Origin of the sequence: Methylophilus aquaticus (genome assembly GCF_030769565.1) — a bacterium.
GTDB lineage: Bacteria > Pseudomonadota > Gammaproteobacteria > Burkholderiales > Methylophilaceae > Methylophilus > Methylophilus aquaticus.
In genome coordinates, this window is sequence record NZ_JAVCAP010000012.1 from 1 (window position 1) to 57,671 (window position 57,671).

A 57,671-nucleotide genomic window follows, 5' to 3' on the forward strand; every position below is an offset into this window, starting at 1 on the left:
TTGTCGCCGCTCTACAAGGGCGCGTAACTGTCGATAGGCTGGGCTGGGTGTCACCCATAAGCTAGGCTGTAAGGCCATGCAGAATCTGGCCAGCAAGGCAGCATCGGATTTGTCTGTTTTATTTCTGGCAAGCTCACTTTGTGCAAAGCCTTTAATCCGTGCAGGGTTGACGACACTGACTTGCCAGCCAAGACTCACCAGCGCCAAAGCTACTTGTTCGCTGTATGGGCCGGTTGCTTCAAGACACAGGTGTGCTTGATTTGTACAGACTTCATACGCCAATAACCACTGATGCAATGCTTGAAATCCGTCTGCTTGATTGGCGAACACTTTGGATTTGAATTTACCGCGAATCAATGGGGTCAGACTCGATTGAAAGCTATGAATTATCCCTAGCCCTTGCTTTCATAAAGTCACCAGACTTCCTATTTCCACCCCTAGCAAGCTTATCGGCTCTACGGTTTAACTGCGCCTTTATTCTCTCTTTGAAATAATCATTGCCCAACACCCAAGCCCTGTTTGTCGCCTCTCGAAGCTGGGTTAAAGTGATTTCATCCAAGTGGCCTGAGAATAATCCTCGATAAGCCGCTTGTCGCTCTGCTTCCTCCAAACCCAATGCCCAATACATTGCATGTGGCGTTACACAATTATCTATTTGCCCCAAGGCGTTAGCCTGATAACTGCTCCATGGATACTCAGAAGGATGATTCACCATATTGGCACGTACCGGGTTCAACTCAATGTAGCGATAGCATATCAATGCGTATTGTTCACTATCTATCAGGCTGGCTTTATATCGGCTTTCCCACAATGTACCGGTACGTTGATAGGTATAATTGAAATACTGTACATAATATCTGCCCAGCATTTGCATCAGTTTGGATAGGCCATCTTCTTTGTGTGGGGTGATTAGCAAATGCACATGATTGGTCATTAATACATAGGCGTGTATGTCACACTGGTGCCTTTTGGCGCCATCTGACAGTTTCTCAAGAAAATAGCGATAATCTTCATCGGCAATAAATACAGGATCACGGTTATTGCCACGAATAATCACATGCTGCGGATGTCCAGGTAATACAAAGCGAGGAAGACGGGCCATCGATAAACAGTCAAGGGTAAAGCATAGAGAATAGCAAACGTAACTCTTAAAATCAATCGAGTCTGACCCCATCGATTTATGCGCTACGTCTGCAAAGAAGCTTATTTCCAGCGAATGCAAACTTTAAGTGAATTTAACCCTGGGACTGGAGTCACATTTATACCAATCAATTAAACTAAAAGGAATCACATGCACGTAAGCTTTGAAGTCGCACAAGAAATCATTGAAAAAGCCGTTGAGAAATCCAAACAAATCGGCGTCAAGATGTGTATCGCCGTACTGGACTCGGGTGGCAACCTGAAAAGCTTCACTCGAATGGATGATGCGTGGGTCGGCAGTATTGATATCGCCATCAAAAAAGCGAAAACCGCCTGTTACTTCGCCATGCCATCTGGCGAAATCGGCAAACTTTCAGTGCCTGGCTCGCCTTTATATGGCATAGAGCACTCGAATGATGGCTTGATCACGTTTCCCGGCGGGCTGCCAATTGTGGATGAAGAAGGAATGTTGATCGGTGCTATCGGCGTCAGTGGTGATACTGTTGAAAATGATCATTTGGTGGCACAAGCTGGCGTGAATGTCGCTGGTGTGTGTGATGTGCCTAAGCACCCTTGGCGGACTTAATTTCACATCATGTAGTAAATATTTTTAGCGCTATTAATCTTGGTATAGAGGGTCAAGTTCCTCATTCACCACCAAATATAAAAGCGGCCTCCAGTGATGGGAGCCGTTTTCATTTATACCTTTTAAACAGACCTAAATCTGCGCGTGTCCGCCATCAACATAAAACTGGACTAGCACGAAACCCTGCTCTGACTCCATTTATTTAATTAACGTCTTAGCAGGCTACATGTATTGGCCCAATGCTACAGGTTGGTGGGTGCTACTTTTCGTCACGATAGGCCCTAGGTGATTTTGTTTTTAACGTGATGCAGCAAGTGATCGTCTCGCCCAAATGCAAAACCCGACACTTGGTCGGGTTTTAGTCATTTCAGCCGAGGCTAAAATTATTTGTTCATCACGTACATCGTTACTTCAAAGCCAAAACGCATTTCTGTAGCAGCTGGTTTAGTCCACATAGTAGTTCTCCTGAGTTTGGGTGATTAATCTGTACAACGTGTACACAGTATGCGCTTCGATATCAGTTTTGGTCAGGGCTGTTTTACTTGAATCTGGCTCATGATTTTCACCAGCGGCAGGTAATGTTTTGGGCTGCTTAATTTCAACTCGCTATTTATAACACGTAAGTATGCGCGGGCACTTCTGGCAGGCCTTCAAACAGCGGTTTGGCGAAGTAGTAGCCTTGAAACAGGACAATACCAAAATCGACCAGAGGTGCTAATTCTTCTCTGGTTTCAACCCCTTCAGCAATCACCTGTATGCCCAGGCCATTGCATACATCAATAATGCTTTTGACGATGAGCTGCTTGGTTTTGTTTTCGTGAATGCCACGAATCAGATTCATGTCGAGTTTGATGATGTCGGGTTGCCACTCGGCAAGCAGATTGAGGCCAGAGTAGCCTGCACCAAAATCATCAATGGCGGTTAAAAACTGGTGTTTTTTATATTCAGTGAATATGCTTTTGAGGTGGGCGTGATCGGTGATTTTTTCTGCTTCGGTGACCTCAAACATGATTCTTTTTTTGTCAAAGCCCAGTTCATCACACACGGCAAGCGTGGAACGAATGCAGTTTTCCGGCTTGTACACGGCATTGGGTAAAAAGTTGATGGAGAGGATTTCATTGAAGTGCAGGCTGTTGGCCAAGCGGATGGACTTGGACCGGATGATCTGGTCGAAGCTGTGCACTTTGGTTTCATCAATCTGATTCAAAATATAGGCGGCAGGTTGGTTTTCTATTCCACGAACCAGACTTTCGTAACCCCACACGTGTTGCGCACCAAAATTGACAATAGGCTGAAATGCCATTGAAAACTCAATGCCAAGGCTTTGCGGGTTACATTTTTGACAACTCTTTGTGAGCTCCATGTCATTACACCTGATATCTTTTTCCAAATAAGATTGTAGGCCAATGATCATCGCTGGCATTTGCGGATTAACCCGCCATTTCTGATGTTGTTTTCACATTCAAGGATTTGCCTCACACCATTGCCGGCAACGGCTGACGTTGTCAGCACGTTTCGACTGCAATTGACCAAATAAAAACCCGACACTCGGTCGGGTTTTTGTCATCTTAGCCGGGGCTAAAATTATTTGTTCATCACGTACATGGTTACTTCAAAGCCAAAACGCATTTCTGTAGCAGCTGGTTTAGTCCACATGGTGTTTCTCCTCATTTGGGTGATTAATCTGTACAACGTGTGCACAGTATGCGCCGCAATATGCGTTCTGGTCAGGGCTGTTTTACTTGAATATGGCTCATGATTTTCATCAGCGTGAATGGCTACAGTGCTGTCAGAAAATCCTGCAAAGCCTGTGTAAACAGTTGTGGTTGCTCCGCATGGACCCAGTGGCCCGTCGGCAGAGTGACGAACTCGGCACGTGTAAAATGGTGTTGAATCTCGGCCATGTCCTTGGCGTGCACATACTCACTGTGCGCGCCGCGGATAAACAGGCTGGGGTTTTCAAAATGCGCAGCCAGTGCCGCCTGAAAATGAACGTAATTGGCTTTGAGGGCGGGCAGGTTTATCCGCCATTGCAACTGGTCTTCAACCTTGACCAGATTGGTGAGCAAAAACTGGCGCACCATCACATCGTCAATCGCGGCAGTTAACGCTTTATCGGCTTCGCTGCGAGTTGTCAGCTGGCTCACATCCAGTGCCAGCATGGCATCCAGCAGAGAGGTATGCGCGTCGGCATAGGCGCGCATGGCCATATCCACCACCATCAGCGAGTGCAGGCGCTCCGGGTACTGCGTGGCAAACTGCATGGCAACCTTGCCGCCGAGGGAGTGACCCAGCAAATGCATCTGCGTAATTCCCAGGCTATCGCAGACCGCCAGCACATCTGCTGCCATGTCAGCATAGGTTTGCGAAGCATGGTGCGGCGAGCGGCCATGGTTGCGTAAATCAACGCTGATGACCTGATAATGCTGTGCAAGCTGCCTGGCGATGCTACCCCAGTTATCGGCAGAACCAAACAGGCCATGCAGCAACATGAGGGGCTGACCCTGGCCGAGCGTTTGACTGTGTAATTGCATGGTGACGATCAATAGTGTGTGTGGCCGCTATGGTATAACAAAGCGGCGCATCGCGCTCGACCCCTGCAGAGGTGGGCAAGCCGATGGGTATACGGTAAGCACTTTCCTACACAAGGATCAGCGTTCAGTCTATTCCGCAGATACCGGCATTTTTTGATAATGATCATTCGATCATTTACTCAATGAGGAAATACCATGAAAAACACTATTAAATCCCTTTTGCTGGTAAGTGCGCTGACATTGCCAATGGCCGGTTTTGCTGCCGACGGTGACTCTTTTGGAACAAAAGTGGAAGACTCGGTGATCACCACCAAAGTCAAAGCGGCATTTGCCAAAGACAAGGTGGTGAGTGCGACTGACATCAAGGTTGAAACAGACAGTGATGGTCTGGTGCAGTTGTCCGGGACCGCAAAATCCAACAAAGAGGCTGAAAAAGCTGCCCTGTTAGCCAAGAATGTAAAAGGCGTGACTGCAGTGAAAAATGATATTGTGGTGGTTGAATAATCACTGTACTGACTATCAGGGAAATCATCAGGCGCCCGTCTCGACGGGCGTTTTTACGCTTGCAGCATGCGCACAAGAAACACAGGCACACGCCAGCCGACAAGGCAGGAGGAGAAGAACAGAAGAAAAATGCTGCATGCACCAACAAGCAAGCGCCAACAAAATGTTAGCGCTTACTATGGATGCTTTAAGCCATGGCATGTGCCCCCAGCTCCAGGCATGCTTGTGCACATTGGCGGCAGGCATGCGCACACGCCTGGCAATGGTCTGAAGGATGTTTGGCACATTCATCAGCACAGGCAGTACAGAGTTCTGCACAGTCTTCGCAGACCAATGCGACAAACCTACTGTCACGGGCAATAAATGATGCAGTCAGCCGACAAAAATCGGCGCAATCCATGTCCAGAGCGATGCAGTCTCCCATGGCGGGATTGGCTTCGCCCTCACAGGCAATTGCACAGGTTTCGCACGCATCTGCACACGCTTTGCATAATGCCATACACCGTTTTTTTTGTGGATCAGTCATGATTTCTCCTTCGTCTGAAGATGAAAGTCGTCAAGCAATAAACCGTCTGAACCAGACAGGCTCAATAAAAAGCCCCGTCTGCAAGGCCTGCATTTTCCAACTGCGCACCTACAGGTTATGACGGCTGGGGACGCCTTAAACTATTGATTATTGACGCCCGTGCCACCGTCCTGTGGCTTCTGCTGAAACCGTTTACTTTTTTCAATATTGCCAGGACTGGAGGTGGATTTACGCTGAGATCCCTGCTGTTGTTGCGTGGCATCGGCACCGCCGTTGTGATCCTGCTGCGGCTCCAGGTAATTGCCATTCTGAGGGGTATCGGGGATCTGATTTTTCTGCTGTTGCGCAGGAGGCCTGTCATCGGCAGCCATGGCAACGGTTGAAGGAATGGAGCATGCAAATGCGCCGGTTAACAACATCGCTAATAATTTTTTCATCATATGTTTCCTCGAAAAGTAACGGAACTGCCCGCCTGCTGTCAGGCGGGCATACATCCATGCTACTTAAGCGAGGCCGGGCAGTCTGTCGGCAGCCACACCCATTTGCTGTAGGAGTTCAATTAAGCCACTGCTGGCTTATTCGTTGCCAGTCAGGCTGCCATGGCTGCGAATCCAGGCAATCACTTTCAGCAGTTCATCCGGGGTGATGCCATTATTAGGATCTGATGGGTCCATCAAGCCCTTACCTTTTGCACCCATGCCACCATTGGTTCCATGCCACACGGTTTCGAACATGCCCTTGTTGGTTGCGTCCTTGGGATAGTTGTAATTGGGGCCAGTCAATGCCGGACCCACCTGCCCCCCGGCATCCGGGCCATGGCACTGGGTACAGGAATAAAGCTGAAATACCTTCTTGCCTGCAGCAATGGCCTCATCTTTGCCCACATACGGGTTTTTACCGGTGGCTAAAAACTCCTTGGCCGCCGGGGTATCAAATAATTCAGGGTTGATTTCCAGCGGTGAACCATCCTGGGTTTTTACAAACTGGATGGCCGCCCCATTATTGTCGGCAGAGGCTGCTGCATCTCCTGCTGCAGAGTCATTCTTATGGCAGGCGCTGAGCCCTGTCATTAATACCAACATGCCTAACCCGAGCTTACTGTTCATAACGATTCTCCTTGGTAATATATGTTCTCTTGATCACGCAACTGCTGGAATAATTATGAATAAAATGGCAAAACCCGCCCATGTCAGAATGGCGTAATCTATTGTAGGATTTAGCGGACACACGCCCCCCAAGCTTTTATGCAATGGCCACGCAGCCAGATCAAAAGGCCCGGATTTGCCCGGGCCTTTTGATCTGCGCCAACGCAGTCCTGCACTGGTTTATGCCGGCGGTGCGCGTGGCTTTACCATTGATTAACCATTGATAATTTCACCTCCATTCGGGTGAATGACTTGACCCGTCATGTATGACGACTCCTGTCCAGCCAGAAATACATAGGCAGGGGCAATTTCGCTCGGCTGCGCAGGCCGGTTGAGCGGGACCTGGTGCCCAAACTGACTGACTTTCTCCGCGTCAAAGCTGGCAGGGATCAGTGGCGTCCACACCGGCCCGGGAGCCACCGCATTCACGTAAACCCCCTGCGCGACCAGTTGTTTGGAGAGCGAGCGCGTAAACGAAACCACAGCCCCTTTGGTTGCCGAATAGTCCAGCAACTCGGGGCTGCCACGGTAGGCGGTGACCGAGGCCGTATTGATAATATGACTGTTGGCTTTCAAATGCGGCAGTGCCGCCTTGACTAAATAGAACATCGAAAAAATATTGGTTCTGAAGGTATGTTCCAGCTGTTGCTGGCTGATGTCCAGAATGCTGGAGCGGGGATATTGCTGGGCCGCATTATTGACCACAATATTGAGCTGGCCAAACGTCTGCACGGTATCTTGCACTGCCTTCTTGCAAAAGGCTTCGTCGGCAACATCACCGGGAATCAACAGGCAGCGACGCCCCCATGATTCGACCAGTTGCCGGGTTTTGAGTGCATCTTCATGCTCGTCAAGGTAGACAATGGCCACATCTGCTTCTTCGGCAGCAAAGTGTACAGCCACCGCCCGATGCCACTGTCACCGCCGGTAATAAGGGCTACTTTGGTTTTGAGTTTACCGCTGCCCAGGTAGTGGGGGTCCATATAACAGGGCGCTGGCACCATTTCCACTTCTGATCCCGGTTGCGTATCCTGATGCTGAGGCGGATTCATCGTTTCTTCTGCGACTTGCATGGCTTTGCTCCTGATTTATTTACATGACTATCATGAGATATTGAGTCATGACGCGCGATGATGACGGAGGGTGAAGACGCTGCATGGTGCTCCCGCCGCCTCACCATGATCACATTCAGTGATCACATTCAGTTCGTCATAGGCTTTTCCAGGTGAGGATCCGGGCGGATGGCATCCTCTTTACGAGTTGGCGCGCGATGATGCTCACGGTTTGGCAGGCCCTCTGCAGGCATCTCAGGCGGCACGACTACCCCCTTCTCGCGCACACGCTTCTGTTGAGGTGTTTCAGGCGGCACCTTGATGCTGTCAGAATCCGTATTGCACGGAGGTTTGCGGGTCACTGCAGAATGGTCACAGGGAGGCACGGCATTGTTGACTGGCGGCGTATCTGCCCAACTGAGATTGGCCATAAAAGCAGTGCTGGCAATAAAACTAACCAACAGAAGATGTAATAATTTTTGCATGCGTTTTACTCCTTGGCAAACATAGTAAGCTCGTAGAATTGCGTGCAAGTTTAGAACAGTGCAACACTGCCAGTTATCAGAAAACAGCTGATTTCACTGTAAGAATATGCGGCTGTACTGGCTCCGCAGCCACCCATGCAAAGCTTCAATCATGGTCTGCATTTTATATTCCGGCCATCAGGAGGGATGCGGTGTAAGACAATGCTGACAGCACAATCAGCGTTTAACCTATGGGTGGATAGCCGTGCCATTTCTACACTATTGAATGACGACCCTTTATCAGAAAGCATGTACATGAATATTAAGTTTTGGATGACACTGCCTGCTCTCTCTGCACGCGTCCCACCCAAGGTGCCGGTGCGGATGGTGGGCGCACTGCTGACCATCGGCCTGACCGGGTGTGCGCAACCGGCCAAACTGCCAGAGGCGGCCGGCTTTGGTCCTGACCCGGATTTGTCTTCATATCATCCAAGCTGGTTTCCAACCATTCAGGTCGCAAAAGCCGTTGGCTGGCCTGATGGTGAAAAGCCCCTGGCCGCACCAGGCACCCGTGTCAGCGCGTTTGCCAGTGGTCTGCAGCATCCGCGCTGGCTATACGAATTACCGAATGGTGATGTGTTGGTTGCAGAAACCAACCATACTGAGACGAGCGAAGAATTTAGTCTTAAAAGGTGGATTGCCAGCAAGTTTATGGCGGATGGTGGCGCCGCAGCCGAAAGTCCTGACCGCATCACCCTGTTACGGGATACCGATGGCGATGGCACTGCCGACGAACGGCATGCCTTTATCCAAAACCTGCACGCTCCCTTTGGCATGGCCCTGGTCGGCAATACTTTTTATGTCGGCAATGCAAATGCCCTGGTTAAATTTCCTTACGAAGAGGGGCAGACAGAAATTACCGCAGCGGCCACCAAAGTGACTGACTTGCCTGCCGGGCTTAACCATCACTGGACCAAAAACATTCTCGCCAGCCAGGATGGCAGCAAAATTTACGTCGCGGTGGGCTCGAACAGTAATGTTGGTGAAAACGGCATGGAAATAGAGAAAGAGCGTGCAGCCATTCTCGAAGTCGATCCCAATACCGGTGAGCGTGTACTGTTTGCCACTGGCTTGCGTAACCCCAATGGCATGGTATGGGAGCCGGATAGCGGCGCATTATGGGTGGTGGTCAATGAGCGCGATGAACTGGGCAGCGACCTGGTCCCGGACTATATGACTTCGGTCAAAAAGGACGGCTTTTATGGCTGGCCATATAGTTATTACGGCCAGCATGTGGATGACCGGATCCAGCCGGCGAAGCCTGAACTGGTGGCCAAAGCCATTCCCCCTGATTATGCACTGGGGGCACACACCGCCTCGCTGGGTCTGGCTGTTGCCAGAGGTAACACCCTGCCGGAAAAATTCCGGAACGGCATGTTCATCGGCCAGCATGGTTCATGGAATCGCATGCCTTATAGTGGTTATAAAGTGATTTTTGTGCCGTTCGAGGATGGCAAACCGGCAGGCGAGCCACTGGATGTGCTGAGCGATTTTCTCAATAAAGAGGGGGAAGCCAAGGGCCGTCCGGTCGGTGTACTGGTGGACAAGAAAGGGCACCTGCTGGTTGCCGATGATGTGGGCAATGTCATCTGGAATGTCCAGGCGGATCGACAGTATCCAGTTCGATAGGAGAACACCGCACCTGCGCAGGGGGGGGGCTTGGCAGCCTGATGCCGAGAGCGTGGCTGGCCTGGGGTGACTGGCTTGGGTGAGCACACCGTCGTGGGCACAACGCCTTTCAGCATTGTTTAACACAGGGCGCACGCGGGGGATGACAACTGACAAAGCAAGTAATCAAACCATGTCATTCAAAGGGTGCTGACGTCGCTCCTGTACCGGCATGGAGTTCCCTGCAACATCACTGGGCAATACCACTGGAGTGTTAAAAATGAAAGAGATCTTGTTGGTGTATGGTCATGCGCTGAGTCGCCACATGGTGAGTGATCTGATTCAGGCAGAGCGGGCCATGTGTTTGGCTGATGAAGCCGCCAGCGTGCATGAAGCGATTACGAAATCCCGGCAACGCAAGTTTGATATGGTGGTGCTGGACATCTCAGGACCAGAGAAAAACGGGTTGGAGATTTTTTGTGATTTTAAACAGGCCTCTCCCGGCATGCCCGTGCTGGTGATCAATGGTAGTGATCAAATAGCGCGTATTGTTCACTTTATCCGTTTAGGCTGCGATGGCTACCTGCCTTATACCGCCACCAGCAAACAAGTCATTCTGGCCATCAGGGCACTGGCCAGCGGTCAGCATTATGGCATGCTGAACATGGGTGACATCGCCGAAAAAAGCAGTCGCATGCCACATGAATGTCTGTCGATGCGAGAGCTGCAGATATTATTGAAGCTGATTAAAGGGCAACCCGTTAACGCGGTGGCCGAGGAACTCTCTATTGCCCCCAGTTCGGTCAGTGTATTCCGTTCAAAAATTCTTAAAAAAATGCGTGTTAGCAATAATGCAGCCCTGATTCATTACGCGCTGGATCACTATTTAACGCCTTATCGACAACATTAAGCCACAGTTGACTACGAGTTCTCTGGCGCTGCTGCCTGCAACTTAATACAGGCCAGCGCACTAAATAGACTTAGTCGGTCACGGCATACTGCAATTGTTCAATCCCATCCCATGAAATCAATGTACTGATCAGCACAATACCAAAGCCCAAACTTGCAGTTCCGGCGATGGCCATGCTCAGTATCGCTGCCGCGCCGCGCTCACGCAGGCCAAAGATAGCATAGACCCCGCGACAAATCAGCATCACCGCTCCCAAAACAGCAAAGACATGCACCACTACATTAAAATTAAAACTGGGGATCAGATAGATAAATGAGGCCAACCATAAGGGAAGGGTTGCAATGGTAATCACCAATAACGCGTCGCGGAAAGTGGTTTTTACATTGACCATTTCAACGAGGTTTTTGGTGATCCAGGCGACAGCCAGAACCGCAGTGACTTGTAGCAGCAAGACTTCGCCACCTATCATGAGTAAACGGTCGCCAGGCAGATTATCTATAAAGAGTTGGGAGTACTGGTGATAGAGGCGCAAATAAACCATCACACTCGAGATGAAGGACAAAGGCAAAACGTACCACAACAGTAACTGCGTCGTATTGGGCTTATCGACCGTGAACAATTTGGCATGGTTGCTCTCGGGCGTCAGAAAGTAGATCAATCGCATCAGATTCATGATGGCTCCTTGGTCAGTATCTCGGTTCAGTAGCTGTAGTTCAGGACCTCTGTTGAAGTAAAAAATGGTGAAGTAGCAAAAAAATAGCCCTCCGCAGATGTCCGGGCTGCGTTCGCTATCCGGCCAAAAGCATTGTATTGATTATGCGTAATCGCACCTTGAAAACTACCCGGCAATGTCCGATTCCTCTGTAGGAAAAACCGTATACTGCCTATGCGCTTTTTTACTGGAACCATCAGACTTGCCTGCAGAAATGCAGGTCTCGAAACATATCTACACAGGCGCGGGGGATGCTGACAGCACACTCGTGCAGACGATGAAAGCCTGCGACCACTGTTTCTCAATCCAGCGCCTTCACGGGTCTGGATTGAAAACGGACAGGAAAGGATGCACCCATGAATCATGGGCTGGCATTTAACGGAGGGCTGGGTTAACCCTGAACAAATGGCTGCAATGGCCGAGCGCAATGCAGCCCCTTGAATCAGGTTCGCTACCGCGTGTGCCCTGTTAAAGTATTTCTGACAAGCATTTACGTATTCATCTGATGTAACACCCTCTGTAGCGCGCGCATACTCAATTTTCCACCTCAAAACTTTTAATTCTGGAGAATGACGATGACCGATTTTGAAGACATTATTTCAACCCTCAACCATTTAATTGAAACATCCAGAGATGGTGAAGAAGGCTTTCGTTCTTCCGCTGAAAATGTGGATGATCCGCAGCTCAAAGCGTTTTTTATCCGCCGCTCGCAAGAGGTCGGCAATAGTGTGCGTGAACTACAGGATCTGGTGCGCTCCCTGGGTGGAGAGCCTGCCACCTCAAGCACGATTAGTGGTGCATTGCACAGACGCTGGATTGACTTGAAAACAGCCATTACCAGCAATGACATTGTGGCGGTACTGAACGAAACCGAGCGAGGAGAGGATGTCGCGTTAAAAGCTTATCGTGAAGCTGTTGAAATAGATTTGCCAGCCCAGGTAAGGCTTGTGGTGATACGCCAGCTTGAAGGTGCACAGCGGAATCATGATGAAGTAAAGCGTCTGCGCGATCTGGCACGGGCGACTGTTGAATAAGCGTGTATACGCTCACAACACAAACCCCGGCACAAGACCGGGGTTGATTTATTCACGCAGTGCGCATGACTTGTTCATCAGATACAGTGTGGCTTCCAAGCCAAAACGCATTTCTGTAGCCGCTGGTTTAGCCCACATCAGGCGCTCGTTGATGAATGATTGTCGTTTTTTCAAACGTCTTGCTATGTGTGCCCTGCCAGACGGGTGTGTTGAGGGCATGTTTACCCGAATAAGCCCCATGCTTCTCATCAGCCCATGCTGAAGAGCATGCTTTAAGCACTGCATCAAATATTTCTCCAGAATCATCGCTCCATTAATCACCGCGCATCAATGGCATTGGGTTGATGAAACGGCATTATCCAAGTATCTTAGTAAAATCTGATATCAATGTTCCCTTCATGACCACGCAACACATACCGGCCAAGCGCTCCAATGTCGATGATTTATATCAACGGCTCAAACAAAAAATCATTTCGTTTGAACTGTATCCCGGCACACGGATTACCGAGCAGGAACTGGCTGCAATGTTTGGGGTGAGCCGTACACCGATACGTCAGGCATTACAGCGACTGGAAATTGAGGGGTTTTTGAATATCCGGCCCAAACAGGGCTGTTTTATCCGTGCACTGGATGTCAACGAGCTGATGGAGTACTACGAAGCACGCATTGCACTTGAGCAATTGATCGTGGAGTGTGCGATCAACACCTTGAGCGACAAACAGATCGAACAGATGATGGCGCTGTGGCATGCCGATATGCATGACACCGAGTTGGCTGCGGGCATAGACTTGGGCGAGAAAGACGAGTCTTTTCATGTGGGTCTGGCTCTGGCCAGTGACAAGCCGGTACTGGCCTCGCTACTCAAAAATATTAACCATCGTATTCGCGTGATTCGTCGTTTGGACTTGAACTCTGACAATCGCAGCAAGCGCACCTATAAAGAGCATTACGAGATTTTGCAGCACATTAAAGAACGTGACACCAGCAAAGCCAAAAATGCCATCAAGCGGCATATTCAGCGCAGTCGGGAATTCGCCAAAACCCTGACGCTGACTGCGCTGGCACGCCAGAAGTTTTTATCCAACCCAAGCGCCTGAACTGCATCAAGCCACTCAAAAATTGTAGTTGGTATAACGATTGCTTGCTTTTGATGTATACAATATTGCATATTAAATAACGTATTCTCAAAGGAGCCAGTTTTGTCCCATTCCCCGCTGCCAGACGCCGAAATTACGCCTGCATTGGTCGCCCGCCTACTGCAACTGCAAGACATCACCCTCAATCAAGCCGACCTGCTGCACACGACAGAACATGTCCAGTTACTGCACAGCCATGCTGCGCGCGTGATGCGCTGGTCACTGGACGAGCACATCGAGCCTGCTCCTGAATTTCGCCCGTAAGCAGAAAGGCAGACACCATGGATGCAACTCATAGCGCCAGCGCGATTGCCAGCGCGGTGCGCCGCGGCGAAGTCAGTGCAGTGGAGGTGACCCGTGCCACCCTTGACCACATTGCGCAATACGACCCACGCTACAACAGTTTCACCACCGTCACCGCCGAACGCGCCTTGCAGGAGGCTGCCGCAGTCGATGCCGCGCGTGCACGTGGCGAGACCCTGCCACCACTGGCCGGGGTGCCTTATGCGGTAAAAAATCTGTTTGATATTGCCGGGCTCCCGACATTGGCCGGTTCCAAAATCAACCAGCAGCAGCCTCCCGCCAGTGCAGATGCGCATCTAGTGCGCGCCATGCATCAGGCAGGCGCGCTCCTGCTGGGTGCCCTCAATATGGATGAGTATGCCTACGGATTTACCACCGAAAATCACCACTATGGCCCCAGCCGCAACCCGCATGATCCAACGCGCAGTGCCGGAGGCTCTTCGGGCGGCTCCGCAGCGGCGGTAGCGGCGGGACTGGTCGCGCTGAGCCTGGGCTCCGACACCAATGGCTCGGTGCGCGTGCCCTCCTCCATGTGCGGGCTGTTCGGCCTCAAACCCACTTATGGTGCGCTCAGCCTGCAAGGCATGTTTCCGTTTGTACACAGCTTTGACCATGCCGGACTTTTTGCCCGTTCGGCTGAGGATCTGGCCACCTGCTTTGCTGTATTGCGCGGGGAAAAAGTGGCCGCACCCTATCAGGACATGCCGCACTATCGCATGGCCAGGCTGGGCGGCTACTTTGAGCAGGGCGATGCGCAGGCGCAAGCGGCCGTGGACGCTGTCTGCCAGGCCTTGCAGGTCACACAAGTAGTTGAACTGCCAGAAGTGGCACGCGCCCGCTCGGCAGCCTATCTGATCACGGCCAGCGAAGGCGGCAATCGTCATCTGGATCGCTTGCGCACGCAGGCCGCTGACTTTGACCCGCTGACCCGCCCCAGGCTGGCCGCAGGCACTACCCTGCCAGCAGCCTGGTATATCCAGGCGCAGCGACTGCGCACCTGGTTTTATGCACAGGCCATGCAACTGTTTGCGCACACCGATGTGTTGATCGCACCAGCCACGCCTTGCTGTGCGCAGCCGCTGGGGCAAACCGAACTGCGCATTCAGGGCAGCCGCCTGCCCTTGCGGCCCAATATGGGCATGTTTACGCAACCCATTTCATTTATTGGCCTGCCAGTAGTGGCGGTGCCGCTACACCTGCCCGGCCAGTTACCCATCGCCGTGCAGCTGATCGGCCCACCAGGTCAGGAAACGCGTTTATTGCAACTGGCCCATCACCTGCAAACGCTGTCCGTATGCAGCGCACCGGTGGCCAGAAATTAAGCGCATTATCGAGGACGCCGCCCATGCAAATCAACCATCCCCACACCCTGGCCGAAGTACAAGCGGTGTTTGCCGACTATGAGCGGGCACTGCTGGCAAATGATGTCGACGCGCTGATCGCGTTTTTCTGGCAAAGCCCGCATGCGGTGCGCTTTGGTGCCAACGAAAACCTCTACGGCTGGGAACAGATTGTAGCTTTCAGAAAACAGCGCACCCCGCCACCGCCGCGCACACTGTTTAACACCGTCATCACCACCTATGGCAACGACTACGCCAATGCCAGTACCGAGTTTCGACGTGCCGATGGTACAGGCCGCCAGAGCCAGAGCTGGATCCGCACCGCAGCCGGATGGAAAATTGCCGCTGCCCATGTCTCATTTTTTAAAGACTGATGCGCAGGGATGGTGCAAGCCGCACTGTTTTGGTTAACCCTGCTGCACACAAACACCTAGTCACACGCGCGAAAATCGCCTTAAAACCCTTATTCCTTGGGGTATTCACGCCATTTTAATTAAATTTCGGTAGTCGCCATGGTGGGCATATGATTTGCTTTGTTGTATACATTGATGCATTTTTAAAAACACACTCAGCACACTCAATCTATGAACACTGTCACTGTCTCGGCCATCCCTGAACCCTTTAGCTTTGCATTGCCCAGTTGCGCATTACTGGTCATTGACATGCAGTGCGACTTTATTCTCGAAGGTGGCTTTGGCCAGAGCCTGGGCAACGATGTCAGCCTGCTGCGGGCGGCCATTCCACCCTGTCAGGCACTGCTGCAAGCGGCAAGAACGGCGGGCATGCTGGTCATGCATACCCGCGAGGGGCATAGACCAGACATGACAGATGCTTACCAGGCCAAAGTCGCGCGTGGCTCGCCCAGTGTGCGCATTGGCGATATGGGGCCCATGGGGCGCATTCTGATACGCGGCGAAGCCGGACATGACATTATCCCGGAACTCACCCCCATAGATGGCGAACCGGTCATCGACAAACCCGGCAAGGGATCGTTCTACGCCACCGACCTGGAACTGATCTTGCGCAAGCGCAAGATAGAAACACTGATTGTCTGCGGCGTCACCACTGAAGTCTGTGTACACACGACCGTGCGCGAAGCCAACGACCGCGGCTTCCGCTGCTTGATTCCGGGGGACTGTTGCGCCTCCTACAACCCTGAATTTCATGCTGTCAGCATGCGTATGTTTGCGGCACAAAGTGCTATTTTTGGCTGGGTCACCGACAGCCACCAACTGCTGGCAGTACTTCCATCCTGATTAACCATGCACCATCCCGAGGAGAATCATCATCATGGCAAGCCCTTCCGTTCCTAAACTCTGGTCGCCGGGCGACTGGAATGCATTTTTTGGTTTTGGCACCAACATTCTGGTGAATTTACTGGTACTCACAGGTTTACTCAGATTTGTACTGAAAATGCCAGATGACATCGTGTTTGGCCGTATCCTGCCCGCCACTGGGCTCATGCTGTTTTTAAGCACGATGTACTACGCCTGGCTGGCCTATAAGCTCGCTAGGGAAACCGGCCGCACCGATGTCTGTGCCCTGCCCTCTGGGGTCAGCGTACCGCATATGTTTGTGGTGGTGTTTGTGATTATGCTGCCAATTTCGCTAAGCAGCGGCGACCCGGTCAAAGGCTGGGAGGCGGGCCTGGCCTGGGTGTTTATTCAGAGTTTTGTGCTGATACTGGGCGGCTTCATTGCGCCAGTGATACGTAAAATCACACCGCGGGCCGCCCTGCTGGGAACGCTGGCCGGGGTTTCCGTGGCGTTTATCAGCCTGCGTCCGGCACTGGAAATGTTTATGACCCCAATGGTGGGTGTGGTCTGCTTTGCCATCATCCTGGCCAGCTGGTTTGGCGGAGTACGCTACTATAAGGGCATCCCGGCCGGTCTGGTGGCGATTGCGGTAGGTACGCTGATTGCATGGGGCTCCAACCTGTTTGGCCTCAACTATGCACACATGAGTCTGGATAACGTCACCGTTGCCGTATCCAACTTTGGCTTCTCGGTGCCGCTGCCAGCCTTTGGTCACGTCTTCTCCGGCTTTGAGTTTTTAGGCGTCATCCTGGTCACCGCCATCCCGTTCGGCATTTATGATCTGGTCGAAGCCATGGACAACGTCGAAAGTGCCGCCGCCGGTGGCGACAGCTTTCCCACCACCAAAGTACTGTCTGCCGATGGCGTCATCAGCCTCATAGGCTGCATGATGGGTAACCCGTTTATCAACGCCGTCTATATCGGCCATCCCGGCTGGAAGGCCATGGGTGGGCGCATTGGTTACTCGGCCGCGACCGGCGTCATGGTATTGCTGCTGTCGTGGCTAGGGATTATCGCGCTGATCGCATCATTGATCCCGGTGGTCGCCATCTCCCCCATCCTGCTCTATATCGGCATGCTCATCGGCGCTCAGGCTTTTCAGGAAACCCCCAAAAGCCACGCCCCAGCCATCATGCTGGCATTTATGCCGCATGTGGCCGCCTGGGGCAAGCTGCAAATTGACAATGCACTGAGCGTCGCCGGCACCAGCGCCGCCACCCTTGGCATGGACAAGCTCGGCCAGGTCGGCGTGCTCTACCATGGGCTGGAAGTCCTGGGCGGGGGCGCCATTCTCGGCGGATTGATGCTGGGCGCCATTGCCGCACTGGTGATTGAGCGCACCCTGGACAAGGCAGCCCTGTTTGCACTGGCTGGCGCGGTATTCACCTTCTTTGGCCTGATGCATGGCGAAGCCATCGGCATCGCCCAGTCGCTGCCGGTGGCCAGCAGCTATCTGGTGGTAGCCGCCATGCTGTGGCTGGCCAGCAAATATGCCAGCTTTCATCCGCAAGCCAGGGCGCACGGCATTGCAGCGGCCTGCTAACACACCGCCCCTTTAGCAGAGAAACCTCCTATGCATCTAGATATTGCAAGTTTACGTGCGGCCTATCTGAACAGGGCACTGACCCCGGTTCAGCTGATGCGGACACTCGCCACCAGGATACACGCGGAAGATGACCATCATATTTGGATACACCGCCTCAGTCTGGAAGAGATGCTGGCGTATGCAGAAAAACTGGAAGCGCAGGACCCTGCCAGCCTGCCGCTGTACGGCATCCCGTTTGCCATCAAGGACAATATTGACCTGGCGGGTTGCCCGACCACCGCGGCCTGCCCGGCCTATGCCTACACCCCCGCCCAGCATGCCACCGTCGTGGCAAAACTGATTGCGGCGGGCGCCATTCCGGTGGGCAAAACCAATATGGACCAGTTTGCCACCGGGCTGGTAGGCACGCGCTCGCCATACGGTGCCTGCAAAAACAGTATTGATCCCGAGTACATTTCAGGCGGCTCCAGCTCCGGTTCAGCTGTGGCGGTCGCGCTGGGCCTGGTCAGCTTCAGCCTGGGCACCGATACGGCAGGCTCAGGACGCATCCCTGCCGCCTTCAACAATCTGGTGGGTGTCAAACCCACCTGCGGCTTACTGAGCACGCAGGGCATGATCCCGGCTTGTCGCTCACTGGATTGCATGTCCATCTTTGCCCTGAACACGGACGACGCCGAGGCGGTGCTGCAGGTTGCGCAAGGCCAGGATACCCTGGACCCTTATTCGCGGGCAACTCCGGCCAGCGCCTGCAGCACATTTCCACCCGCATTTCATTTTGGCGTGCCGATGCCGCAGCAATGTGCCTTTTTCGGCAACAGCGAGACACCACGACTGTTTACACAAGCCATTGCGTCACTGGAGGCATTGGGTGGCACAAAGGTGGAAATCGATTTTTCAGTCTTTTTAGAGACGGCGCGCCTGCTGTATGAAGGCGCGATTGTCGCCGAACGGTATGCGGCCATCCGCCCGTTTATAGAGCAGCAGCCGCACTCACTGCACCCAGTGACACGCCGTATTATTGAGGGCGCCCGCCAGTTTAGTGCCGCGGATGCCTACGACACCCTCTACCGGCTGCAAGCTAACCGGGCAAGCGCTGCTGACACATGGCAACAGGTGGATGTGCTGGTGACGCCGACCGCCGGGACCATATTCACCATTGCTGAAGTGGAAGAGGACCCCGTCAATACGAACAGTCAACTGGGATACTATACCAACTTTATGAACTTGCTGGACCTGTCTGCCATTGCAGTCCCTGCCGGCTTTCAACACAATGGACTGCCCTTTGGCATTACATTGTGTGCCCCGGCATTTCATGATCACGCATTACTGCAACTGGCAAAACGATGGGAACACTTATCATGACACCTTCGATTCCAGCCTCCTCACACATGATCATGGTTGCCGTGTGTGGCGGCCACATGCAGGGACTACCGCTCAATGCAGAATTAGTGGCCTTGGGCGCCATTTTTGTATGCGAGGCGAAGACAGCAGCAATCTACCGGCTATTCAAACTGCCTCAATTCGAGCCGCCACGCCCCGGGCTGGTCAGAGTCAATCAGCCACCAGGCCAGGCGATTGCAGTGGAAATCTGGCAACTGCCGCTAGAAGCCTATGGCACACTGGTGGCGCGGGTACCGCCGCCTCTGTGTTTTGGTACATTAACACTGAGCAATGGCAGCCAGGTACAGGGATTTTTATGCGAGAGCTATGCCGCCGAGCACGGCATGGATATTTCTGCCTTCGGTGGATGGCGCGCCTACCTGCAGAGCGTGCAATCCTCCTGATACGAGGGATGCAGTTGGCATCATGGCCGAGTCACGCGTTAATGACCACCCGTTTCTGTGTACTCGTTTACTGCCATAGGCAGCCTGTACAATTGCGCAGGTCGGTGAATGATTGCGTAAAGGCTGAAACTAGTCTGCTTTTGCAACGTAATTGGCAGCCAGCGTGGCATAGAGCGGGGGGCTGATCAAACGTGCCACCACGCGCGCAATAAACGATACCGCAATCAGGCTAATCACCATGGCGTGTCCGTTGATCATTTCCATCACAATGATAAAAGAGGTAAGCGGTGCCTGCGTGACAGCCGCCAGAAAAGCAGTCATAGCCAAGGCATTCACTGCAACTGCAATCTCAGGATCCTGAAACAACAGATTAAGCTCGTATCCAAAACCAGCCCCAATCGAAAGTGACGGAGCAAAAATACCCCCAGGCACACCACTCAGATAAGTGAACAGCGTGGCCAGATACTTGACTGGCGCATAGTACCAGGTACCTGCAAAATCATCTCCCAACAACTGGTGCGTATATGCATAGCCTGTCCCATGCGCTGCGCCCAAGCTGACGGCGCCGAGCAGGGCCACCATCAAGCCACAAAAGCCTGCCCACCATACCGGATGGTATTTGCGGAACTGATCCAACCGGCACGGTGTGAAACGGCTGGACTCAATCAACACGCGGCTGAACAACCCGCCGACTAAGCCACAAAAAAGGCCAGTAACGATCACAGGGATCACAATATCGGCCCCGATTTCGCCTACCTCAATACTGCCAAAGTAAGTGTAATTACCCAGCAGGGAGATGGAAACCAGACCCGACAATACAATCGCCGTGATGAGTACGCCATTGGTTTTTTCTTCATAGCTCCGGCCCAGTTCTTCGATGGCAAACACAATGCCGGCCAGCGGCGTATTAAATGCGGCAGAAATACCGGAGGCACCCCCTGCGAGCAACAGATGACGCGGCTCAATTGCAAAGGACGCTGGCAAATAACGCTTGAACGCAATCATGATACTGGCACCCACCTGGACTGATGGCCCCTCGCGCCCGGCAGAAAACCCGGCAGCTAACGCCCCGGTGCCCAGCACGATTTTGGCCAGAGCGATTTTAAGCGAAACCAGCCTATGCATCATGGCTTCGCCATGATGCTTGTTGAGCGCCGCCATGGTTTGGGGAATCCCGCTGCCATTCACCCCGGTAAACCAGCGTAAGGTCAGCCAGGTAATCAGCATGCCAGCCACTGGCGTGAGTACAAGAGGCAGCCACCAGGCCGTGCGTTGCATGCCGAAAAACAGGTTAATCGCCCATTCTGAAATTTTGGCATAAAGCACCACCACCAGTCCGGCAGACAAAGCCGCCAGCCATACCAGACAGCGCCCTATCCACTCATCGCGATTTAAACGCACGACATCCAGGACCCGCATGACCACTGGTTTGAGCTGTACTAAAAATGTGAAATGACGCATGAAAATATTGCAGACAATCTAATCAGAGTTGTGCTAATAATAAGCTTGGCAGCCACATTGAATAGCAGAATTGTATCCTGATTTTGAATGTTTGATGGCTATCAATATAAATAATCACACGGGTATCGTACAGAGGCAAAAGTGCCTCATGGTTAAATGCTGCATAGTCAGCGTCTGCACAAACTTTGCAGACAACATATGGTCATAGCAACACTGCCCTGCAAGTAATGTATGTCGATTGTTTAGCGCAGGCAGCCAACACAATAATGCACTATTTTTCAGGGGAAATTTGAATGATGAACAATATCACCACATTGCGCGATCTGGTTGGCATCGGCCATACCCCGGCCAAACTGGCGAATGCGGCGCTCATTTTGATTGATTGCCAGAACACATACCGTGAAGGTCTATTGCAGCTGGAGGGCGTTGAGCCGGCATTGCTTGAGGCCAAAATCCTGCTCGACCAGGCGCGCAGGCTAGGCGTGCCTGTCATTCATGTGCAACATGATGCGGGCGCAGGCAGTCCCTATGATATCCGGGCAGAAAGTGGTCAGATTGCCGATATTGTGGCACCAAAGGCGGGTGAGCCAGTCATCACCAAACATTATCCAAATGCCTTTATACAAACGGGGCTGGAAGAGGTGCTCAAAAGCAAAGGTGTGCAGAATATTGTGCTGGCCGGATTTATGACCCATATGTGCATTCAATCAACAGCCCATGGCGCATTTAATCTGGGCTTTGCGCCTACGATTGTGAGCAGTGCCACCGCCACCAGAACCCTTAGCCTGCCAGATGGCTCACTGCTTTCGGCTAATCAGATACAAACCGCTGCATTGGCTATGACCCGCGATCTGTATGCAGTGGTGGTCGACACAGCGGCCGAGGTTTGTTGAAGGCGCCTCGGCAATTATCGGGCCGCAGGCTTTTGCCTGCGGCGCCTAGTCCAGCGCTGATGCCACTTTAGAAGCGCCCAGGCAGCGCAAGATCAGATAACCGGCCACTCCGGCAAGCACAGAGGCGGCAAGCACTCCTGATTTAGCCATCAGCAAGTATTCAGGTTGTCCGCTAAACCCAAGTTCCGAGATAAAAATAGACATGGTGAAGCCAATCCCGCCCAACAATGACACGGCAGCGACCTGACTGAAACGGGTGCCGGAAGGTAGCTGGCCGATATGCAAGCGCAAAGCCAGCCAGCATGCGCCGGTAATGCCTAAAAATTTCCCCAGCAACAAGCCAAACAGCACGCCCAGAAACACCGGGTGCGAAACCGTCGCCGACAAACTACTGGTGTCCACGGGGATTCCGGCATTAAACAAGGCAAACACAGGAATCACCAGAAAGGCCACCGGCAGATGCCAGGCATGCTCCAGCCGTTGCAATGGCGTTTGCACCCCTTTGGCGCTTTCTTCCATATGCTCGGAAATCGCATACAACTTATCATTGACCATGACACTGTCATTGGTCTGCTTGTTCGCTGAAAAATCGGCTACCTGACGCTCTATCATTGCCACAAATGTGGCCGGATTATATTTGGATCGGGCAGGCACAGTGAAAGCTCCCAACACTCCCGCCAGGGTCGCATGCACACCGGAGGCATACATGGCGTACCACAGCAGGATGGCGATCAGAAAATAAGGCACCACATTCCGGATACCGGCAAAGTTGAAAGTCACCAGCACACCCACCAGCGCAGCCGCAATCGTCAGCCAGACCAGGTCCAGTTGCTGCGTGTAAAACACTGCAATCACCAGCACGGCCCCCAGATCATCCGCAATGGCCAGCGCCACCAGAAAGGTAATCAAAGACTTTGGCACCCGGCTGGCCAGCAACACGAGCACACCGACTGCAAATGCAATGTCCGTGGCCATGGGAATGCCCCAGCCACCTGCGCGGTCGGTGCCGACATTAAATGCCAGATAAATCAGTGCTGGCACCACCATGCCCCCCACGGCAGCAATCACAGGCAATGCGGCCTGGCGCAAATCTGACAGTTCCCCCACCATGAACTCTCTTTTCAGTTCGAGGCCCACCACAAAAAAGAATAAAGCCATCAAACCATCGTTGACCCAATGATGCAGGCTCAGCTGAAACTGCCAAGGGCCCAGGCTAATGGCCAACGGCAGATGCAAGGCATGCTGATACACTTCGGAAAAGGCACTGTTAGCCAGAAACAATGCCATCACGGCAGTCGCCATCAGCAAAAAACCACTGGTCGTTTGCTGGTGAATAAATTGCTCAAATGGCGTTAGAACCTTTTTGAAAGTGCGCTCCCAGGGTGCATAGTTAACGACATCATTCTTTTTGATCTTTGGTTGCTTACTCGACATGGGACAGACCTTTGCTCATCCGTAATACATAGATATAAAACTAATTGCTTTCATTCTAAAGTGTAAGTCACTGGATGAACAGCCTGAAATGGCGATTGCAGAGACATGACCCAGATAAATGCAGGCCACAAAAAAACCCGCCGAGGCGGGTTTTTGCAGCACTACCGGCCTGTACAGGCCAGACCAGCATCATCTTATTCTTGCGGAAGAATATTAGACGCTTGCGCACCTTTAGGGCCAGTGGTCACTTCAAAGCTCACGCGCTGATTTTCACGCAGCGTTTTAAATCCTTGACCTTGAATCGCGGAGAAGTGCGCGAACAGATCCTGACCACCATCATCAGGCGTGATGAAGCCAAAACCTTTAGAATCGTTAAACCATTTGACGGTACCTAATGCCATAGTATTTCCTTTAAAGTAAATTGAGATGAAAAATAAGGGAATGCTCCCATGAGCGAGACTGAAGCTAAATGGGTGATGAAAAAATACCCTCAGACACCTCTATCAACTACGTTAAAGGGACATCTTGAAACAACAGGTACAAAATCCAACAACGACAACAATGCTTGCATATCGCACAGCCATACTATGGCACGTTCGCGCATGGCAGACAAGTGAAATGTGATTGGCAGGCTGACTATGCGGTGCATCCCCTGACAAAGGTCAAATAACGCTTTTAAAAATCAGGCTTTTTTGACAAACTCGGATTTGAGCTTCATCGCACCAAAGCCTTCGATTTTGCAATCAATATCATGGTCGCCATCAACCAGGCGGATGTTTTTCACTTTTGTTCCCACCTTGACCACAGACGAGGAACCTTTGACTTTCAGATCTTTAATCACGGTGATGGTATCGCCATCCTGCAAGATGTTGCCATTGGCATCACGCACCACTTTTTCCGTCACCCCAGCCTCCTGCATCTGTTGCGGATTCCACTCATGGGCGCACTCTGGACACATCAGCATATCGCCATCCTGATAAGTGTATTCAGAATTGCATTGTGGGCAAGCAGGCAAAGTGGTCATTGCAAAGACTCCGGCAGTTTCAAAAGCGCATGATTAAACCACAATCAGCCGCACAGGAACATTTACGCAATAAGTAAGTAGGGACTCACTGCAATGATTTGGCCAGCAATTCTGTCTATTCTCCGATGGCAAAGCCGATCCCAAACATGGTTTGCGCCTGGTTGTAATCGAGCAATGACACACCATAACCGCTCGCCAGCATGGCATAAAAACGTGCGCTTTCATTCTTGAACGGTTTGTATTGCACATCCATTTTGACATAGCCACGGTTGTCGCTGCGCAGGTTGTTACGGAGCAATATGCTGGCAGCTGTCGTATTGGCTTCGCTATCCCAGCGCAGCGTCACGTCTCCATAACCCATGTATTTACTGATATCCGGGTTATCGTCATCAGACTTGCTTTCAGGAATCCGCCACCACGGTTTGAACAACAGACTATAGCGCTCATTCAGTTGCCAGCCACCTTGCAGGTAGATTCGGTTCCAGCTACGCGACAATGGCATGGAACGGCCATTCGATTCATGCACAACGCCCAGATTCAGCAAATCTGGAATCACTGCCCAGCGTTTGGGCGCTTCAGGGCTGTTTAATCCCAGCGACAAAATCAGTTCAGGCGAGTAGTTGTGGTCGCGCACAGGTCGCGATTGCGATTCGTTATACACTTGCCAGAACGACTGCTGGGTGTAGGCGCCCCACAGGCGCGCACTCTGTATCCAGTTATTTTTAGGCAGCCAGTCTGAAAAGTTCATTAACTGGGTTTTCAGGCTGATCTGAAAATGGATGTCATTATGATCCAGCGCCCGGTCTTGTGTATTTGGACGGGAGGGAGAGTCCGGGACTTGATTAGGGTTGCTGGAATAGGACGTGACAATGTAATTCTGCTGATACGTTTCGAGGTCGGTAAAATGCAATTCATCCTGACTGTTAAGATGCCATTTACGGGCAAGGTAACCGGTATCGGCGCTAACTTTAGCCACCAGTTCAGTCTGCGCAGGTGAAAGTATGGGTGAGGTAATCTGGGTAGTTGCATACTGTCCGGCCACTTTATCAAAGCATACCAGGCGCCGACTGGCATCATCTGAAAACTCGGTTTGACAAGTGCGCAAGGCTTGTTGCATTTCGCTCATTGGCGCCGCCCATGCCAACTCCATAGAGAGCAAAGCGGTGATTGTTAGCAAACCACCTATATGCAGACGCAGCAACGCGTTGCGTGATTTAAACCCATGGCTCATGTTTAACTTCCTTTATGGCGCAGGATTCATCATCGTCAGATGCAATTGCTCAACTTCGGCCAACACGGCCTCGCTGAGCCGCACCTGGTAGGCGGCGATATTTTCCTGCAGTTGCGACAGGCTGGTCGCACCGATAATGGTGGTGCCGACAAACCAGCGATGGTAGACAAAACTCAATGCCAGCTGCGTAGGCGTCAGACCATGCGCGCGTGCCAGCTCGGTATATGCCCTGGCGGCGGCAGGCACGCCCGGTTTTTTATAGCGTTGGGCATAGCCCAGAAACAGGGTCACACGACCCGGTGTGGCAGGATCATCCACATACTTGCCAGTCAGATGCCCAAAGGCCAGTGGCGAATAAGCGGCCAGACTGATCCCTTCGCGGTAGAGCACTTCGGTCATGCCGAACTCCATGCCACGGTTCATCAGGTTATAGCAGTTTTGCAGCACAGCCACCCGTGGCAGACCCTGTTCACGCGCCACCCGCAAAAACTCCATCACCCCCCAAGGCTGCTCATTGCTCAGGCCAATCGCGCGCACTTTACCTTCGCGAACCAGCTCATCCAGCACTTCGAGCTGGGTTTGAATGGATATCCAGGCCATTGGATGACCATCTTTATCCAGTTCGGCCTTGGGATCAAACTGGTACTGACCGAACATGGGCACATTACGCTCGGGCCAGTGTAAATACAGCACATCGAGATAATCGGTTTGCAGGCGCTGTAAACTCTGATGCACCGCTTCGCGGATATTGTCGCGGTCATGCCCGCTGGGGCCACCGCGGATCCAGTGCATGCCGCGACGCGGACCGGCCACTTTGCTGGCCAGTACAAAGCGGTCGCGCGCCTGTGTTTTGATCCAGTGCCCCAGCATGGTTTCTGTGCGTGTGACCGTTTCAGCCCGTGGCGGCACCGGATACATTTCCGCGGTATCAATAAAATTGATGCCCTGCGCCAGCGCATAATCCAATTGTGTATTGGCGTCCTGCTGGGTGTTCTGGTCACCAAAAGTCATGGTGCCGAGTGTGATTCTGGAGACGCGCAATGCGCTGCCTCCCAATAAAATGCTATCCATTAATGTAATACCTGTTTTTCTGGGGTGCCTTGTACTACGATGGCAGAAACGGTGCCAGGTTCCCCGCCACTCTGCAATGTCCAACCGGCGTCTTTGGCGGCAATCAGTAACATCCGTGCAATAGCCAACACCAATTCTTTAGTCAGATTGATATTCACATTCATATGGTTAAGGCAATGCAGCGTCATGCTCCGCAATTGCGCGTTGACTGCCTGGAATTGCGACCCCACGGCCAATAGAGGACCCTGTTCAACAACAGGCATTCTTTCCTCATAAGCCGTATTAAAATCCAGTGACTCCAGTGACTCCATGGCCACCGCTTCCTCGGCAAACTGCCGCGTCGCCTCGCCTGGAGCAGGCGCTGCTGACTGTGTATACGTGCTTTCGGAGGCCCCGGCTGGCGCCACTGGCAGATTGGCTTCACGGTTGAGCACTGCAAACAATTGGCGAGTAATGCGATAAGTAATCCATACCTGAATTTCACTGCCATCACTCATCCCGGCACGGAGCATCAAACGGTCCTGTTGTGTGTCATAAGACAAATTGATCTGTTGTATGGACTTGGGCTGCATACTGTCACGACTTTCTGCATTCATTGAAGCATATATGTACAGCATTAACTTACTAAAAGCCATCCCAAAAAGATAGTTCAAGCCAGGTATTTTTTGTATCCCCCCTCATAAAACCAGGGATCGCAGTAGTCAGCGTAAAATTTAGAAACCGCTTGCTTCGCTAATAAAAGAAAATTTCAGTAATAGTGATGGTTACATTTATGCAAATACTATGATCACCAGACAGATAATGCTATCGTCACGTCAAACCAATATGGCAGTTAGGGCATGTTAACGCTACTTCAATTGTCGATGTGCATCTGTCACCAGTGTTATCAAAGCGTGAGAAGCGCTGTTTGCGCACTCCCAACAAGCGCATAACAACGCGGAGAGCGCTGATGGCAATTAGACCCCTCCGGGCTGGAGAGCACTGACAGGCTCCAGTGCCCTTACGAAACGGCTTGATCACAGGATATTGATCGTTGACAAAAAATCACAATGAGCGCGCGCGTCTCGCTGCTGTACTCAGTTACCAGATACTGGACTCGGTCACAGAATCCGATTTTGACCAGCTGGTTGCACTGGCCTGCCAATTATTTGCAGTGCCAATCGCTGCCGTCAGCATCATGGACAGGCACCGCCAGTGGTTTAAATCCGCCCAAGGGCTGGAGATGAGTCAAATTGCACGGGATGTCTCATTTTGCCAATATGCCATTCGTAGCCAATCCCCGCTGATCGTGGAAGATACTCAGCGGGATGCCCGATTCATGCTGAGTGCCCTCGTCGTACATCCGCCGTATGTCCGTGCCTATGCTGGCATTCCACTCATCAATACTGACGGCTATGCCATCGGTACATTTTGCGTGATGGACCATCAACCGCGGATTTTTTCCGAAGTCGAGCTCGGCCTGCTGAACATACTGGCTAACCAGACGACGAAACTACTGGAACTCCGCAAGGAAATTATTCAAAGAATTGAGTTCAGTGACCAGCTCAGGCGTATTTATGACTCGCAAAGCAAAGCCCAGGAGTTATGGAAACAAGCCATCGACGCTGTCGGTGATGGCGTGTGGGACTGTGACCTGGTCAGCGGACACTATTTTTTTGGATATAGCTGGCTGAAAATGCTGGGGTACGATCAGGACGACCTGGTTCCCCACTTTGTCACGCTGTACGATTTACTGCATGCAGAAGACAAACCACGTTTTGAAGCGCATATCCATGCGTACTTGAGCGGGCAAGCCGACGAATACAAAATCGAGTACCGGATTCGTTGCAAGAACAGCGATTACAAGTGGGTATTATCGCGCGGTATGATTGTTGAACACGATGAAAACAGGCAGCCCAAACGCGTGGTGGGCACCCATACCGATATTTCACAAGCCAAAATGCTGGAGCAATCCATCTGGCAACAAGCGCATTTTGATAACCTGACTGGCTTACCCAATCGCCGCCTGTTTCTGGACAGGCTGGCGCACGAACGCAGCGTCAGCCAGCGGGAGGACAAGCAATTTGCCGTCATTTTTATTGATCTGGATGGGTTTAAAGCGGTCAATGACGCACACGGCCATCTGGTGGGTGACCAGTTACTGGTCGCGTTTAGCCAGCGCATTCAGACATTTTTCAGGCAATCGGACACGTTTGCCAGATTTGCCGGGGACGAGTTTGCAATGATCCTTGGCAATATGCAATCGCAAGCAGACATGACTACCTTTGCAGAAAAAATCGTACAGGCCACCAAACAACCATTTCAGCTGGATGAGGTGACCGTACAAATCTCTGCCAGCATCGGCCTGGCCTGTTACCCGCAACACGGCACCGAGGTGGATGATTTATTACGCAACTCCGACGCAGCCATGTATGCCGCGAAGGCCCAAGGAAAAAACTGCTGGGTGCTGTACGTGCCGGGGATGTGATACGCAACAGGCGGTATCGGTTCAAATGCGCAAACATAGGCAACGAGTAAAAAGTCATTTATCAATATAGATTCAATGACTTACTACACATTTAAAATCACCTCTGCAGGCAGTAACGATGTTAAAAAAAATTTATTGATCATCAACTGCAAGTAGTCGCACAGTATCGATTTAGATATTTGTTTTAAGATATGCTTTTAACACAATATTTGGGAAAAAAAATGGCACACTGGTTTTCAGACAATGTGCAAAGTATAGGCAATACGCCACTGGTACGCCTGAATCGGCTGACAGCGCCGGGACAGGCAACGATTCTCGCCAAAATTGAAGGCCGCAACCCGGCTTATTCGGTCAAGTGCCGGATCGGCGCGGCCATGATCTGGGAGGCAGAAAAACAGGGCTTGCTCGGACCTGGCAAAGAGATCATTGAACCCACCAGCGGCAATACCGGCATTGCGCTGGCCTTTGTGGCAGCCGCACGTGGCGTTCCCATTACCCTGACCATGCCGGAAACCATGAGCGTGGAACGGCGCAAGCTGCTGCTGGCCTATGGTGCCAAACTGGTGCTCACCGAAGGGGCCAAGGGCATGAAGGGGGCGATTGCCAAAGCAGAAGAAATTGCCGCTTCTGATCCGTCAAGGTATGTGTTATTGCAGCAATTTAAAAACCCGGCGAATCCGGCCATTCACGCACAAACCACCGGGCCCGAAATCTGGCGAGATACGGATGGCAAGGTCGATATTTTTGTATCAGGGGTTGGCACCGGCGGCACCATTACAGGCGTCACACGCTACTTCAAACAGATACAGAAAAGGAACATCCTGTCTGTGGCGGTAGAGCCAGCGGCCAGCCCTGTATTGACGCAATTCAGGGCCGGACAGGAACTCGCCCCGGCACCCCACAAAATCCAGGGCATAGGCGCAGGCTTTGTACCAGACATCCTGGACCTGAGTCTGATCGATGCCATTGAACAAGTCAGTAACGAAGAGGCCATAGAATACGCACGGCGCCTGGCGCTGGAAGAGGGCATACTGGCGGGCATTTCCTGCGGTGCAGCTGTGGCGGTTGCCGCGCGTTATGCGGCCAACCCCGAACACGCAGGCAAAACCATCGTGGTGATCTTGCCAGACTCGGGTGAGCGCTATTTAAGCTCTGTGCTCTTCGAAGGGATGTTTGATGCACAAGGCTTGAGCACATCCGCCTGAACGCAATGGATGCAGGCACTCAGCCGCAAATGCGTGCTGAATGCCCGTCTATGTCCATACACTTCAAGCAGCAAGTGTCTGCCTTGCCTCCCGTAAAGTCTGTATCAAAAGCGATACAGATCTATACTTTGCATGTCCATCAATAAGTCCCATTTAAAGACAACGATTACCGTAACAACGCATGTCATTTGTCTTAAATTCGACGAGGGAGGAACGACTGCCAGCATTTGTTGATCCTGAATACCGGCAAAGGCAAAAAGTTGCTTTACAATCTGTGCAGAGTATTGGCATCCCTATCCGCACGGTGAACATTATGCTAAAGATGCCAGTCACATAACCTTGTTGAAATATATTGCCTACACCATGCCAGACAAAAAAATATTAATCAAAACGTTGCTTGTAACCGTGCTTGCTGGTGGTGCCATATGGGGGTGGAAAGCATTGCATGCCAATCATGAGCAACACACCGCCTCTCAAACCCAACATGAGAAACCGGGAAGCAAGCGTCACGGGAAAGTGGGGGGCTATCCAGGGCAAGGAGACAGGCCAACCCCGGTACTGGCTGCCACAGTCACCAAAGCAGATATCCCGGTGGTGCTGACGGCGCTGGGAACAGCGACCCCTTCCGCAGTGGTGACAGTCACCAGCCGCGTCGATGGTCAGCTGATTCAAGTACAGTTTCAGGAAGGGCAACTGGTCAAGCAAGGGCAGTTGCTCGCCAAGATCGATCCGCGACCCTTTGAAACTGCCCTTGGTCAGATTCAGGGGCAGGCCGCACGCAACCAGGCCCTGCTTAAAAATAGCCAGATTGATCTGGAGCGCTTTAAAACGCTGCAATCTCAGGACTCCATTGCTTCACAGCAGGTGGACTCACAAGCTTCGCTGGTGCAGCAATATCAGGGCACCGTTCAGGCAGACCGGGCACTGGTTGAAAGTGCAAAACTGCAACTGGCCTTCACCAACATTACTGCGCCCATCAGTGGACGCATCGGCTTGCGTCAGGTGGATGCCGGCAACAACATCACCGCGGCCAACCCGATTGCGGTGATCAATGCCGTGCATCCGATTCATGTGGTGTTCACCCTGCCGGAAGACAAGGTCAGCCGACTGGTCAAACAGACGCAAAGTCAGGCCGGGGCACATGCGCCGGTGGTGGAGGCCTGGGATAAATCCAACACTCAACTGCTGGCCAAAGGCGCACTCAAAAGCATCGACAACCAGATTGATACCACGTCGGGCACCATTAAACTCAAAGCCGAATTTTCTAACCTGGATAACAGTCTGTTCCCCAATCAGTTTGTGAATATTCGCCTGCACAGTGAAACCCTGCGCAATGCCAGTGTGGTGCCAGTCAATGCATTACAGCACAACAATCAGGGCGCATTTGTCTATCTGATCAAGTCAACAGAAAAAGGCGAGACTGTCAGCCTGCAAGCTGTCACGGTAGGCTACAACGACGGCGAGCGCGCAGCCATTACCAGTGGCCTGCAAGCCGGTGACCGCGTGGTGAGCAGCGGCGTAGATAAACTGAGAGACCAGGCAAAGGTCATCGTGAAAGACCCGCAGCGCAGCGCAGCAACAGACGCCCCGCAGACACAGCCAGACCAACAAAGACGCAAACACCGCCAGGCGTCTGGTGCATAGGATGTACGGATTGATATGAATCCTTCACGCATATTTATTCTGCGTCCGGTGGCAACATCGCTGCTGATGATTGCTATTTTTCTGGCAGGAGTGCTGGCGTATACGCTGTTGCCGAAGTCAGCTTTGCCGCAAGTGGATTATCCAATTATTCAGGTAGTCACGCTCTATCCAGGTGCCAGTGCCGAAGTGATGGCCATGAACGTGACCTCACCACTGGAGCGACAGTTTGGCTCCATGTCCGGACTGGCGCATATGTCTTCGGCCAGTTCAGGCGGCGTGTCAGTGATTACCTTGCAGTTCACCCTCAAGAACAGCCTGGATGTCGCAGTGCAATCGGTGCAGGCCGCCATCAATGCTGCCAGCAGCTTCCTGCCCGCTGATTTGCCCACGCCGCCGGTCTATAACAAGGTGAATCCGGGAGATGCCCCCATTCTGACCCTGGCCGTGACCTCGCCCAGCATGACGTTGCCCAAGCTACGTGACCTTGTGGATACACGGATGGCGCAAAAAATTGCCCAGGTCAGCGGCGTGGGACAAGTCAGCATCGATGGCGGGCAAAAACCAGCCATCCGTATTCAGATCAATCCGGCCGTGCTGGCGGCGTACGGACTCGGCTTTGATACGATACGCACCGTCATTGACAGTGCCAACTCCAACCAGGCCAAGGGCAATATTGATGGCCCCCTGCTCGCCTATGAGCTGGAGGCCAACAGCCAGCTGACCTCGGCTGAAGAGTATCGTAACCTGATCATTGCCAATGTGGCGGACCGGCCCCTGCGCCTGCGTGATGTGGCGGAAGTCAGTGAATCGCAGGAAGACAAATACCTGGCGGCCTGGGCCAACCGCAGCCCGGCTATTCTGGTCAACATCAAACGCCAGCCAGGTGCGAATGTCATTGAGGTGGTCGAACAGATTCGTGCGCGTTTGCCCGAGTTGACCGCTGGCCTGCCGCTGGATGTCACGGTCACTGAGCTGACCAACCGTACGCATACCATCCGCAGTGCGCTGCATGACGTGCAGTTTGAACTGATGCTGGCGATTGCACTGGTGGTGATGGTGATCTTCCTGTTTTTGCGCACGGCCGCGGGTACCATTATCCCCAGCCTGACCGTGCCGTTATCCCTGGTCGGCACCTTCACAGTGATGGTGGCTGCCGGGTTCAGCATCAACAACCTGACTTTGATGGCACTCACCATTGCTACCGGCTTTGTGGTGGACGATGCGATTGTGATGATCGAAAATATTGCGCGCCATATTGAAGAAGGTGAAACACCATTAAATGCAGCCCTGAAAGGTGCACGCCAAATTGGCTTCACCATTATTTCGCTGACGTTTTCACTGATTGCGGTGCTGATTCCACTGCTGTTTATGGGCGATGTGATTGGTCGATTGTTCCGCGAGTTTGCGGTGACACTGGCCGTGGCTATTTTGATTTCTGCGTTTGTATCGCTGACACTGACGCCGATGTTATGTGCCCGATTGCTGCGGGCCCCGGCACCCCACCCCGCCGGGGATAAAAAGCCTGACTTGATGGACAAGGTCGTGCAGGCATACAGTCGCGGCTTGACACTTGCATTCAAGCACCAGCCGTTGGTATTACTGATTGCCGCACTTTCTCTCGCATGCACCCTGGCACTTGCCTTCGTCATTCCAAAAAGCCTGTTTCCAACGCAAGATACCGGCTTGATTCAAGTGATTACCGAAGCGTCTGATGCAGCCGCATTCCAGCAAGTCAGCCTTGCTCAGCAGGCACTGCTCGATGCCATCCTCGAAGATGCAGATGTCGCCAGCGTATCCTCTGTCGCCGGCGTGGATGGTGTGAATACCACACACAACAGTGGTCGCTTGCTGATCAACCTCAATCCTTACCCGCAACGCACGGCAACCGCTTCCGAAGTGATTGCGCGGATGCAACCGGCACTTCAGCAACATGCCAGCATCGCCCTGTACATGCAGCCGGTACAGGACCTGACGCTGTCTGACCGCATCAGCAGCACCCAGTACCAGTATTTACTAACCGGCACCGACCTGGGCGCGCTGAATACCGCGCTACCCCGGTTTCTGGAAAAATTGCAGGCGCTGCCGCAACTGGTTGAGGTGAAAAGCAACCAGCATGACGAAGGCCTGCGGGCGTCCATCATGGTAGACCGCGACAGTGCTGGACGTTTCGGCATTACCATGGCCGATGTAGACAATGCGCTGTACAGCGCCTTTGGCCAGCGCATGATCTCGACCATTTTCACCCAGGCCAACCAGTACCGGGTGATTCTTGAAGCCAAACTGGCAGGCACTTCTGGCCTGGCGGCATTGCAACAGGTGTATGTCAGCAGCAGCAACGGCAAACAGGTGCCACTCGCCAGTATTGCCACCCTCACCGAACAACCCGCCTCACTGGTCGTACACCGTGAGGACCAGCTTCCTTCCATTGAAATCGGTTTTAATCTGGCGCCCGGCTATGCACTGGGCGATGCCGTCACAGCCATTGAGGCCGTCAAACAGGGGATGCAGTGGCCACCCACCATCATCAGCCGCTTTCAGGGTGCGGCCTCGGCCTTTGAATCTGCGCTCAATAATGAACTGTTTTTAATGCTGGCCGCCATGTTGACCATGTATATCGTACTGGGCATTTTGTATGAGAGCTATATTCACCCGCTGACCATTTTATCCACACTGCCGTCTGCAGGCGTGGGGGCCTTGCTCGCACTGATGGTGACCCAGCATCCGCTGAGTGTGATTGCCATTATCGGCATTATCCTGCTGATTGGCATTGTGCAGAAAAATGCCATCATGATGATCGATTTTGCGCTGGAGGCCGAGCGCACGCGTGGTCTCAGCGCACAGGAAGCGATTTACCAGGCCTGCCTGCTGCGCTTTCGGCCTATCCTGATGACCACACTGGCCGCCTTGCTGAGTGCGGTGCCACTGGTCACCGGTGACGGGCCGGGTTCTGAGCTGCGCGCCCCCCTGGGCATTGCCATGATAGGCGGCTTGCTGCTCAGCCAGTTGCTCACGCTGTTTACCACGCCCGTGATTTATCTGGCATTTGACCGGCTGGCCCACTGGCGCAGCCCTGTAACACCTGATACTGGCACTGCGCCAGGAGCCGTGCGTTAATGGCCTGGCACTCGGTATTTATCCGCAGACCGGTCGCCACGTCACTGCTGGCACTGGCGATTGCGCTGCCCGGCATTGGGGCCTATTTTGCATTGCCGATTGCCTCATTGCCGCAGGTGGAAATGCCCAGCATTGATGTCAATGCGCGCCTGCCGGGCGCCAGCGCCGAAACCATGGCATCCTCGGTAGCCTCCCCCCTGGAGCGTTCACTGGGCACCATTGCCGGCGTCAATGAAATGACCTCCAGCAGCAGCAAGGGGCAGACCCGCATCAGCCTGCAGTTTGACCTCAACCGCAATGCTGATGGCGCCGCGCGCGATGTACAGGCGGCGATCAATGCCGCGCGTCCGCTGCTGCCTGCCGGTATGCAGGGCAATCCTACCTGGCGCAAAACCGGCCCGACCATGATCATGCATATTGCGTTGACCTCCAGCCGTTACAGCCAGCAAGCGCTCTATGATGTTGCATTCACCCTGATAGGCCAGCGTATTGCGCAGGTTGACGGCGTCGGTCAGGTATACGTCAATGGCAGTTCACTGCGCGCAGTACGGGTAGAAGTGAATCCGCAGATGGCCAATCAGTACAACGTGACCATGGAGCAGATCCGCACGGTGATTGCCAACACCAATGCGCATTTGCCCAAGGGCTTTGTTGAAAATGAGGACAAGCGCTGGCAGATTGATGTCAATGACTCTGGCAACCGGGCCGCCGACTTCAAGGACCTGATTGTGGCCTGGCGCAATGGCGCACCTATCCGCCTGCATGATATTGCAGAAGTCAAAGACTCGGTACAAGAGTTGCGCAGTGCAGGCAGTGTGAAAGGCAAACCAGGGGTAGTCATTTCAGTCAACAATATCCCCGGCGCCAATATTGTGGCCACGGTGGATGGCGTCAATGCCCTGCTGCCCAGACTCAAACCCTTGCTACCCGACGGCATTGAAATGGAAGTGCTGATAGACCGCAGCACCATTGTCAGGAAGTCATTGCAGGATGTCGAGCATACGCTGCTGATTTCAATTGGTCTGGTAGTGCTGGTGACTTATATTTTTCTGCGCAGTGGCCGGGCTACACTGATCCCCAGCATCACGATCCCGATTTCTTTGCTGGGTACACTGGCGGTCATTTATCTGTGCGGCTTCAGCCTGAATAACCTGACGCTGATGGCCCTGATTATCTCCACCGGCTTTGTGGTGGATGACGCCATCGTCATTGTCGAAAACACCAGCCGCCACATTGAGGAAGGCCTGACCCCACTGCATGCAGCGATGCAGGCCATGCGTGAAGTCTCGTTTACCGTGATTGCCATGAGTGTGTCGCTAGTGGCGGTGTTTATCCCGCTGCTGTTCATGGATGGCGTGGTGGGCCGCATGTTCTCCGAATTTTCCATCACGCTGGCTTCTGCCGTAGTGATTTCGCTGTTCATCACGCTGACATTGACGCCCATGCTGAGCTCGCGCCTGCTCACCGCCTACCAACCGCCCACAGGCATCAACGCCTGGCTGGCCGGACTGTTTGCCTGGCCGCAGCAACATTACCAGCGTGCCCTGCATGTTGCGCTAAGGCACCGGCGTGTGGTCCTGCTGCTGTTTCTGGCCGCCGTGGGCTGCAACGTGTATCTGTACGCCATTGTTCCCAAAGGGTTTTTTCCTTTACAGGACACCGGCCGTCTGCAAGGCTACTTTGAGGGCGACCAGAATCTGTCGTTCTGGGCCATGCGCGCCAAGGTCGATCAGTTCATGCGCATTATTGCTCAAGACCCCGATATCGAAACTTACTATGAATACACTGGCGGCTTTGGTGGCGGCCAATCGAACACCGGCATGATGAATGCGCGGCTCAAGCCACGGGCAGAACGGCAGGCTTCCGCACAAGATGTGGTTGACCGCTTGCGCCCGAAACTGGAGCGTGTCCCAGGGGCTTCGCTACGGCTGCGCCCGCAACAGGAATTCAATATCGGTTTGCGCCCAGGCTCGGCGGAGTTTCAATATACGCTGCTCTCCACCAGCGTGGATGATTTGCGCACCTTTTCGCCCAAACTGCGCGATGCCATGGCAACCCTGCCGCAACTTACGGATGTTGCAAGCGACGCACAGGACAAGGGTCTGCAAGTCAACCTGACAGTAGACCGCGACGCCGCAGCCAGATATGGCGTTACCCAGCAACAGATTGATTCAGTGCTGAATGACGCGTTTGGCCAGCGCCTGATCTCCACGATTTACGAACCGCTGAACCAGTATTATGTGGTGCTGAGTGTGGCGCCACGATTTGCGCAAGGACCGGAATCACTGAACCAGATCTATGTCACCAGCAACAATGCCCAGCGTATCCCGCTTTCCAGCATTGCACGCTGGGACCTGCAAAACACCCCGCTGGCGGTGAACCATGAGGGGCAGTTTGCAGCGGCCACTATTTCTTTTAATCTGGCCAATGGTGTTGCGCTGGATGCCGCCAGCCAGGCGATTGAAAATGCCTTTAACAGCATCAACCTGCCCGCATCCATTCATGGCGCGTTTTCTGGCAAGGCCAAGGCCTTTCAGGCATCCATGGATAGCCAGCCCTGGCTGATTCTGACGGCCTTGATCACGATTTACATTGTGCTGGGCATGCTGTACGAGAGCCTGGTGCATCCACTCACCATCCTGTCCACGCTCCCTTCCGCGGGCATTGGCGCCCTGCTGGCCCTGCTCTGGTTTGACAGCGAACTGACCATTATCGCCATGATCGGCATCATCCTGCTAATTGGTATTGTGATGAAAAATGCGATTATGATGATTGATGCCGCCCGTTACATGGAGCGTGAACATGGCACAGCACCGGAACTGGCCATTGTCGAAGCCTGCATCCAGCGCTTTCGCCCGATATTGATGACCACTTTTGCGGCAGTGCTGGGTGCACTGCCTCTGCTGCTAGGGGTGGGTGACGGCGCCGAGATCCGCCAGCCACTGGGCATTTCCATCGTCGGGGGCTTGCTGGTCGGGCAGGTGCTGACCCTGTTTACCACGCCCGTGGTTTATATTTACCTGGACAAACTCAGCCATGCCACGCGCAAAGTGTTGCAGCGGTTGCCGTTGCCCCTGCAGGCCAACTTGCCACCCCCGTAACAGCGCTTTAAATTAATATGGCTTTTATGAAAACTTATTCATCATGCACATGATAAAACCGGTTTCGCTGATCATTTTCAGTATGTTCCTGAGCAGTTGCAGCGTCTGGGAGGCCTATACGCGACCGACCCTCGCCCTGCCAGACCAATACAAAGAATCCGCACAATACCAAGGCTGGAAAACCGCCACGCCTGGCAACCCGGAAATTTCAGAGGTGTGGTGGCAACGCTATCAGGATGCACAATTAACCAGCCTGCTCGCAGAGGCCAATCAGGCCAATTACAGCATTCTGGTCGCCGAAGCCAATTATCGGCAAGGCCTGGCACTGGCCAGAGCCAGTCGCGCACCGCAACTGCCAGCCGTGAATGGACAATCGGCCGTCACGCGCGCGCAATCCGGACGAGATGACAGCACCAGTGCATACAGCTTGGGTGTGATTGCCAGTTGGGAAATCGATTTATGGGGCAGAATCCGCAACAGCGTGTTGTCCGGAGAAGCCAATGCGCAAGCCACGGCTGCAGACCTCGCTGCCGTCAAACTCTCCATTCAGTCCACACTGGCGCAAACCTATTTTCAGCTGCGCATCCTCGACTCGCAAAAACAGTTACTGGACCGTACCGCACAAAGCTTTGAGCGTTCACTGCAACTCACCACCAATCGTTACAACGTAGGTCTGGCCTCGCGCACCGAAATCGCCCAGGCCGAAACGCAACTGCGCAACACCCGCGCCCAAGCCATCGACATCACTGCCTCGCGCGCGCAACTCGAACACGCCATTGCCGTGCTCATCGGCAAACCGCCGAGCGAACTGACCCTCGCCAGCAGTCCCTATCAACAAGTCGCCAGCATCACCCTGCCACCGGTTGAAGCCAGCCTGCCCGCCAGCCTGCTCGAACGCCGACCAGACATCTCGGCTGCCGAGCGCCGCGTCGCGGTGGCCAATGCGCAAATTGGCATCGCCAGAGCAGCCTTGTTCCCCACGCTGACACTGGGGGCCAGTCTGGGCTATAACAGCAGCGCAATAGGTGATTTACTCTCACTCCCCAGCCGGTTATGGTCGCTGGGCCCGGCACTGGCAGGCCCCATTTTCGATAATCAGCTGCGTAAATCCAATACAGAAGCCGCCATTGCCCGCTACGATGCTGCGGTGTCCACCTACCGGCAGACTGTCATCAACGGCATTCGTGAGGTGGAAGACAATCTGGCCCTGTTGCGCATACTGGAAGCAGAGTCAATAGAGCAGGCAGCCGCCGTGAAATTTGCGCGTGAAGCTGTTGAGCAAACCGAAAACCGCTACCGCGCTGGCATCAGTGAATACCAGAACGTGGTCATTGTGCAGTCCGCCTTGCTGGCCGCTGAGCGTAACCTGCTGACGATTACTGGCAGGCGCTTAAATGCCAGTGTGGCATTGATGGCAGCGCTGGGTGGAGAGTATGCAGAGAACACGGGGAAATAGCGACTCATTGGTGGGCGTTTACATCCAATGATGCGTAAATTACATAACAATTGAATGCACTTTTATGCGCCAACAGTCTGGGCTGGAGGCAAGAACAATCGGGCGGCAGTGGCAGCTAGCAAAATTTAAACGTATCAACCATGCCGTTAAAGCCCTGTGTGCCAGTGCCTGATTTTCTATAGCCATAGACACGCAACCGCCATATTGTTGCTGAAAAACAGACTGGATAACCGTGCTGCGATTATTGCGGCGACTAAGCTTCGTACACTGTAAGAGGCTTTTTGATCAAAGCACTTGAAGAACAGAGTGAAAAATCAGCTTATTTCCACAAGATTAAACACGTGACCATGGATTTATGATGTCGATATCCATGATTAACCTCCTGCGTATGTTCCCTTTTAAGCCAGCCAGAGACGAACTACTACGGGCACGTTACAACAGCTTGTTAAACGATGTGCCTGTGGCAATACTCACTGCATTGAGCGCAATTATCATTCAGATGATTGCGTTTAAAGATGCCGTTGACTGGAAATTGTCGATCCTCCTTCCTGGCATCCGAATGGTGGTAGCGGCCTGCATTTTTGTGTTCTGGTTTTCTTACAGAAGCCGTCATGCCGATTTAAACACCATCCGCAGACGGCTACAGATTGCAGGGATCATCATGATGATTTCAGGCTTGCTGACATTCAACCGCAACCTTTACTTACTGGACCTGACCGACAGTTTTGGTCATTATTTTTTGATTTTCCATACCACCATGTATGGATTATGCTTCGCACTGATTCTGAGCAAAATGGGCCCGGCGGCCTACCTCTATAACCTGATCCTGATTTCATCCGCGCTCCTTTGTGTGTCCCTGGGCAATATTGAATATCAGTACACACTCGCGGCATTGATTCTGATGTTTGAAATAGGCATGTTGCTGGCCATGCGTGCCAGTAATCAGGTCTTTGACCGTATGGTCAGTGCAACCCATGAATCCAATATATTGCTGGAAGAAAACCGGCGGCTGGCCAACCAGGATACCTTGACGCACCTGCCAAACCGCAGGCATTTCTTTATGAGTGTGGATCAGCTTCTGGTGCGTGCAAAAAGCAGGGGAGAATGCTTTGCTCTCGGCATTGTGGATCTGGATAACTTTAAACCGATCAATGATGTATATGGACACCATGCAGGCGATCTCGTATTGCAGGAAATCGGTCACCGTCTGCTCACCATGGTAAAAGACAACATTGAGTTTTACCGTTTGGGCGGGGATGAATTTGCGTTCCTGCTGAGGGCAAACGACGCACAGGCCAGCCTCAGGCAATTCGGGGAAGAAATTAATCAGCGCATTTCAAAGCCGATGCCGATCAAAAATGAAATTGTGACCATTGAGGCATCTATCGGTGCCTGCGTATACGCAGGTGAAGATGATACGGCCCAGAAACTCTACGAGCATGCCGATCTGGCACTGTATCATGCGAAGCGTAACAACAAAGGCAGCCTGCAAATCTATGCCTCAGCGCCAGAAGCTATATTAACAAAAGCTGTAGCCTGAAATCAGCGCGTATTGATCAAAAGCTGATCGCTACAGCACTGCCAATCATCAGATTGGTTTTCTTTAAGCGTTCGCCATCCTCATCGAAAATCGCATCTTTACTGACAAATTTTCGCACCTCAGTCCGCAATGTTACTCTGGAGTGAAGCTTGTAATCCATATTGACTGAGTACCCAGTTGTTCTGAATCCATGCGGCGTATCGGTTTCTATAATCACGCCCTCTTTATCTTGATAATACTCGGCTCTTGCTGAAAAACTCAATGCGTCGGTGTAGCAATATCTGGCAATCACAATCGGCGTAAACCAGATATTGTAATCGCTGCTGTTACGAAACTTCTGCTCGGCGCCAACATCGAATGCAGCAATCACGCTCCATGCATCATCCAGCTTGAATTGCCCATAAAAATTATGAAAATAACGCATTCTGCGGTCTTGGTCTGACTTATCGTTACCCACAAACGAACTGCTGTTCAAGGTCACGCGGTCATTGGGTTTGTAGGTCAGCTGATGTCCGAATGAAGGCGTCGTGTTGCCTTCGGCACGGGTAATGCGCTGCCACCCATTGAGCACCAGGCCGCTCATATACCACTTCCCATCATCAGTGGTATAGGAAAGTCTTGCACCCGTCTCATAATAAGGCGAGTTTTCAGCCAACAGGCTGCGGGTCATGGTCCAGTTTTCCACACCCACGGCGCTTTCAAAGCCGATGTGCGAGGGCATGACACCCACATCCAGCCAGACATCGGCATTTTCTGACAACCGCAACCCTGTATTGGCCTCGTAAATTTTCTGCAATCCCCGCGGTTCAGCAGCATAATTTGCGCGCATATAGGTGCCAGAGCCCAACGCCAGATTGGCCCGAAAAGACGGCTGATGAATACTGGCTTTCACCATCGCCAAATTGATACTCGGCGTATTGGCACGATTGTGGCTATAAGTAAAAAATGGCCGCTGGTGATTATCCGGATGATTAAAATCATGGACATAATAAGCTTCCATATACCCACTCAAACTCAGCGGGCTATCGGAGAGCGGTTCGGAGGCCATGCATGCCGCTGAAAATCCGCACTGTGCAATCGCGCCCAACACTGCAGTGACTGTTTGCATTCGCTTCATAGAACCCATCTCCAAAATGCATACACGGCCATTCGCATACAAGCGTTCATCAATGCGCTTGCGCGCTTTACGCAGCCACACATGAGGCCGCAAATACTTGGTTTCTGCCCAGGTGTTTGGCCTGATAAAGCGCTGCGTCTGCTTCAATACATAAGCGCTCAAACGAATCTGGCTGCACCGCAGTTTCAGAAGCCACGCCAATGCTGACTGTCACATGTATCCCTGATAACTGACTCGCATCAATATGTTTGCAAAACCGGGTTGCCTGATCTATCGACGCGTCATAACTTACATTCGGCAGCAGCACTAAAAACTCTTCACCGCCCATCCGAAAAATCAATGGGTGGTCGGCAAAAAAGTGCTTGAGCTCATGGGCGAGTTGCTCAAGCAATTGATCGCCAAAAATATGTCCATAGGTATCATTCACTTTTTTAAAGTAATCAATATCCACCAGCATCAATGAAAGCGGGGTGTTTGTCTTGATGGCAGCGGCAATCACATCCTCTTTGGCAGACTCCAGATAATGTCTGTTATAAAGTTTGGTCAGTGAATCTTTTGTTGCCAGCGTCTGCATGGCCTCATATTGCTGTTCAATTTTCTTCAGTGCCGCATGATTGGCAATCAAATGTGCGACGCGCACTTCAAACTCTTCAAGCAAGCCATCTTTAGAGAAAAAATCATTGGCATCATTGAGCAATAGTTGAAACCGTCTGGCCGGGGTACTCATGTGAGAGATCACCAGCACGGGTGTTTTTCTGTTTTGTTTGCCAGAGTCGCGCACAGCACTGACCACTGAAAAACCGTCACCGACCCCCTGCAAATAAAAGTCAGACACCACCAGATCATAGCTGCGCGTTTGTATATAGGTTTGTGCAGTCTCGGCATCTGCGCAATGGTCGAACGTCAGACCCATTTTTTTGAGCGCGCCACCATAGACAAGTACAGAGGCATGACTGTCCTCCACCAGTAACACATGCCCTTGAAGCTTCAAGGCACTGGATTTGGTAAAACTCGCAACAAAAGCCTCTAAAGCAGAAATCTGATATTTGGAGAAGCAAGCAGTGACACCCTGCTCAATCGCAGCTTGCTTAACCGCATCGTCAGTGTTTGAAGTGACCAGCAAATGCACCTGCGCAGGGGATGGGTGGGTGGTTGAAATTTTCTGGTAGAAACGGATGCCATCCGAATCCGGAAGCTCATAGGCAAAAATAATCAAATCAAAATAATTTTCATGGATCATCTCCAGCGCTTGCTTCGCACTTTCTGCATGCTGCACTTCGATAGGAAATTTTTCCAGCATCAGCGCATACATACTGGTAGCCGCTTTAGATGGGTCGACGGTAAGTACTCTCATGTTCTATTACCACTTCCATAATTCACAATTTCCTGGGGTATTTTTGACAAGGGCAGTTCACGTTGTACTGCACCCAGTTTATTCGCTTCTTTGGGCATGCCGTATACCACACAGCTATGCTCGTCCTGGCCCAGCGTTGCCGCGCCAACATCCCGCATTTCCTTTAATCCTTGGGCACCATCATCGCCCATGCCTGTCATAATAATACCAAGCGCATTTTTACCTGCCTGTTGCGCAACCGAGCGGAACAATACGTTCACAGAAGGTCGGTGACGACTGACCAACGGACCGTCAATCACATCCACATGATATTGCGCGCCACTGCGTTTAAGCAGCATATGCTTACCGCCAGGTGCGATCAGCGCACGGCCCGCAATCACCCTGTCACCTTGTACCGCCTCTTTCACTTCAATTTCGCAAAGATCATTCAGCCGTTTGGCAAAGGCAGCAGTGAAATTTTCAGGCATATGTTGCACAATCACGATACCGGGACTGACTCTGGGCAAGGCAGCCAGCACAGCCTCTAATGCTTGTGTGCCGCCAGTAGAGGTGCCAATCGCCACGATGCGCTCAGTGGTCTGCGCCATGGCTCTAACCGAAGGCGGCGATAATACGGCATCGGCGGTCAGTTTAGGCGCTACTTTGGTCAGAGGATCCGCATGTACAATCCGCTTGAGATTGGCTCTGGCGGCGACTTTCACCACGTTAATAATATCGTTAGCCTCATCTTCCAAAAAATCCTTAAGGCCCGCTTTAGGCTTGGTGACAATACTCACGGCCCCGGCCGATAATGCCTGAATAGTGGTTTCCGCGCCTTTTTCAGTCAGCGTGGAACAGATAATGACGGGGGTTGGTCTTTGCGACATGATTTTCTTCAGGAAGGTAATGCCATCCATTCTCGGCATTTCCACATCAAGCACTACCACATCTGGCCACGCTTTCATCATTTTATCCATGGCAAAAATGGGGTCAGAAGCGGAGCCTATCACCTCAATTTCCAGCGACCTTTCCATTTTCTCGGTCAATACTTTTCTCACCACTGCCGAGTCATCCACGATCATGACTTTAATTTTCTTCATATGTGTCCTCAACAGATCAATGTTTGCGTAACCAGACCCAACCACTCCAGACATCAAAAATAATATATCTGGGCAGCTCACCGCCATGGTGATGAGAATGCACGGTAAACCCCAAACGATCTAACTGATCCATAACGGCCTCCAGATTACGGTCTCCGATTGGATTGCTAATGTCTCGTAATGTCTTAAACATATTGCTACCGCCAAACACTTTTACGTGACAAGACTCAGGTGCAATCCCGCAACTGTTCAGCTCACTCATGATCATGGTCATGGCCTCATCAGCGTATTTACCATTGAGCACACCACCCGTTTTTTTGGCGCTACGCGCGCGACTGGGCAACATAATATGGCACATACCGCCAACTTTTTGCGCAGGATGCCACACGGTGACCGCCACACACGATCCCAATATGGTGCGAATTCTTGTATCGGCATCGCCCCAATAAAACTCACCAGGTTGTAAAAATATTTCAAACGCATTTTTTGGAAGCTTCATCTACCTCACCCACTTCCTGAGTCATTATTATTAGAGCGGCTGGTCAACCATCATTATTTTTTCTTGTAAATCGAAGGCGCCTCAGCGGAATACTTATCGGATACGCCGTTCAAACTTTCAGAGTGACTGATGATGAAATAACCATCCTCACGTAACAACGGGTATATTTGGTCGGTGATTTGTTTCTTTGTCTGCACATCGAAATAAATCATGACGTTGCGCAGAAAAATGACATCAAACTGCCCAAGGTCTGGATAGGGTTTTGTCAGATTCACCTGCATAAACCTGACGCGCTGCCTTAGCTCACGTGCAATCAGCAACTCGCCGTCATGATCACCCGTGCCTCTGAGGCAATACTTGGTCAGGTAAGGCCTGGGGATTTCTGAAGCACGCTGCATGTTGTAGCAGCCGCTTTGTGCCTGCTTAAGTACCTTGGTGCTTAAATCGGAAGCGATGACTTCCCAGGGATCATTGCCCATACATTCCGCTAACAACATGGCAATCGTATATGGTTCCTCACCAGATGAACTGGCGGCACTCCATACGCGAAATGGCCGGCCTTTGGCTCTTTTCTGAAGAATCACATTTTTCAGAAAGTCAAAATGCTTGGGCTCTCTAAAGAAATGGGTTTCATTGGTCGTCAGCAAATCAATCGCTATTTGCTTTTCACCAGTATTGGCCGGGTCGCTGATCAGCTTGAAATACTCATTAAAGCTCCTAAGCCGATGAAAATGCACCCGTTTGGCCAAGCGTCCGCTAACTAATGGTTTTTTAACATCTGAGAGGGTGATCCCTGCCTGCGCATAGATAAAATCTCTGAACAAGCCAAATTCTTTGCTAGTGATTGATGCGACACTGTCCACTTAAACTCTCCCGATAGATCATGCATCAATGACTGTTTGCGAAGACCCTGCAAGCTCGGCAATTTCACCGACAGAAAGCACTTTATTCACATTCAAAATAATCACAAACTTGCCTGCAATCTTGCCCATACCTTCAATAAAATCTGCATGGATGTTGGCGCCAAAGTTGGGAGAAGGTTCTATCTCACCCGCCTCAATATCCAGCACTTCATTCACCGCATCCACCATCACACCCACGACCTGGGTGCTATCTTCATGCGCCACTTCAATAATCACAATGCAGGTCTTGCGCGTAATCTCCGCAGTGGGCTTGTCAAAACGTGCAGCCATGTCAATCACCGGCACCACTGCCCCACGCAGGTTAATCACGCCGCGGATAAACCCAGGCATCTTCGGCACTTCAGTTACATTGCCGTACTCAATAATTTCTTTGATATTCAGAATATTGATCGCAAATACTTCATGGCCAAGGTTAAAGGTCAAGTACTGCTGAGTGAGAATGCTCGAACCAGCAGTTTTTCCCTTCAAGATAGATGCCATCATCAGTTCATTTTCCATTTACTCTATCCTTCGGTTGATGATTGATAGCTGTTATTAGTCGAGTAGCTTATCCACCGGGACACACGCGAAATGCTGATCAGCGCCATCATCAATCACCACTAAAATTTAACGAATTGCGCCTCATCAATATCCACCCCAAAAACTGGAGCCAGTTTTTGTTTGCTGGCTTTAACCATGGGAGGCCTGCTGGGTTTTGATTGTTTTCTAATCGCAGTGACACTCGAAGCCTCTTGTGTGCCCACATTAAAGAATCCAATCAGTTGCTGCAGCTGTTCTGCCTGGCTGCTCATTTCTTCCGCAGTTGCGGCTAACTCTTCACTGGAGCTGGCATTTTGTTGTGTGGCCTGACTGAGTTGATTCATGGCAGCGGTGATTTGTGTGGCGCCGCTGCTTTGCTCTTCACTGGCCGCATAGATTTCTTGTACCAGATCACTGGTCTTGTTAATGCTGGGCACAATTTCATCCAGCAAGCTGCCTGCACGTTCGGCCAGCCCTACCGAGTTCTTGGCCACTTCACCAATCTCCTGGGCAGCCACCTGACTGCGTTCAGCCAGCTTGCGCACTTCAGCCGCCACTACTGCAAAGCCTTTGCCATGTTCGCCAGCACGGGCCGCTTCAATCGCCGCGTTCAGCGCCAGCAGGTTGGTCTGGTAGGCAATGTCATCAATAATGCTGATCTTGTCCGCAATGCTCTTCATGGCTGCCACGGTTTCTTTAACAGCGCCACCGCCTTCATTGGCATCTTTAGCTGCTTTACTGGCAATCCCATCGGTGACTTTAGAGTTCTCGGTATTTTGATTAATCGAAGCACTCATTTGCTCAACGGATGCAGAAGTTTCCTCAACAGAAGCCGCCTGCTCGTTAGTTGCCTGGCTGATGCTTTGCGCAGTGGCATTGACTTGCTCGGAGGCACTGGCAATGTTGTCTGCAGACTGACTCACCTCGTTAATGACCATGAGCAGTTTAGCAATCGTGTTATTTACAGACTGTTTTAGTTCTTCCAGTTGGCCCTCGTACTGGTTGACGACAGGAGCAGTCAAATCCCCCGCTTCCACAAGTTTAAGCACCGCCATCACATCATTAATTGGCATTACAATCTTATCGAGCATATCGTTGATGCCCTTCACGATTTTCAAATACTCACCTTGGTACTTGCTTGAATCAGCACGCACATCAAGTGCCCCATTATTGGCAGCCTCAATCAGCATGACCGTATCTTTGGCAACTGATTTTAAATTTGCCCGCACTTGCTCAATCGTGTCATTGATAAATGCTTTTTTGCCAGGCAACTGTTCCATGGGTGCATCAAAATCACCGTCGCCAAATGCTTTAATCACCGCCATGGCTTTTTTCTTCACCGCAATATGCCCGGACACCATGGTATTCACGCCGGATGCCATGGTCTTAAACTCGCCTTGAAACTTGTCTACACTCATCATCACGTCGATATCACCTGCATCATGCTCTTTTGACATGTGGTTCATATCAACAATAAAGCCTTTGAGATTGCCGCGCATTTGCTCAATGGTGTCGTTAATAAATGCTTTTTTACCAGGCAACTGCTCCATTGGTGCATCAAAGTCGCCTTCACCAAACGCTTTAATCACCGCCATGGCTTTTTTCTTCACGGCAATATGCCCGGACACCATGTTATTCACACCCGTGGCCATGGTCTTAAACTCACCTTGAAACTTGTCCACATTCATCATCACGTCGATATCACCTGCATCATGCTCTTTTGACATGTGGTTCATATCAACAATAAAGCCTTTGAGATTGCCGCGCATTTGCTCAATGGTGTCGTTAATAAATGCTTTCTTACCAGGCAACTGCTCCATTGGTGCATCAAAGTCGCCTTCACCAAACGCTTTAATCACCGCCATGGCTTTTTTCTTCACGGCAATATGCCCGGACACCATGCTATTCACACCCGTGGCCATGGTCTTAAACTCACCTTGAAACTTGTCTACACTCATCATCACGTCGATATCACCTGCATCATGCTCTTTTGACATGTGGTTCATATCAACAATAAAGCCTTTGAGATTGCCGCGCATTTGCTCAATGGTGTCGTTAATAAATGCTTTTTTACCAGGCAACTGCTCCATTGGTGCATCAAAGTCGCCTTCACCAAACGCTTTAATCACCGCCATGGCTTTTTTCTTCACGGCAATATGCCCGGACACCATGCTATTCACACCCGTGGCCATGGTCTTAAACTCACCTTGAAACTTGTCTACACTCATCATCACGTCGATATCACCTGCATCATGCTCTTTTGACATGTGGTTCATATTGTCCACGAAGTCTTTCAATGTCTCCGCCTGCTTACGCAATTGATCCTGCAACAATGCAACCTCGGTAAATACCTGACTAAGCGGGTCATCATGCTCTACCTGCACAGCCGAATCCCAATCCCCCTGCCGTATTTTAGTCATTAAGCTAACCAGGACATCAATTTTATTTGGATCAACGCGTGTTCCAAAAATAAAGTCTAATTTTCTTGCTGCGGCGAAACTCATCACAAATCTCCTTGTTTATACACTCGCTATCACAACTGGGAAGTGCTACGAGCCGAGCCTGCAAGCTCGGCAATTTCACCGACAGAAAGCACTTTATTCACATTCAAAATAATCACAAACTTGCCTGCAATCTTGCCCATACCTTCAATAAAATCTGCGCGGATGTTGGCGCCAAAGTTGGGAGAAGGTTCTATCTCACCCGCCTCAATATCCAGCACTTCATTCACCGCATCCACCATCACACCCACGACCTGGGTGCTATCTTCATGCGCCACTTCAATAATCACAATGCAGGTCTTGCGCGTAATCTCCGCAGTGGGCTTGTCAAAACGTGCAGCCATGTCAATCACCGGCACCACGGCACCTCGCAGGTTAATCACGCCGCGGATAAACCCAGGCATCTTCGGCACTTCAGTTACATTGCCGTACTCAATAATTTCTTTGATATTCAGAATATTGATCGCAAACACTTCGCGGCCAAGGACAAATGTCAGATATTGCTGAATCGTGTTCACCGCGATTGCACTTTGACGGCTTGATGCATTGGCTACCATCAGGTCATTCATTTTTTTATCCCTTCGTTCATGATGGAAAGTGGTGTCCGGGGCATTCATCACTCAATAACGCTACCGAGAAACTGCCAGCCCCACCTCTCTTGATTAAAATTTCACGAACTGGGACTCGTCCACCTCGGCGGCATGTACTGCTGCGATATGGACAGACGCTTTGCTACTCGCGGGTTTGGCTACTTTTTTCACGTTCTTTTTTGCAGCAGGTGCAAATGTGCCATCCTCGACCCCGACTCTAAAGAAACCAATCAGTTGTTGCAGTTGCTCTGCCTGACCACTCATTTCTTCAGCAGTCGCAGCCAGTTCTTCACTGGAGCTTGCATTCTGCTGCGTCACCTGGCTGATCTGGTTCATCGCAGTCGTAATCTGCAAGGCACCGCTACTCTGCTCATCGCTGGCAGCATAGATTTCTTGTACCAGATCACTGGTCTTGTTAATGCTAGGCACGATTTCATCCAGCAAGCTGCCTGCACGTTCGGCCAGCCCTACCGAGTTCTTGGCCACTTCACCAATCTCCTGGGCCGCAACCTGGCTACGTTCGGCCAGCTTGCGCACTTCCGCTGCCACTACCGCAAAGCCTTTGCCATGTTCGCCAGCACGGGCCGCTTCAATCGCCGCGTTCAGCGCCAGCAGGTTAGTTTGGTAGGCAATGTCATCGATAATGCTGATCTTGTCTGCAATACTCTTCATGGCAATCACAGTGTCTTTGACCGCGGCGCCACCTTCGTTGGCATCTTTGGCTGCTTTACCGGCAATACCATCGGTGACTTTAGAATTCTCGGTGTTTTGATTGATCGAAGCGCTCATTTGCTCGACCGATGCTGACGTCTCTTCAACCGAAGCCGCCTGCTCGTTGGTCGCCTGGCTAATGCTTTGCGCCGTCGCACTCACCTGCTCCGAGGCGCTCGCAATATTGTCCGCTGAACCACGTACCTCACTCACAACACTCACCAATTTCTCCACCATAACCTTCATAGCGGCCATCATGCTGGTGTTGTCACCCGGTTTTGTATTGACGCGAATCGTTAAATCACCAGCAGCAATTTTTGTCGCAATATTGGCAGCATCCTCTGGTTCACCGCCTAGCTGTTTCAATAGTCCAGCAGTAATAACCCAGCCAAGAAACGCTGCAATCGCAATCACAGAACCCGCAATTGTTAATGTGATGACTGTTGCACTTGAAATGACATCATTGGCGCGTTCCGAAGCCTGTTTGGCCAAATCTACGTTATAAGTAAGCTGATTTGCAAAGGTATTGTTGGCTTCCAAAATAGCAGGCATCAATTCGTTTCTGACGGCAATTTCGGCATCTTTGGTTTTGTTGTCTCTTGAAAACGCAAATACTCTCTGGCGCACAGTGTTGTAATGCTGTAACTTTGCCTTAAATTCATCATACATTGCCTGTTCTTTACTATCGGACATGCAAGATTGCCCTGCGCATCCATTTGTATTGTATTTATCTACACTTTCTTGCAGCGCTTTGGCAGCCACATCAATCTTACCCTCCACGTCACGCATGCCAGTCTCGTCAGTGACAATCACATGAAACAGCGACAAGTCACGCAGGTTAGATAAATTTTTCTGGATATCAGTAAAAATTTGATAGCTCGGCACTGTGTTTACCGAAGCATAATTAGCAGCGTCAAATGTGCTCCTCAGTTGAGTACTACTTACAATGGTCAGTCCAATTAACCCTAAAACCGCCGCAGATACCAGTGCGATCATTTTTTTTGCAACAGTAAATTTCATTTCAGTGCTCCTTGATTATTTTCTAGCGGTTAGAAACTGCGTTTATTAATTTACCCCTACAACCTCTTGCTCTTTATTTTTGCCGATATTGGCCAGTTGCATCATGCGCGGCACATCGAGCACCAGCGCAACGCTGCCTGAACCAAGGATAGTGAAGCCACCAATGCCTTTCACATGCTCAAACATTTTGCCCAGCGGCTTAATCACGGTTTGAAACTCGCCGATCAGCTTGTCCACGACCAAGCCAATTTTTTGCTCGGCATACTGCAATACCACAATATTCTGTCGGGCTGGGGGAGCACCTTTACATTCAAACTCATCTCTGAGTTTGAGATAAGGCAAGACTTCCCCGCGCAGGTTGATAAAGTCGCGCTGATCACTGATTGAAGCCTCATAATCAGCGGTGGAAAGCTCTATACATTCGACCACCATATCGAGCGGGATCACATAGGCAGACTCAGCCACATTGACCAGGAAGCCGTCAATAATCGCCAACGTCAGTGGCAAGCGGATACGCATGGTGGTGCCCAAACCAGGTTGGGACTGAATATTGATCGTGCCACGCAGGGCTTGAATATTGCGACGCACCACGTCCATGCCGACGCCGCGACCGGAAAGATTGCTGACTGCATCTGCCGTTGAAAAGCCTGCTTCAAAAATCAAATTGTAAATATCGCCATCACTGAGAGACTGCTCTGCGGAGACCAGGCCTTTTTCAATTGCTTTGGCGAGAATTTTGTCTCGATTGAGTCCGGCACCGTCATCACTGACTTCAATCACAATGCTGCCGGAATCGTGGAAGGCATTTAGTTTTAGCGTACCGTAAGCGGACTTGCCTTTGGCGAGGCGCGCCTCGGCTGACTCAATGCCATGGTCCATGGAGTTGCGCACCAGATGCGTGAGCGGATCACTGATTTTTTCAACCACGGTTTTATCCAGCTCGGTTTCTTCGCCGCTGATTTCCAGCCGGATTTCTTTGCCGAGCTCTTTGCTGACATCGCGTACCACGCGGTTAAAGCGACTGAATGTGGAACCAATCTGCACCATGCGCAGTGCAAGCGCAGAATCACGCACCTGTTCAACAAGGGTAGAAATGGTGGAGGTCGCTTCAGTCATTTCACTGTTGGCTGTTTTATTGGCCACCAGCGTGGCACCCGCGCCCGCAATAATGAGCTCGCCGACCAGATTGATTAACTCATCCAGTTTGTTGGCATCAATCCGAATAAAATTGGATTCGGAATTTTTAGTTTCTTTAACCTGCTTTTGCTTTTCAAGCGCAGCATTTACCACATCCGGCTGCACCATGTGTTGATTAACCAGCGTTTGGCCAATCGGCTCTTTATCCATGGCTTGCTGTGTCGCTTGCTGCTGCAAGCTGGACTCGAGTTCATTGGGTGTAAGCGTGCCGCACTTCACCAAGATTTCGCCGAGTTTCAAGTCTTCGTTGGAAAGCTTTTCAATCAAGTCTATATAGTGGCTGATTTTGCTATGCGGCGGCAGAATATGGATTTCGCAATCATCGCGCACAAAATCGAAAATACTTTCAATGGCCAGCTTATCTGCATCGGTTTGATAACTGATTTCGAATCCCAGATAACAACTTTCGGCATCCATCTCCTCCAGTGCAGGAAACCCCTGTTGCATTGTTTCCAGATGCGCAATGGTGCCGATGGTTTTCATGTAACGAATAAAGCTGAACGGGTCCATGCCGCTTCTAAAGGTATTTACGCCAAATCGCAGCGAGACATGCCAGCAGTCGGTTTCGACACGCTCAATGCTTTCAGCTTCGTCTACGGTGGTCATGGCGGCTACTTCGGTGGCAGCATGTTCAGCAGCTGGCACCATGTCGCTTTCGGCGCTCAGGTAAACGTTGAGACGACTGATTAAGGCATCACTCACCGCTTGCGTGTCAGCATCCGGCGTTTTGCTTTCAGCCACGTGATCGATAAGCTTGCCAATAAAATCACCGACCTCCAGCAGGAGTGCGACCAGGCTTTCATCGATGGTGATTTCGCCATTACGCACTTTGTGCAGCACACTTTCTGCCACATGCGTAAAGCTGATGATAAAGTCCAGTCCAAACAGCCCGGCAGAGCCCTTAATGGTGTGCGCGGCCCGAAAAATGGCGTTGATTTTTTCTTCATCCTGAGGATTCTGCTCCAGCGTTAATAACGCCTCTTCCATTTGCTCAAGAAGATCACGACTTTCCATAATGTATATTTGCAAGGATTCATCAAGACTCATCTTTTTTACCTTTCATGCTTATTCTGTCGTTCGTGATCAGGCCGCGATGCCGCTCAACACGGTGGGCTCGCCAAAGAAACCTGCAAGATCAGCCAGGCCAAGCAACTCGTTTACCGCCTCGCTGCAGCCGATGAGATTAAACGCAACACCGTGTAAGGTGCTGTGTAATTTAATCGTCATTAAAATCTGCAAACCTGCCGCATCGACCTCGCTCACCTCCGACAAATCCAGCTGGATGGGCAGTGCATTTTTTAATGCTGCCTTCACCACATCCATCGTTTCACTTGCCGTGTAAATATTGAGCTCACCGGAAAAATCCAGCTTGGTTAAAGATTTTGTACTTTTCACTGCGACCGGCATCGTGTTCCCCTTGCCTAAAGTTGTAATTAAATGAAGTTACGGTAAAACAAGTTTAGAGACCGCATTCAACAATTGTGGTGGTTGAAATGGCTTGACCATCCAGGCCTTGGCACCGCCTGCTTGGCCTTGCATTTTTTTCTCTTCCGCGCTTTCAGTGGTCAGCATAATCACTGGCGTAAACTTGTAAGCAGGGATCTGCTTGCTCGCTTTAAGAAATTCAATACCATTCATATTGGGCATATTGACGTCGCTAATAATCAGATGAATTTTTTGACCATTTAATTTATTCAGTGCATCTCTGCCATCTTCAGCTTCAATCACATCATAGCCAGCGCCTTTTAACGCCGTGCCTACGACAGATCTCAATGAGGACGAGTCATCAACGATGAGGATAGTTTTTGCCATATGTGCTCCTTAAAACGCTTTTTAATTTCAATTAAAAAAATGTAATTTCTCCATCGTCACTGGACGGTGCAGTTTCTGCTTGGGGTTTGCTTGTATTGGAACGAGGCTGACTGTGCCGCATGGTTTTCTGCTCGTGTATATGGGTTTGCTCACGCATGGTGTAGCTCGATTTGAGTGAATCCAGCCACTCATCGACATCACCCAGGCCATCCTCTTCATGCATCTTCGTACTGAGTTTTGAGATGTCCTGATGGACATGCGTCAGCATCTGACTGACACGGTCCTGGAATTGCAGCGCGTACAATACCTGATCAATTTCATTTGCCACGTGCGTACTCTCGGTCAACATTTGCTGGCTGGTATTGACCACCGCATTGGCGGCTGAGCCAAACTTTTCAACCACGGTGTTGACAACCTGTTCCGCATCTTTCAGCGTCTGCGCATCTTTCTTTTCGAATTCTTTTGAAATGTCGGTTACGGTTTTAATGGCCTGAGAAACGCCAAGCACCGTTTCCGAGATGTGATCGCCCGTTCTGCCTGCATCGGAAGAAAGTCTTTTAACCGCATCGGCCACCACGGCAAACCCTCTGCCGCGTTCACCTACCCGTGCTGCCTCAATCGCGGCATTCACCGCAACCATGCCAGTTTCTTTTGAAATCCGGCTTACGGTATCCGCCATATTGCCCAGCGTTTTTGCATTGGCTGATAGCTCGGTAATGGCCTTCAGCAAAGCTTTTTTTTCTTCAATGCTGTTCTTTAATAAATCAATGACTGTGGTAAGTTGTTGCTGGCTATCCTGCAACAGGCTGATTAATTGCTCTGTACTTTGGTTTTGACCCTGACTGGTTACATGGCGAATGCTTTGGGAAAGACTGGCAAATTTTGCACTCAAGCCCTCGATGGAGGTATTGGTCAGCGTCTTGGCGGCTTCAACCTGACCAGCCCATAACGGCAATACGGACTCACATAACTGATGCAAATTTGCGTCATTCTCATCCATCATGTACTCCGTATCAGCGGTTGACTCATATTGGTAATGCATTTCGTATCCTTTTGAGTATTTGCAGTAAAACTCCGACTCACTGAAATGCATCTTAAACCAACGTTGCAACTCTCAATTCCACGAAAAGAGCCTGCGTAGATGCCTTATTTACACAATGATTAACACTTCAGCTTATTGATTTAATGCCGTTAAACCTATTGAAGTAAGGCGCTGCATAAAAAGGGTTTTTTCATCATGAACACAAGGCATCACATCAATTACATCAAAAGCCATTTCTCGCAATTCTTGCTGATGGTGGTTGTATGCACGTTGTTGGTGACTGGCGCTTTGCTCTGGATGACTCATCAAACCCATTTTGCAGATCGCATGATCACTAAAGAGCTGCAACCCGATGTCAATGCACTTAACGAATTCAACACCACGCTTTTATCTTTGATGAATGACGTCAAAGAATACGCATCATCCAGCAACATCGAAACCAGCCAGCGACTTGTCACAGAGATTACGATTAAAGAGAAGAATATTGGGGATGCGTTAAACCAGCTCGCAATACAACAAGCCGCGGATCCAGAGAGGCATGCAAAAATAATCTTGCTGACTGAAGCCTATCAACATCTGAGCATTGCGCTCAAACCACTGATTGCTTCATCTCTCGCTCAGCACAGCAAGGCGCCGCTGAATCTGATGCCTTTTTATGAAGCCGTGCACGATGTGCAACGCGCCCTGCACACAGCACAACAGCTAAATGCTCAAAAAACAGCCTCCATCTTCAATGATCTTGAACATACGGAACTGACCATTGTTGGTATCTATCTCTTTTCCATGCTGATGTTAAGTGCGCTGCTCGTCTTTGCCGGGCTAAAAACCTATCGAAAAATCATCCATCTGCTGGGTGTGGAGCCACGGGAGATTTTTTATATTGTGAATACATTACTCGATGGCAGATATGTTAACTTTCAAACGGCGTCTCCAGACAGCCTGCTTTCAAGCTTAAAAAGAGTGTTCCTGATGGATAAGGAAACCACACTCCCAAACCGACTAGGCACCTTGCAAATATTGCCATCGCTCAACAAGAATAATGACGCGACTGGCATGATGCTGAAAATTCATGGCTTTGATAACCTGTCAGAATACCTGGGGCCGCAAGATACCAAACGGCTGTTAAGGCTATTTGTCGAACGCGTAAAAACCATCCAGCCACAGGCAGTTTTATTTTCAAGAGTGTCGAATAGCAGTTTTTTAATCGTGAATGCGTACCGGCTGATCAGCGATGAACGCACACACGAGATTGAGGCGCTGCTCCAGCGTGTACAGGAACCTTACGATGTGGGTATTCGTAAAATCAAGATCAAAGTATTTATGGGGGTGGTGAAATACCCGGAAGATACCAGTGACTTTAGGTTATTGATTAAATATGCCAATACTGCAGCAGCTAAAGCCGAGAAAGCGCCGAATCAATATGCCTTCTTTGAGGCCGCATATATCAAAGAAATCCAGGAACATATTGAAACTGAAACCGACCTCTCCCATGCCATTGATGATGATCAACTCGAACTCTATCTGCAACCGCAAGTAGATATACATACTGAAAAAGTGGTGGCCGCCGAAGTGCTTTTACGCTGGAAGCATCCATTAAAGGGATTTATCTCTCCGGATAAATTTATTCCGATTGCGGAGAAAAATGGTCAAATTCTACACATCGGAGACTGGGTACTGGAACATGCCATTGCCATGGCGGTTGACATTAATCAACACCGGACCGAGGCCATTCCTCTGTCGATTAATATTTCATCACATCAAATCATGATGGAAACTTTTGTGGATTCTGTGTGTGACAAGCTCAACAAATATGCCTGTATGCCCAACTGGATTAAACTGGAAATCACAGAGTCGGCACTGTTAGACAACAGCGAGTCCGTATTAAGGCGTCTTTTCCAGATTGCCTCTTATGGCATCAGCATCTCTCTGGATGACTTTGGCACGGGATATTCCTCCCTCAGCTACC

General features: G+C 51.3%; 56 protein-coding genes and 1 pseudogene (1 of these 57 running past the window's edge). 23 read left to right on the plus strand and 34 right to left on the minus strand.

Going from position 1 to position 57,671, the window contains the following annotated elements; translation table 11 throughout:
- Positions 1-330: IS110 family transposase (locus Q9291_RS05475; protein WP_306389022.1), on the minus strand; the 330-nt coding region annotated here is incomplete at its 3' end.
- 49 nt (positions 331-379) lie between these two features.
- Positions 380-1,102 (minus strand): REP-associated tyrosine transposase, encoded by a 723-nt coding sequence (locus tag Q9291_RS05480; RefSeq protein ID WP_306389023.1) that lies wholly within the window; start codon positions 1,100-1,102, stop codon positions 380-382.
- Between the two features lie 189 nt (positions 1,103-1,291).
- Here Q9291_RS05480 and Q9291_RS05485 point away from each other — a divergent pair, with 189 nt between their 5' ends.
- Positions 1,292-1,726 carry a GlcG/HbpS family heme-binding protein gene (locus Q9291_RS05485; RefSeq protein ID WP_275356106.1) on the plus strand — a complete coding sequence of 145 codons (435 nt, stop codon included), beginning with the start codon at positions 1,292-1,294 and terminating at the stop codon, positions 1,724-1,726.
- Positions 1,727-2,109: 383 nt separating this feature from the next.
- On the opposite strand, the gene pqqA (Q9291_RS05490) is transcribed toward Q9291_RS05485, so the two are convergent.
- From pqqA (Q9291_RS05490) to Q9291_RS05505, 4 genes are all read right to left on the minus strand, one after another.
- Complete coding sequence (gene pqqA, locus Q9291_RS05490; protein ID WP_081624291.1) at positions 2,110-2,181, minus strand: pyrroloquinoline quinone precursor peptide PqqA; 72 nt, start codon at positions 2,179-2,181, stop codon at positions 2,110-2,112.
- Between the two features lie 155 nt (positions 2,182-2,336).
- Positions 2,337-3,029, minus strand: a complete 693-nt coding sequence (locus Q9291_RS05495; RefSeq protein ID WP_306389024.1) for an EAL domain-containing protein — start codon at positions 3,027-3,029, stop codon at positions 2,337-2,339.
- A gap of 281 nt (positions 3,030-3,310) precedes the next feature.
- Positions 3,311-3,382 carry a pyrroloquinoline quinone precursor peptide PqqA gene (gene pqqA / locus Q9291_RS05500; protein ID WP_081624291.1) on the minus strand — a complete coding sequence of 24 codons (72 nt, stop codon included), beginning with the start codon at positions 3,380-3,382 and terminating at the stop codon, positions 3,311-3,313.
- A 122-nt stretch (positions 3,383-3,504) separates the two neighbouring features.
- A complete protein-coding gene (locus Q9291_RS05505; protein WP_306389025.1) occupies positions 3,505-4,260 on the minus strand; it encodes an alpha/beta fold hydrolase in 756 nt (251 codons plus the stop codon).
- Positions 4,261-4,455: 195 nt separating this feature from the next.
- On the opposite strand from Q9291_RS05505, the gene Q9291_RS05510 reads away from it, so the two are divergent.
- Positions 4,456-4,764, plus strand: a complete 309-nt coding sequence (locus tag Q9291_RS05510) for a BON domain-containing protein (protein WP_306389026.1) — start codon at positions 4,456-4,458, stop codon at positions 4,762-4,764.
- Between the two features lie 187 nt (positions 4,765-4,951).
- Here Q9291_RS05510 and Q9291_RS05515 read toward each other — a convergent pair whose 3' ends face one another.
- The 5 genes and pseudogenes from Q9291_RS05515 to Q9291_RS05535 form a co-directional block, all read right to left on the minus strand.
- Positions 4,952-5,290, minus strand: coding sequence for a four-helix bundle copper-binding protein (locus Q9291_RS05515; RefSeq protein ID WP_306389027.1), 339 nt, complete (start codon positions 5,288-5,290; stop codon positions 4,952-4,954).
- Between the two features lie 140 nt (positions 5,291-5,430).
- Positions 5,431-5,730: a hypothetical protein gene (locus Q9291_RS05520; protein WP_306389028.1), complete on the minus strand. Its 300-nt coding sequence runs from the start codon at positions 5,728-5,730 to the stop codon at positions 5,431-5,433.
- Between the two features lie 135 nt (positions 5,731-5,865).
- On the minus strand, positions 5,866-6,396 hold the full coding sequence (locus Q9291_RS05525) for a c-type cytochrome (protein WP_306389029.1): 531 nt from the start codon (positions 6,394-6,396) through the stop codon (positions 5,866-5,868).
- Between the two features lie 252 nt (positions 6,397-6,648).
- Positions 6,649-7,508 (minus strand): annotated as a pseudogene (locus tag Q9291_RS05530) (SDR family oxidoreductase).
- A gap of 128 nt (positions 7,509-7,636) precedes the next feature.
- Complete coding sequence (locus tag Q9291_RS05535) at positions 7,637-7,972, minus strand: hypothetical protein (RefSeq protein WP_306389031.1); 336 nt, start codon at positions 7,970-7,972, stop codon at positions 7,637-7,639.
- Between the two features lie 363 nt (positions 7,973-8,335).
- Between Q9291_RS05535 and Q9291_RS05540 the strand changes: the two genes are divergently transcribed.
- Both Q9291_RS05540 and Q9291_RS05545 read left to right on the plus strand, forming a co-directional pair.
- Positions 8,336-9,640 carry a PQQ-dependent sugar dehydrogenase gene (locus tag Q9291_RS05540; RefSeq protein ID WP_370530747.1) on the plus strand — a complete coding sequence of 435 codons (1,305 nt, stop codon included), beginning with the start codon at positions 8,336-8,338 and terminating at the stop codon, positions 9,638-9,640.
- 259 nt (positions 9,641-9,899) lie between these two features.
- Positions 9,900-10,529, plus strand: coding sequence for a LuxR C-terminal-related transcriptional regulator (locus Q9291_RS05545; protein ID WP_306389033.1), 630 nt, complete (start codon positions 9,900-9,902; stop codon positions 10,527-10,529).
- Between the two features lie 70 nt (positions 10,530-10,599).
- Here the strand turns inward: Q9291_RS05545 and Q9291_RS05550 are convergent, their stop codons facing one another.
- Positions 10,600-11,202, minus strand: a complete 603-nt coding sequence (locus Q9291_RS05550) for a hypothetical protein (protein WP_306389034.1) — start codon at positions 11,200-11,202, stop codon at positions 10,600-10,602.
- Positions 11,203-11,816: 614 nt separating this feature from the next.
- On the opposite strand from Q9291_RS05550, the gene Q9291_RS05555 reads away from it, so the two are divergent.
- Positions 11,817-12,275: a PA2169 family four-helix-bundle protein gene (locus tag Q9291_RS05555; RefSeq protein WP_306389035.1), complete on the plus strand. Its 459-nt coding sequence runs from the start codon at positions 11,817-11,819 to the stop codon at positions 12,273-12,275.
- A gap of 48 nt (positions 12,276-12,323) precedes the next feature.
- Here Q9291_RS05555 and pqqA (Q9291_RS05560) read toward each other — a convergent pair whose 3' ends face one another.
- Entirely contained in the window at positions 12,324-12,449 is a 126-nt protein-coding gene (gene pqqA, locus Q9291_RS05560) for a pyrroloquinoline quinone precursor peptide PqqA (RefSeq protein ID WP_306389036.1), read from the minus strand.
- A gap of 224 nt (positions 12,450-12,673) precedes the next feature.
- Here pqqA (Q9291_RS05560) and Q9291_RS05565 point away from each other — a divergent pair, with 224 nt between their 5' ends.
- The 8 genes from Q9291_RS05565 (at position 12,674) to Q9291_RS05600 (ending at position 19,700) form a co-directional block, all read left to right on the plus strand.
- Positions 12,674-13,372 carry a GntR family transcriptional regulator gene (locus Q9291_RS05565; RefSeq protein WP_306389037.1) on the plus strand — a complete coding sequence of 233 codons (699 nt, stop codon included), beginning with the start codon at positions 12,674-12,676 and terminating at the stop codon, positions 13,370-13,372.
- A gap of 102 nt (positions 13,373-13,474) precedes the next feature.
- On the plus strand, positions 13,475-13,675 hold the full coding sequence (locus tag Q9291_RS05570) for a DUF4089 domain-containing protein (protein ID WP_306389038.1): 201 nt from the start codon (positions 13,475-13,477) through the stop codon (positions 13,673-13,675).
- A 17-nt stretch (positions 13,676-13,692) separates the two neighbouring features.
- Positions 13,693-15,036: an AtzE family amidohydrolase gene (locus Q9291_RS05575; protein ID WP_306389039.1), complete on the plus strand. Its 1,344-nt coding sequence runs from the start codon at positions 13,693-13,695 to the stop codon at positions 15,034-15,036.
- 23 nt (positions 15,037-15,059) lie between these two features.
- Positions 15,060-15,428 (plus strand): oxalurate catabolism protein HpxZ, encoded by a 369-nt coding sequence (gene hpxZ / locus Q9291_RS05580; RefSeq protein ID WP_306389040.1) that lies wholly within the window; start codon positions 15,060-15,062, stop codon positions 15,426-15,428.
- Positions 15,429-15,638: 210 nt separating this feature from the next.
- Positions 15,639-16,310 (plus strand): cysteine hydrolase family protein, encoded by a 672-nt coding sequence (locus tag Q9291_RS05585; RefSeq protein WP_306389041.1) that lies wholly within the window; start codon positions 15,639-15,641, stop codon positions 16,308-16,310.
- A gap of 34 nt (positions 16,311-16,344) precedes the next feature.
- Entirely contained in the window at positions 16,345-17,913 is a 1,569-nt protein-coding gene (locus Q9291_RS05590) for a hypothetical protein (RefSeq protein ID WP_306389042.1), read from the plus strand.
- Between the two features lie 30 nt (positions 17,914-17,943).
- Positions 17,944-19,278, plus strand: coding sequence for an allophanate hydrolase (gene atzF, locus Q9291_RS05595; RefSeq protein WP_306389043.1), 1,335 nt, complete (start codon positions 17,944-17,946; stop codon positions 19,276-19,278).
- Complete coding sequence (locus tag Q9291_RS05600; protein WP_306389044.1) at positions 19,275-19,700, plus strand: allophanate hydrolase-related protein; 426 nt, start codon at positions 19,275-19,277, stop codon at positions 19,698-19,700. Before atzF ends, Q9291_RS05600 begins: the two co-directional genes overlap by 4 nt.
- A gap of 129 nt (positions 19,701-19,829) precedes the next feature.
- Here the strand turns inward: Q9291_RS05600 and Q9291_RS05605 are convergent, their stop codons facing one another.
- Positions 19,830-21,161: a chloride channel protein gene (locus Q9291_RS05605; protein WP_306389045.1), complete on the minus strand. Its 1,332-nt coding sequence runs from the start codon at positions 21,159-21,161 to the stop codon at positions 19,830-19,832.
- Positions 21,162-21,457: 296 nt separating this feature from the next.
- Between Q9291_RS05605 and Q9291_RS05610 the strand changes: the two genes are divergently transcribed.
- A complete protein-coding gene (locus tag Q9291_RS05610; RefSeq protein WP_306389137.1) occupies positions 21,458-22,054 on the plus strand; it encodes a cysteine hydrolase family protein in 597 nt (198 codons plus the stop codon).
- Positions 22,055-22,099: 45 nt separating this feature from the next.
- On the opposite strand, the gene nhaA is transcribed toward Q9291_RS05610, so the two are convergent.
- Positions 22,100-23,488, minus strand: a complete 1,389-nt coding sequence (gene nhaA / locus Q9291_RS05615) for a Na+/H+ antiporter NhaA (RefSeq protein WP_306389046.1) — start codon at positions 23,486-23,488, stop codon at positions 22,100-22,102.
- A gap of 194 nt (positions 23,489-23,682) precedes the next feature.
- On the minus strand, positions 23,683-23,889 hold the full coding sequence (locus tag Q9291_RS05620) for a cold-shock protein (RefSeq protein WP_306389047.1): 207 nt from the start codon (positions 23,887-23,889) through the stop codon (positions 23,683-23,685).
- A 48-nt stretch (positions 23,890-23,937) separates the two neighbouring features.
- Between Q9291_RS05620 and Q9291_RS05625 the strand changes: the two genes are divergently transcribed.
- Positions 23,938-24,105: a hypothetical protein gene (locus Q9291_RS05625; protein WP_306389048.1), complete on the plus strand. Its 168-nt coding sequence runs from the start codon at positions 23,938-23,940 to the stop codon at positions 24,103-24,105.
- Between the two features lie 65 nt (positions 24,106-24,170).
- Here the strand turns inward: Q9291_RS05625 and Q9291_RS05630 are convergent, their stop codons facing one another.
- The 4 genes from Q9291_RS05630 to Q9291_RS05645 all read right to left on the minus strand — a co-directional run bounded on the left by Q9291_RS05630 (position 24,171) and on the right by Q9291_RS05645 (position 27,410).
- Positions 24,171-24,512, minus strand: a complete 342-nt coding sequence (locus tag Q9291_RS05630; protein WP_306389049.1) for a zinc ribbon domain-containing protein YjdM — start codon at positions 24,510-24,512, stop codon at positions 24,171-24,173.
- Between the two features lie 115 nt (positions 24,513-24,627).
- The gene (locus Q9291_RS05635) at positions 24,628-25,743 is read right to left on the minus strand and encodes a phospholipase A (protein ID WP_306389050.1); all 1,116 of its coding nucleotides are present in this window, start codon (positions 25,741-25,743) and stop codon (positions 24,628-24,630) included.
- 12 nt (positions 25,744-25,755) lie between these two features.
- Positions 25,756-26,814 (minus strand): aldo/keto reductase, encoded by a 1,059-nt coding sequence (locus Q9291_RS05640; RefSeq protein ID WP_306389051.1) that lies wholly within the window; start codon positions 26,812-26,814, stop codon positions 25,756-25,758.
- Positions 26,814-27,410: a hypothetical protein gene (locus Q9291_RS05645; protein WP_306389052.1), complete on the minus strand. Its 597-nt coding sequence runs from the start codon at positions 27,408-27,410 to the stop codon at positions 26,814-26,816. Before Q9291_RS05645 ends, Q9291_RS05640 begins: the two co-directional genes overlap by 1 nt.
- 437 nt (positions 27,411-27,847) lie before the next feature.
- Between Q9291_RS05645 and Q9291_RS05650 the strand changes: the two genes are divergently transcribed.
- From Q9291_RS05650 to Q9291_RS05680, 7 genes are all read left to right on the plus strand, one after another.
- Entirely contained in the window at positions 27,848-29,281 is a 1,434-nt protein-coding gene (locus Q9291_RS05650) for a diguanylate cyclase domain-containing protein (protein ID WP_306389053.1), read from the plus strand.
- A gap of 221 nt (positions 29,282-29,502) precedes the next feature.
- Positions 29,503-30,486 carry a cysteine synthase A gene (gene cysK, locus Q9291_RS05655; protein WP_306389054.1) on the plus strand — a complete coding sequence of 328 codons (984 nt, stop codon included), beginning with the start codon at positions 29,503-29,505 and terminating at the stop codon, positions 30,484-30,486.
- A gap of 339 nt (positions 30,487-30,825) precedes the next feature.
- On the plus strand, positions 30,826-32,130 hold the full coding sequence (locus Q9291_RS05660; RefSeq protein ID WP_306389055.1) for an MdtA/MuxA family multidrug efflux RND transporter periplasmic adaptor subunit: 1,305 nt from the start codon (positions 30,826-30,828) through the stop codon (positions 32,128-32,130).
- Between the two features lie 15 nt (positions 32,131-32,145).
- Positions 32,146-35,244, plus strand: a complete 3,099-nt coding sequence (locus Q9291_RS05665) for an efflux RND transporter permease subunit (protein WP_306389056.1) — start codon at positions 32,146-32,148, stop codon at positions 35,242-35,244.
- On the plus strand, positions 35,244-38,345 hold the full coding sequence (locus Q9291_RS05670; RefSeq protein WP_306389057.1) for an efflux RND transporter permease subunit: 3,102 nt from the start codon (positions 35,244-35,246) through the stop codon (positions 38,343-38,345). Before Q9291_RS05665 ends, Q9291_RS05670 begins: the two co-directional genes overlap by 1 nt.
- Before the next feature lie 43 nt (positions 38,346-38,388).
- Positions 38,389-39,801, plus strand: a complete 1,413-nt coding sequence (locus Q9291_RS05675) for an efflux transporter outer membrane subunit (RefSeq protein ID WP_306389058.1) — start codon at positions 38,389-38,391, stop codon at positions 39,799-39,801.
- 370 nt (positions 39,802-40,171) lie between these two features.
- Positions 40,172-41,341, plus strand: coding sequence for a GGDEF domain-containing protein (locus Q9291_RS05680; protein WP_306389059.1), 1,170 nt, complete (start codon positions 40,172-40,174; stop codon positions 41,339-41,341).
- 16 nt (positions 41,342-41,357) lie between these two features.
- On the opposite strand, the gene Q9291_RS05685 is transcribed toward Q9291_RS05680, so the two are convergent.
- From Q9291_RS05685 to Q9291_RS05750, 14 genes are all read right to left on the minus strand, one after another.
- The gene (locus tag Q9291_RS05685) at positions 41,358-42,458 is read right to left on the minus strand and encodes a porin (protein ID WP_306389060.1); all 1,101 of its coding nucleotides are present in this window, start codon (positions 42,456-42,458) and stop codon (positions 41,358-41,360) included.
- A 67-nt stretch (positions 42,459-42,525) separates the two neighbouring features.
- Positions 42,526-43,812, minus strand: a complete 1,287-nt coding sequence (locus Q9291_RS05690; RefSeq protein ID WP_306389061.1) for a GGDEF domain-containing response regulator — start codon at positions 43,810-43,812, stop codon at positions 42,526-42,528.
- Entirely contained in the window at positions 43,809-44,891 is a 1,083-nt protein-coding gene (locus tag Q9291_RS05695) for a protein-glutamate methylesterase/protein-glutamine glutaminase (protein ID WP_306389062.1), read from the minus strand. Before Q9291_RS05695 ends, Q9291_RS05690 begins: the two co-directional genes overlap by 4 nt.
- Positions 44,892-44,907: 16 nt before the next feature.
- A complete protein-coding gene (locus tag Q9291_RS05700) occupies positions 44,908-45,390 on the minus strand; it encodes a chemotaxis protein CheD (RefSeq protein WP_306389063.1) in 483 nt (160 codons plus the stop codon).
- A 53-nt stretch (positions 45,391-45,443) separates the two neighbouring features.
- Positions 45,444-46,253 (minus strand): CheR family methyltransferase, encoded by an 810-nt coding sequence (locus Q9291_RS05705; protein WP_306389064.1) that lies wholly within the window; start codon positions 46,251-46,253, stop codon positions 45,444-45,446.
- 18 nt (positions 46,254-46,271) lie between these two features.
- The gene (locus Q9291_RS05710; protein WP_306389138.1) at positions 46,272-46,796 is read right to left on the minus strand and encodes a chemotaxis protein CheW; all 525 of its coding nucleotides are present in this window, start codon (positions 46,794-46,796) and stop codon (positions 46,272-46,274) included.
- A gap of 116 nt (positions 46,797-46,912) precedes the next feature.
- Entirely contained in the window at positions 46,913-49,252 is a 2,340-nt protein-coding gene (locus Q9291_RS05715; RefSeq protein WP_306389065.1) for a methyl-accepting chemotaxis protein, read from the minus strand.
- A 113-nt stretch (positions 49,253-49,365) separates the two neighbouring features.
- A complete protein-coding gene (locus Q9291_RS05720; protein WP_370530746.1) occupies positions 49,366-49,902 on the minus strand; it encodes a chemotaxis protein CheW in 537 nt (178 codons plus the stop codon).
- Between the two features lie 93 nt (positions 49,903-49,995).
- Positions 49,996-51,654 (minus strand): methyl-accepting chemotaxis protein, encoded by a 1,659-nt coding sequence (locus Q9291_RS05725; RefSeq protein WP_306389066.1) that lies wholly within the window; start codon positions 51,652-51,654, stop codon positions 49,996-49,998.
- Between the two features lie 45 nt (positions 51,655-51,699).
- Complete coding sequence (locus tag Q9291_RS05730; RefSeq protein ID WP_306389067.1) at positions 51,700-53,898, minus strand: chemotaxis protein CheA; 2,199 nt, start codon at positions 53,896-53,898, stop codon at positions 51,700-51,702.
- A gap of 36 nt (positions 53,899-53,934) precedes the next feature.
- Complete coding sequence (locus Q9291_RS05735) at positions 53,935-54,258, minus strand: STAS domain-containing protein (RefSeq protein WP_306389068.1); 324 nt, start codon at positions 54,256-54,258, stop codon at positions 53,935-53,937.
- Positions 54,259-54,294: 36 nt separating this feature from the next.
- The gene (locus tag Q9291_RS05740; protein WP_306389069.1) at positions 54,295-54,663 is read right to left on the minus strand and encodes a response regulator; all 369 of its coding nucleotides are present in this window, start codon (positions 54,661-54,663) and stop codon (positions 54,295-54,297) included.
- Positions 54,664-54,694: 31 nt separating this feature from the next.
- On the minus strand, positions 54,695-55,705 hold the full coding sequence (locus Q9291_RS05745) for a methyl-accepting chemotaxis protein (protein WP_306389070.1): 1,011 nt from the start codon (positions 55,703-55,705) through the stop codon (positions 54,695-54,697).
- A 132-nt stretch (positions 55,706-55,837) separates the two neighbouring features.
- Positions 55,838-56,011, minus strand: a complete 174-nt coding sequence (locus tag Q9291_RS05750; RefSeq protein WP_306389071.1) for a hypothetical protein — start codon at positions 56,009-56,011, stop codon at positions 55,838-55,840.
- Between the two features lie 21 nt (positions 56,012-56,032).
- Here Q9291_RS05750 and Q9291_RS05755 point away from each other — a divergent pair, with 21 nt between their 5' ends.
- Positions 56,033-57,671: the 5' portion of a bifunctional diguanylate cyclase/phosphodiesterase gene (locus Q9291_RS05755; protein ID WP_306389072.1), read on the plus strand. It continues 278 nt past the right edge of the window; the window shows 1,639 of its 1,917 coding nt (coding positions 1-1,639); the start codon lies at positions 56,033-56,035; the stop codon falls past the right edge of the window.

Bases quoted from the DNA above. Each gene is read 5' to 3' on its own strand.
- Q9291_RS05675 (WP_306389058.1), top strand. From the start codon at position 38,389: ATGCACATGATAAAACCGGTTTCGCTGATCATTTTCAGTATGTTCCTG.
- Q9291_RS05690 (WP_306389061.1), bottom strand. From the start codon at position 43,812: ATGAGAGTACTTACCGTCGACCCATCTAAAGCGGCTACCAGTATGTAT.
- Q9291_RS05550 (WP_306389034.1), bottom strand. From the start codon at position 11,202: ATGAATCTGATGCGATTGATCTACTTTCTGACGCCCGAGAGCAACCAT.
- Q9291_RS05620 (WP_306389047.1), bottom strand. From the start codon at position 23,889: ATGGCATTAGGTACCGTCAAATGGTTTAACGATTCTAAAGGTTTTGGC.
- Q9291_RS05485 (WP_275356106.1), top strand. From the start codon at position 1,292: ATGCACGTAAGCTTTGAAGTCGCACAAGAAATCATTGAAAAAGCCGTT.
- Q9291_RS05710 (WP_306389138.1), bottom strand. From the start codon at position 46,796: ATGATGGCATCTATCTTGAAGGGAAAAACTGCTGGTTCGAGCATTCTC.
- nhaA (WP_306389046.1), bottom strand. From the start codon at position 23,488: ATGTCGAGTAAGCAACCAAAGATCAAAAAGAATGATGTCGTTAACTAT.
- Q9291_RS05685 (WP_306389060.1), bottom strand. From the start codon at position 42,458: ATGAAGCGAATGCAAACAGTCACTGCAGTGTTGGGCGCGATTGCACAG.
- Q9291_RS05590 (WP_306389042.1), top strand. From the start codon at position 16,345: ATGGCAAGCCCTTCCGTTCCTAAACTCTGGTCGCCGGGCGACTGGAAT.
- Q9291_RS05495 (WP_306389024.1), bottom strand. From the start codon at position 3,029: ATGGCATTTCAGCCTATTGTCAATTTTGGTGCGCAACACGTGTGGGGT.
- Q9291_RS05610 (WP_306389137.1), top strand. From the start codon at position 21,458: ATGAACAATATCACCACATTGCGCGATCTGGTTGGCATCGGCCATACC.
- Q9291_RS05630 (WP_306389049.1), bottom strand. From the start codon at position 24,512: ATGACCACTTTGCCTGCTTGCCCACAATGCAATTCTGAATACACTTAT.
- Q9291_RS05640 (WP_306389051.1), bottom strand. From the start codon at position 26,814: ATGGATAGCATTTTATTGGGAGGCAGCGCATTGCGCGTCTCCAGAATC.
- Q9291_RS05535 (WP_306389031.1), bottom strand. From the start codon at position 7,972: ATGCAAAAATTATTACATCTTCTGTTGGTTAGTTTTATTGCCAGCACT.
- Q9291_RS05515 (WP_306389027.1), bottom strand. From the start codon at position 5,290: ATGACTGATCCACAAAAAAAACGGTGTATGGCATTATGCAAAGCGTGT.
- Q9291_RS05545 (WP_306389033.1), top strand. From the start codon at position 9,900: ATGAAAGAGATCTTGTTGGTGTATGGTCATGCGCTGAGTCGCCACATG.
- Q9291_RS05540 (WP_370530747.1), top strand. From the start codon at position 8,336: ATGGTGGGCGCACTGCTGACCATCGGCCTGACCGGGTGTGCGCAACCG.
- Q9291_RS05565 (WP_306389037.1), top strand. From the start codon at position 12,674: ATGACCACGCAACACATACCGGCCAAGCGCTCCAATGTCGATGATTTA.
- Q9291_RS05695 (WP_306389062.1), bottom strand. From the start codon at position 44,891: ATGAAGAAAATTAAAGTCATGATCGTGGATGACTCGGCAGTGGTGAGA.
- Q9291_RS05505 (WP_306389025.1), bottom strand. From the start codon at position 4,260: ATGCAATTACACAGTCAAACGCTCGGCCAGGGTCAGCCCCTCATGTTG.
- hpxZ (WP_306389040.1), top strand. From the start codon at position 15,060: ATGCAAATCAACCATCCCCACACCCTGGCCGAAGTACAAGCGGTGTTT.
- Q9291_RS05715 (WP_306389065.1), bottom strand. From the start codon at position 49,252: ATGACTAAAATACGGCAGGGGGATTGGGATTCGGCTGTGCAGGTAGAG.
- Q9291_RS05600 (WP_306389044.1), top strand. From the start codon at position 19,275: ATGACACCTTCGATTCCAGCCTCCTCACACATGATCATGGTTGCCGTG.
- Q9291_RS05680 (WP_306389059.1), top strand. From the start codon at position 40,172: ATGATTAACCTCCTGCGTATGTTCCCTTTTAAGCCAGCCAGAGACGAA.
- atzF (WP_306389043.1), top strand. From the start codon at position 17,944: ATGCATCTAGATATTGCAAGTTTACGTGCGGCCTATCTGAACAGGGCA.
- Q9291_RS05720 (WP_370530746.1), bottom strand. From the start codon at position 49,902: ATGAATGACCTGATGGTAGCCAATGCATCAAGCCGTCAAAGTGCAATC.
- Q9291_RS05700 (WP_306389063.1), bottom strand. From the start codon at position 45,390: ATGAAGCTTCCAAAAAATGCGTTTGAAATATTTTTACAACCTGGTGAG.
- Q9291_RS05665 (WP_306389056.1), top strand. From the start codon at position 32,146: ATGAATCCTTCACGCATATTTATTCTGCGTCCGGTGGCAACATCGCTG.
- Q9291_RS05585 (WP_306389041.1), top strand. From the start codon at position 15,639: ATGAACACTGTCACTGTCTCGGCCATCCCTGAACCCTTTAGCTTTGCA.
- Q9291_RS05520 (WP_306389028.1), bottom strand. From the start codon at position 5,730: ATGATGAAAAAATTATTAGCGATGTTGTTAACCGGCGCATTTGCATGC.
- Q9291_RS05525 (WP_306389029.1), bottom strand. From the start codon at position 6,396: ATGAACAGTAAGCTCGGGTTAGGCATGTTGGTATTAATGACAGGGCTC.
- Q9291_RS05555 (WP_306389035.1), top strand. From the start codon at position 11,817: ATGACCGATTTTGAAGACATTATTTCAACCCTCAACCATTTAATTGAA.
- Q9291_RS05645 (WP_306389052.1), bottom strand. From the start codon at position 27,410: ATGAATGCAGAAAGTCGTGACAGTATGCAGCCCAAGTCCATACAACAG.
- Q9291_RS05750 (WP_306389071.1), bottom strand. From the start codon at position 56,011: ATGAGTCATCCAGAGCAAAGCGCCAGTCACCAACAACGTGCATACAAC.
- Q9291_RS05605 (WP_306389045.1), bottom strand. From the start codon at position 21,161: ATGCGTCATTTCACATTTTTAGTACAGCTCAAACCAGTGGTCATGCGG.
- Q9291_RS05670 (WP_306389057.1), top strand. From the start codon at position 35,244: ATGGCCTGGCACTCGGTATTTATCCGCAGACCGGTCGCCACGTCACTG.
- Q9291_RS05735 (WP_306389068.1), bottom strand. From the start codon at position 54,258: ATGCCGGTCGCAGTGAAAAGTACAAAATCTTTAACCAAGCTGGATTTT.
- Q9291_RS05740 (WP_306389069.1), bottom strand. From the start codon at position 54,663: ATGGCAAAAACTATCCTCATCGTTGATGACTCGTCCTCATTGAGATCT.
- Q9291_RS05635 (WP_306389050.1), bottom strand. From the start codon at position 25,743: ATGAGCCATGGGTTTAAATCACGCAACGCGTTGCTGCGTCTGCATATA.
- Q9291_RS05510 (WP_306389026.1), top strand. From the start codon at position 4,456: ATGAAAAACACTATTAAATCCCTTTTGCTGGTAAGTGCGCTGACATTG.
- cysK (WP_306389054.1), top strand. From the start codon at position 29,503: ATGGCACACTGGTTTTCAGACAATGTGCAAAGTATAGGCAATACGCCA.
- Q9291_RS05725 (WP_306389066.1), bottom strand. From the start codon at position 51,654: ATGAAATTTACTGTTGCAAAAAAAATGATCGCACTGGTATCTGCGGCG.
- Q9291_RS05625 (WP_306389048.1), top strand. From the start codon at position 23,938: ATGAGCGAGACTGAAGCTAAATGGGTGATGAAAAAATACCCTCAGACA.
- Q9291_RS05575 (WP_306389039.1), top strand. From the start codon at position 13,693: ATGGATGCAACTCATAGCGCCAGCGCGATTGCCAGCGCGGTGCGCCGC.
- Q9291_RS05730 (WP_306389067.1), bottom strand. From the start codon at position 53,898: ATGAGTCTTGATGAATCCTTGCAAATATACATTATGGAAAGTCGTGAT.
- Q9291_RS05480 (WP_306389023.1), bottom strand. From the start codon at position 1,102: ATGGCCCGTCTTCCTCGCTTTGTATTACCTGGACATCCGCAGCATGTG.
- Q9291_RS05745 (WP_306389070.1), bottom strand. From the start codon at position 55,705: ATGCATTACCAATATGAGTCAACCGCTGATACGGAGTACATGATGGAT.